Here is a 56,985-nt window from a genome sequence, read left to right as displayed (position 1 = left end):
CGCGGCCATGGCCTTCGGAACCCTGGCCGCCTACCGGGCCAGCCTGGACGACCTGAACGACGACGTCATCGAAGGTGACCTGCTGGCGCAGACCGTCCTGCAGCACGCCGCCGGACTCGCCCCAGGCGAAGAAGTACGGATGACGTCGGCCGAGTGGCTGCACTGCCTCACCACCCTCTACAGCGGCGACGAATGCCGCCCCCTGCCCAAGGGCTGGCCCACCACAGGCAAGGTGCTCTCCGACCGACTGCGGCGCATCCAACCCACCCTCGCCGCCCGCGGCGTCCTGGTCGAGTGGGGCCGCACCAGCGCCGCCCGCTACATCGAACTCAGCCGCCAGACCCCGGCCCCGCCGCACCAACAGCAGAACGCGTTCTGACCGCCCGTACAGGCGAACAAACAAGAGGAGCACGCCCCGCCCGGGGTGCTCCTCTTGCTGTTCGGCGGCGCCAGCCGCCCTGCACAGGTCGTGCCGCGAAGCGGCCCGTTCTTCACGTCCTGAGTGGCGACATACGACCACAGAAACCACCCCTTCTTTTTCCTAAGTAGGAAAGATCTGCGTCATTGCGTCACCAAGGCCCGACAGACGGCCGCTGACCAGCACAGACAACGGTGACGCAGGCGGCGAATCCTGCGTCACCCCGCGTCACCCGCGTCACCCCATGACGAGAGCCCATGTCACAGGTGACGCAAGACCCGTCCTGCTGCGTCACCGAAACCCACTGGTCAGAAGCGTGATTGACGCAGGTGACGCCATGACGCAGAAATCCGCGCCTCGGACAGGCGCGCGCTCCTTAGCAGCCTCCAATCCAAGAGCAACGTGACTCGACTTAGAGGACCCCGTGAGCCGAACCCGTTCCGCTCAACCCGACCCCCGCGAAACGCTCCGGGCCGGACTCCCAGACCGCTACCTCACGCCCGACGACATCGCCGAACTCTTCGAAGTGCCCCTGGAGACCGTCTACCAGTGGCGCAAGAAGCGCACCGGCCCGCCCGGCTTCCGCGTGGGCAAGTACGTCCGCTACGACCCCGCCGCCGTGCGCGACTGGACAACGGAGCGCATGGCCGCCGACAAGGCCGCCTGACCGGCTCCCCACCCGAGCACCACCAACCACCCGCAGGGCGGGGGCCTTGTGGCCCCGCCCTGCTTCGCTCTGCGAGAGGATCGCGCCCGCATGGCCGGCCACATCCAAGACCGCTGGTTCAAGACGGAGAAAGGCGCCGACGGCAAGACCCGGCGCGTCAAGACAGAACGCCACGGCATCGGCATGCGTTACCGAGCCCGGTACGTCGGGCCCGACGGCACCGAGAAGTCCAAGAGCTTCCGCGACCGACAGAAGCGCCTCGCGGAAGAGTGGCTGACCAACATCGAAGCTGACATGTCACGCGGCAACTACACGGACCCCGCCGCCGCCCGAATCACCTTCAAGCAGTATGCCGAACGCTGGATTGCTGCTCAGTCCACGGACGTGTCATCGCGAACCACCACAGAGACACGAATTCGGCTCCACGCCATCCCGTACATCGGATCAAGGCCGCTGTCGTCGTTCCGGCCGAGTCACATTCGTACCTGGGTACGTCAGTTGGAAGACTCTGGGCTCGCGTCGTCGTACCGACGTGGCATCTTCGCGAACGTGTCCGCGGTCCTCACCGCTGCCGTTGACGATGGGCTCATCCCCCGGAACCCCTGCCGAGCCAGTTCGGTGACAGCCCCGAAGCCGGGCGGAGAACGCATCACCCCCTGGACCGCAGAGCAGGTGTTCGCCGTTCGCGAGGCTCTGCCGGCGCGCTACCAAACCATGGTGGATCTCGGAGCGGGGTGCGGTCTGCGACAGGGCGAGATCTTCGGTCTGCCTGTCGACGCCGTGGGGTTCCTTACGGGCTGGCTGCACGTTGGGCTGCAACTCAAGGTCGTGAAGGGAAGGGCGTTCTTCGGGAAGCCCAAGAACAACAAGCTGCGTGACGTGCCGCTCCCCACGTCAGTCGGTCAGGCACTCACCCAGCACATGCAGCACCATCCGCCCGTAGACGTCACGCTCCCGTGGAAGAGGCCAGACGGCCCGCCCGTCACCAAGCGACTCATCTTTTCGGGACCGCAGGGCAACCATGTCTACCGGAGCAACTTCAACATCAACCCGTGGAAGCCCGCGCTCCTCGCGGCCGGGCTCATCGCCGAGCCAGACGACGGTGGGCCGTTGCCGTCCGCACGCGAGCACGGGATGCACGCCCTACGGCATTTCTACGCTTCGGTGCTTCTGGACGCGGGCGAGAACATCAAGGCACTGAGTAAGTACCTCGGGCACGAGGACCCGGGGTTCACGCTGCGGGTCTACACGCACCTGATGCCGAGCAGCGAGAGCCGCACGCGGAAGGCCGTTGACGCCCTCTTCGATACCGCCAGCAAGAGCAATGACGGCCCAGGGACGGCCCAGGCCGCCTAGTCCAACCACCGCTCAGCCGGAAACGTGCAGGTGAACCGGGGTTTGCCTGCCGTTCCCGGCTGAGTTCTCCGGGTACAGGCATGGTCCATCCAGTGTCGCAGACATACGGCAAGGGACCCGACGCCCTGTGGACGACGAGCCCCTCACGTACATGTCACGCATAAATCCGCAGGTCAGCTCGAGCCCACGAAGATCACGAGCAGCAGCCAGACCACCGGTGCGGTCGGCAGCAGGGAGTCCAGGCGGTCCATGATGCCGCCGTGGCCCGGCAGCAAAGTGCCCATGTCCTTGATGCCGAGGTCACGCTTGATCATCGACTCGCCCAGGTCCCCGAGCGTCGCGCTCGCGGCGACCGCGAGGCCGATGAGCAGCCCCTGCCACCACGTGCCGCCGTCGATCAGGAACTCCATGCACAGCGCGCCACCGGCCATCGCGAACGTCACCGCGCCGACCAGGCCCTCGCGGGTCTTGCCGGGACTGATGCGCGGGGCGAGCTTGTGCTTGCCGAAGCGCCAGCCGATCGCGTACGCCCCGGTGTCGCTGACCACGGTCAGGAGCAGGAACGTGAGTACCCGCATCGCGCCGTCGTCCGCGGTGAGCATCATCGCCACGAACGTCGCGAGGAACGGGACGTAGAACGCCGCGAAGACGCCCGCCGTGACGTCCTTCAGATAGCCCTCGGGCGGCTCGGTCATCCGCCAGACGAGCACCGCGAGCGCGGTGAGCGCCATGGCGACCCAGGCGCCCTCGGGTCCGCGGACGTATCCGGCGACGACCATCGCGGCGCCGCCCACCGCCAGCGGGACCAGCGGCGCCTTGATCTCCTTGCGCTCCTGGAGCCGCGAGGTGAGCTCCCAGAGACCGACCACCACGGCGACCGCTATGACGCCGATGAAGACGGCCTTCACGATGAAGAGCGACGCGACGATCACCGCGCCGAGCCCCACGCCGACTCCTATGGCCGCCCCGAGATCACGGCCCGCGCTCTTCTTCTGCGGCGCTTGGGGCGCCTTGGGCGCTTGAGGCGCTCGCGGCGCCTCAGGGGCGGGCTGTGATGCGCTGGGCATGGGCTCCTGGGGTACTTCAGGCATGTCAGGCACGATGGGCATGGGCTGCGTCTCTGCTGGATACAGGGCGTCATGCGCATCGTACGCGGGACCTGCCGGGGCAGCCCCTCGAGCAGGGCCCTGGTCGGGCGGCCCCCAGTACCCGGTTCTGGGAGGCGCCCCCCAGGAAGAGTCGTTCACGGATCGGATTCCTCAGTCCTCAGACCTTGAGCCCTCAGACCTCGAGCAGCTCGGCTTCCTTGTGCTTGAGCAGCTCGTCCACCTGGGCGACGTACTTCGCGGTGGTGTCGTCGAGCTCCTTCTCCGCACGACGGCCCTCGTCCTCGCCGATGTCGCCGTCCTTGATCGCCTTGTCGATCGTTTCCTTGGCCTTGCGGCGGATGGAGCGGATCGAGATCTTGGAGTCCTCGGCCTTGGTCTTGGCGACCTTGATGTACTCCTTGCGGCGGTCCTGCGTCAGCTCGGGGAACGTCACCCGGATGATGTTTCCGTCATTGCTGGGGTTGACGCCGAGGTCGGAGTCGCGGATCGCCTGCTCGATGTTGCGCAGCGCGCTCTTGTCGAACGGGGTCACCACGGCCATCCGCGGCTCGGGCACCGAGAACGAGGCCAGCTGATTGATCGGCGTAAGGGCGCCGTAGTAGTCGGCCACGATCTTGTTGAACATCGCCGGGTGCGCACGGCCTGTGCGAATCGCGGCGAAGTCCTCCTTGGCGACCACGACGGCCTTCTCCATCTTCTCCTCGGCCTCGAGGAGGGTCTCTTCGATCACCACTTGCTCCTGCGTGTTGTGAGTGGGCTGGGGGCGCCCCCACACGGTGAAGTAGGGGGAGTCCATGGGGTGTCGGCTGCGTCGCGTCTCTTTCCCTGCACCGTGTCCGACCGGCAGGGCTTTGTCCATCCCTCGTGGCCCTCGGGGAGGGCCCCGAGATCAGGCGCGGGTGCCCTCGTCGCCCACGAGTGTGCCGATCTTCTCACCCTTGACGGCACGCGCGATATTGCCGGAGGAGAGCAACTCGAAGACCAGGATGGGCAGCTTGTTGTCGCGGCACAGCGTGATCGCGGTCATGTCGGCGACCTTCAGGTCGCGGGTGATGACCTCGCCATAGCCGAGCGCGTCGTACTTCACCGCGTCCGGGTTGGTCTTGGGGTCGGAGTCGTAGACCCCGTCGACGCCGTTCTTGCCCATGAGCAGGGCCTCGGCGTCGATCTCCAGGGCGCGCTGCGCCGCGGTGGTGTCGGTGGAGAAGTACGGCATGCCCATGCCGGCGCCGAAGATGACCACACGGCCCTTCTCCAGGTGCCGCACGGCGCGCAGCGGGATGTACGGCTCCGCGACCTGGCCCATCGTGATGGCGGTCTGCACGCGGCAGTCGATGCCTTCCTTCTCCAGGAAGTCCTGCAGGGCAAGGCAGTTCATGACCGTGCCGAGCATGCCCATGTAGTCGGAGCGGGCGCGGTCCATGCCGCGCTGCTGCAGCTCCGCGCCGCGGAAGAAGTTGCCGCCGCCGATGACGGCCGCGATCTGGGCGCCGTCCCGGACGACCGCGGCGATCTCCTTGGCGATCGCGTGCACCACATCGGGGTCGACGCCAAGGCCGCCCCCGCCGGCGAACGCCTCACCGGAGAGCTTCAGCAGGAAACGACCGGGGACTTTATCGTCGCCGCTGTTTGTGTCGGCCTTGGTGGTCATGGAGTTCTCGCTTCTTTTTGCTCGGCGCACATACGAAGAAGGCCACTGCCGGTGGGGTGTTGTTCGCATCCCATGCTCGGCAATGGCCTCCTCGTCAGATCCTGCGGTCGTACGTCGCGTACGCGTGGGTACGCGGGCGACCGCTGTCGACCCTAGCGGGGTCTACCGTCGATCGCGGTACGGACTCAGATGCCGACCTTGATGCGCGAGAAGCGCTTCAGGGTGACACCGGCCTCGTCCAGGACCTTCTGGACGGACTTCTTGTTGTCGAGCGCGTACGGCTGACCGAGGAGGGTGGCCTCCTTGAAGAAGCCGTTGACGCGACCCTCGACGATCTTGGGCAGCGCGGCCTCGGGCTTGCCCTCGGCGCGGGTGGTCTCCTCGGCGACGCGGCGCTCGGACTCGACGACCTCGGCCGGGACGTCCTCACGGGAGAGGTACTTCGGCGCGAAGGCGGCGATGTGCTGCGCGATGCCCTTGGCGAGGTCGGCGTCGGCCTTGTCCAGCTCGACCAGAACACCGATCTGCGGGGGCAGGTCGGGCATGGTGCGGTGCATGTACGCGGTCACGAAGGTGCCCGAGAACTGCGCGAAGCGGTCCAGGACGATCTTCTCGCCGAGGTTGGCGTTGGCCTCGTCGACGTACGCCTGGACGGTCTTGCCGGCCTCGATCTCGGACGCCAGCAGCGCCTCGAGGTCGGCCGGGGACGTCTTGGCGATGTGCGCGGCCAGCGAGTTCGCCACGGCCTGGAACTTCTCGCCCTTGGCGACGAAGTCCGTCTCGCACTTCAGCTCGACGATCACGCCGGAGGTGTTGTCGTCGGCGATGAGGGAGACCACGGCGCCGTTCTCGGCGGAGCGGCCCTCGCGCTTGGCGACGCCCTTCTGGCCCTTGATGCGCAGGGCCTCGACGGCCTTGTCGACGCTGCCGTCGGCCTCGTCGAGCGCCTTCTTGCAGTCCATCATGCCGGCGCCCGTGAGCTCGCGGAGCTTCTTGACGTCAGCGGCGGTGTAGTTCGCCATGATCCTGAAATTCTCTTTCGGAGGTCTGAAAGATCTACGGGTGAACGGCGGGGGCCTGATGGGCCCCCGCCGTCAACTACCGAACCTGTGAAGGTCAGGCCTGCTCGGTCTCCGTGGCGGGGGCCTCGGCGGCGGCAACCTCGGCGGGGGCCTCGGCCTGCTCGGCGTCGGCGGCCTTCTCCGTCTCGGCGGACTTCTGAACCTCGGCCTCTTCGGCCTTCGGCTCGTCAGCCTTCTTCTCGCCCTCGAGCAGGTCGCGCTCCCACTCGGCGAGCGGCTCGCCGGCGGCCTTCTCGCCCGGCTTCTGGTCGCCCGTGGCCACGCCGGAACGGGAGATGAGGCCCTCGGCGACGGCGTCGGCGATCACGCGGGTGAGCAGGGTGACGGAGCGGATCGCGTCGTCGTTGCCCGGGATCTTGTAGTCGACCTCGTCGGGGTCGCAGTTGGTGTCGAGGATGGCGACGACCGGAATGTTGAGCTTCCGGGCCTCACCGACCGCGATGTGCTCCTTCTTGGTGTCCACGATCCAGACGGCGCTGGGCACCTTGGACATCTCGCGGATACCGCCGAGGGTCTTCTCCAGCTTGGCCTTCTCGCGGGAGAGGACGAGCAGCTCCTTCTTGGTGAGGCCGGACGCGGCCACATCCTCGAAGTCGATCTGCTCGAGCTCCTTCAGGCGCTGCAGGCGCTTGTAGACGGTCGAGAAGTTGGTGAGCATGCCGCCCAGCCAGCGCTGGTTCACGTAGGGCATGCCGACGCGGGTCGCCTGCTCGGCGATGGCCTCCTGCGCCTGCTTCTTCGTGCCGACGAACATGACCGTGCCGCCGTGGGCGACGGTCTCCTTGACGAACTCGTAGGCGCGGTCGATGTACGACAGCGACTGGAGCAGGTCGATGATGTAGATGCCGTTGCGCTCCGTGAAGATGAAGCGCTTCATCTTCGGGTTCCAACGACGGGTCTGGTGACCGAAGTGGACGCCGCTTTCCAGCAGCTCCCGCATCGTGACGACGGCCATGGCCGTACTCCTTGGTGTTCTCGGTTGTGCCGCGTCCGCCGGATGGCAGACGCGCCTGACGCCCGCGATGCGCCGTGCCGCAAAGGACCGAGAGGCGCTGGCACCTGGCTTTTCATGGCCTGGTGTCGGGGCGTGCGAAGTCGACCCGGTGACCCGGATCGCCACAAGAAGTGTACGGGACCCGCGAGGCAGCGGGTGACGCCGATGTCCACAAGCGGCTGGTCATCCACAGATCCGCGCCATGATCCCCGCGGACCGGCCCGGCGCGGGACGGTTCTGGCATGTCTCACATGCGAAGAAGCCTGAGTGTGGTGCTGCGTCTGTTGCCGGGTCTGGTGCTCGGTGGGGTGCTGCTGTGCGTGGCCTTGATCACCGTGGCGGTGGTACCCGCCGGGGCTGCCGAGGAGCCGGTGCCGGAGGTGGCCCGGGAGCCGGTGCCGGAGGTGCCGAAGGTCGGCCGCGCTTGGCCGGTGGGGGTGCGGCCGGCTGTCGTACGGGGCTGGGAACCTCCGGCGACGGAGTACGGCCGGGGCCACCGGGGCGTGGACCTCGCGGCGCCGCCGGGCTCGGTGGTCCGGGCGGCGGCTGCGGGCAGGGTCTCCTTCGCGGGCCGGGTGGCGGGACGGGGAGTGATCGCCGTGGAGCTGACGGGCACCGGCGACCCACCCCTGCGCACGACGTACGAGCCGTTGCGGGCCACGGTCAAAAAGGGCGCCGAGGTGGCGGCCGGCGAGACGTTGGGGGTGCTGGAACCGCCCGGCGCCCACTGTCCGGGCAGCTGCCTGCACTGGGGGCTGCTGAGGGCCGAGGCGTATCTGGACCCGCTGTCGCTGCTGCCACCGTGGCTGCTGCGACGCGGGGCCGCCCGCCTGCTGCCGGTGATCGATGTTCCGGTGATCCATGCGCCGGTGATCGATGTGCCGTTCCTGCGGCTGGTCCCGCTGTGGGCAGGCGTTCTGCCGGGCGGAGCAAAGGGACGGGGCGGCCCACTGCCGGGCATCGACGTGCGGGGCCTCAGCCCCGCACACCCCGCAGGGCCATGGTCACGGCCGCCTCGGTGATGGCGGTCGGGTCCTCGGCGGCGCCGAGCTCGATGCGCCGCACCGCCGCGTCCACGACACCCTGCAGGAGCATCGCCGCGAGCCGTGGCTCGGCGTGCCCCAACTCGCGCAGCGCCTCGCCGATCATGGCGACGAGCCCGCCGTGCGCGGCCCGGATCTTCTCGCGCGCACCCGCGTCCAGCTCCGCCGCCGAGATCGCGACTACGGCCCGGTGGCGCCGGTCACCCACCAGATCGAGCTGCCGCCTGACGTACGCCTCGACCTTGCCCTCGGCGGAGTCGGCTCCCTCCATCGCGGCGGAGACCTCCGCCGCCCAGACGGGGAAGTCGACCTCGCACAGCTCCTCCACGACCGCGGCACGCGACCGGAAGTACTCGTACACCGACGACCGCGCGAGCCCCGTGCGTTCAGCGAGGGCGGGGAAGGTCAACGCCTCCGTACCGCCCTCGGACAGCAGGGAGCGTGCGGCGTCCAGAAGGGCGCCGCGCTGCATCGACCGGTGCTCGGCCACAGAGGCCGCTCGAATCCTTGGCACGCCCTCCACTCTACGGACGTGACCGCGAGGACGGGAGTCGCTGCACTCCGGGGAACGCCGGACCCCGATCGCACGGCACATGCCAGGGGCAGGGACGATTCAGCGCCCTCAGCGGCCGAAACTCGCCAGCTTCGCCCGCAGCTGGAGCACGGACTTCGTGTGGATCTGGCTCACCCGGCTCTCCGTCACGCCGAGCACGTTGCCGATCTCGGCGAGCGTCAGGCCCTCGTAGTAGTAGAGCGTCACGACCGTCTTCTCCCGCTCCGGCAGCGTATTGATCGCGCGCGCGAGCAGCCGCCGCAGCTCGCGGTCCTCGGCCACCTCCACGGGATTGTCGGCCGCGGTGTCCTCGAGGGTGTCCATCAGGCTCAGCCGGTTGCCGCCCTCGCCGCCGACGTGCAGCAGTTCCTCGAGAGCCACCACGTTCGCCAGCGACAACTGGCTGAAAATGCCGTGCAGTTCCTCGATGGCGATCCCCATCTCGTGGGCGACCTCGCCCTCCGAGGGAGTACGCCGCAACTGGGCTTCGAGCGTGGCGTAGGCCCGCTCGACGTTGCGTGCCTTCTGCCGCACGGACCGGGGAATCCAGTCGAGGGCCCGCAGTTCGTCGATCATCGCGCCGCGGATGCGGGTGATCGCGTACGTCTCGAACTTGATGGAGCGCTCGATGTCGAACTTCTCGATCGCGTCGATCAGACCGAACACCCCGGAGGACACGAAGTCCGCCTGCTCGACATTGGGCGGGAGGCCCACGCTGACCCGGCCCGCGACGTATTTCACCAGCGGTGAGTAGTGCAGGATCAGCTGTTCGCGCAGCCGCCCGTCCCCCGTGTCCTTGTACGAACGCCACAGCTCGTCCAGCGACGAGGGGGCGGGGGGCCGCTCCCGCTCGCCGCTCCGGGCGGCGGGAGGAGCCGCCGCCCGATCGGACCCTGAGGTGTGCTGGGGCATTTGTTGCCTTGAGCCGTTCTGCCGTGAACCGGTGAGGTCGTGCGAGCCGATGGATTCGCCCGCGCCCGCGAGGTGGTGAGTTTGCGTGAAGTGAATGAGGTTGTCCGTCTGCTTGCCTGTGGTTGCCTGTCCGCGTCGGAATCCTTGTGAGCGTAGCGTGACTGGAGTGTCGCAGTGTGCGAACAGTAGGGGATCTCGCGTACGCAGATACGTTCCGCTGGGCGCCCTACCCGGTGCCCCCCGTCGCCGTCCGTGACGAGCTTGAAGCGTCAACTGCGGCCGCTCCCAAGGCCATCGGGGGTTCATCCAGACGGCCGAACACGGTCGGTCACGAACTGTCTCCCTCCGACGAGACCGACACAATCGCCTGGCGTGTCAACTGCCAGCCGTCGCCGTGTCGTTCGACGAACCCGAGAGAGCGCAACTCGTACAGCCGACCGATCGCCATATCCACCACCGTGCCCGCCCCGAGCGCGATCTCCCGGGCCGACGCGCTCCCCCTGCCGGGCACCGCCGCCAGGACGCGCGCGGCGTCCGGGGTGAGCAGATCGCGCGGCACCACGGGCCCGCGCCGCTCCGGGGCCAGCTCGCCCATGTCGCCCACAAGCTCCACGACGTCCGCCGCGTCGGTCACCAGGACTCCGTCCCGCCGCAGCAGTTCGTGCACCCCCGCCGAGAGACCGCTCGTCGCGGGACCCGGCACCCCCATCGTGAACCGCCCGAGCTCCCGAGCACTGCGTGCCGTCGCGAGCGCGCCACTGCGGTAGGCGGCCTCGACGACGACACTCCCCCTGGTGAGAGCGGCGATCACTCGGTTCCTGAGGATGAAACGGCTCGGCGTGGGGTGGTCCCCGGGCGGCAACTCCCCCACCAGCAGCCCCTGTTCCGCGATCCTCCTGAGCAACTCGGCGTGACCCCGCGGATAGGCCTGATCGACCCCGCACGCGAGCACCGCGACCGTGGCCCCACCGGCCCCCAGCGCTCCCCGGTGCGCGGCACCGTCCACCCCATAGGCGCCGCCCGACACGACCACCCACCCCCGCTCGGCCAACCCCGCACCCAGCCCGGACGCCATGTGCGCCCCGTACTCCGTGCAGGCCCGCGCGCCGACCACGGCCACCGACCGCAGCGCCCATATCCGCAGACTGGGCTGCCCCCGCACCCACAGCCCCACGGGCCGCGCGTCCCCGAGGTCGTCCAGTTGGGCCGGCCACTCCGCCTCCCCCGGACACACGAAGCGCACCCCCTCGTCCCGCGCCTCCGCCAGGTCCCGTCCGGGCCTCGCCCGCACGGCCCGCGCCCGCAGCCCTTCCCACCGCACCGGAGTCACCCCGGCCAGCCGCCCCTCCCCCTCGACCAGTCGCCGCACCACTTCGGCGGCCCCGGTCTCGCGCAGCCACCGCCCGCCCACCGCGTCCCCCGGTTCGAGGATCCGGGTCAGGGCGGCCCTCGCAAGCCGCTCCTCCTCCGGGGTGCCACCCGGGTCCGAGGTCATGTCAGCGCCCCGATCGCCATCGGCACTCCCCGCGAGATCCCCGTACGCAACTGCAGTGCCAGGGCGACATCCTGAACCCCGGGCCGGCCCCGTCCCGCGAGGTCCGCGACGGTCCAGGCGACCCGCAGGACGCGGTCGAGCCCCCGGGCAGTCAGAAAGCCACGCTCCAGGTCGAGTTCGGCCGCGTCCAGGGCGCCCGGTTCCGCAGGCCAGCGCGTACGCAGTGCGTGCCCCGGCACCTCGCTGTTCGTGCGCCAGCCGGTGCCGGTCAGCCGGGCCGCCGCCCGCTCCCGAGCGGCGCGCACCCGGTCGGCGACCGTCTGCGTGGAGTCCCCCGGAGTGCCGTGCCCGGCCAGCTCGGAGCGAGTGACGGGCTCCACCTCGACCTTCAGGTCGACCCGGTCGAGCAGCGGTCCCGACAGCCGCGCCTGATAGCGGCGGATGACGGACGCGGGGCACTCGCAGCCGTCACCCAGCAGGGTGTGCCGCCCGCAGGGACAAGGGTTGGCGGCGAGCTTGTGAACGGGCTTCCCCACTGACCGTTGACCGCTTCAAGGGACCTAGCGGTGTCGCAACCGAGCTAGCCCAAGGGCAACGCATGGCGCCTCTGTCCGGCGCTCGTCCTGACACCCGCGACACTCCCTGCGATTACTGCACTTCCTGGGTGTGCCGCAGGCCAACGGGCCGGGCGCTGTCATGCGCCCGGCCCGCTGAAAGTTCTGGTCAGTAGTCGTTCCGGTCCAGCCAGTTGTCCAACTGGGCCTTGATCTTGGTGTCCTGGATGAGCTTGTCCGGGGTTCCGCTGAAGTCCCGGACCGTGGTCAGGAAGGCCCGGTCTCCGCGCCCGGTGAGCTTCGGGTCGACCATGTCGAGCAGTTCCTTCCACTTCTTGCGCGGAATCTCGTCCTCGAGCTTGAGGCGGATCTGGCGATAGCCGAAGGACCGGAGCGCGATCGCGGCCTGGAGGCCGTCGAACCGACCGATGAGTTCCTTGTAAGTCGGTTCCGCGTTCCAGGCGACGCCGTAGCCGTTGGTCAGGAAGACATCGACCAGCTGAAGGACGTAGTTGAGGGTGACCTGCTCAGGGATGTCGCTGTGACGGCCGACGACGTCCTTGAGCCGCTGGGCAGCGGGCGGCTCCTCGTAGAAATTGTTCATGTGTGCCTCGTGGGCCCGCTTGAGGTCGTCCAGGGCCTGCTGGATCTCGGCGACCCGCTCGGGTTCGGGCAGGTAGGCGGATCCGCCGACCAGTTCTAGGAGCTCCCGCGCGCGGGCCGCGCGGTCGGTGTCCGCGTTGGCGGTGAACCTGGCGAGCTTGATGCCCAGGTCGTTGCGTGCGTCCTCGCTGACCAGCGGCCAGAGCGCCGGCCAGAGCGAACGGACGTTGTCCTGGACCTCGGGTGCCGCGTCGTCGGGCGTGTAGATGCCGAAGAGACCGGCGGCGAGGTTGTCGGCATGTTCCTGTGGGAGTGCGTCGAAGAACGCTGCCGACTTGTTGAGTTCGTCCTTCGTCAGCCGCTTGGCCTTGATGTTGCTGAGGAGCTTGCCGATCTCCGCGACGACGTTGCGGGGCTTGAGCTGGAAGACCTCCTTGATGCAGGTCTCCAGCCATTCGGCCAGCTTGAGCCCGGTCAGCTCCTCGATGTTCGGATGCGCCGCGCTCGCGTGGTTGCGCATGTAGTTGATGTGGGTCAACTGCTTGAAGGCAACATCGCTGATCAGTTTGATCTTGTTCGCGGCTTCCAGCAGCTTGTAGTCATCGACCTGGGAAAGGTCGTCGCGCGTCTTGAGGTTCTTGCGGCGAGCCGGGTCCGTCTCCGCGAGGGTGAAGAAGTAATCAACGTCGAACGCGGCAACGTGGTCGCGCAGCCGGTTGACCGTCTCGTTCCAGAGGTAGTTGAGCGCCGCGTCGAAAAGACCGACGGACCCAGCCATGATCATCTTGGCGATGTAGGGCGCCTTCGCCCGCTCCTCGTCGGTCATCACTTCGATGACGTCCGGGGTGTTCTTGAGCAAGGTCTCCCGCTGCTTCGCATGGACGATGATGTTGTCCGTGGGCAGTCCCCAATGCTCCAGGACCTGGAACATCAGATCCTCAAATGCCTCCAGGTCGGCTCGGGCCGCCTGAACCGATGCAGCCGGCGCGCGGACCGGCAGGTTGCTGGACTCCGGGGAGTTCATTTCGGGCATTTCTCCGATCGGTCTTGTCGTATTGCTGGTCGCGTCGAACGTCCGTCTGTGGGGTCGGCCGACGCGAGTCCCTGGAACCAGCGGGCTCGGATCGAGCGCTCAGCTCGGCAGTCCAACCGACCAGTGTGACCTATGAGATGCGCGCGACAAGAGCAATTCCCGGAGTCGGTTCAAGCCTCGCGGTCCCTCCCGCCGGTGCGTCGGCGGGTCCGACTGCTGAGTTGGGTGATTCCTTCTCGGGCTTCGAGTGCCTCTCGGACGCGGGCGTTTTCGAGGGTGACGTACTGGATCTGGGCAGTGGCCAGGGCGAGGGCGGCGGTGAGCGCGCGATTGCGGCGCCGGAGCATCGCATTCCGGGCGATCAGCTTGTCCTGGGCGGATGGGCCGCGTGCTGCTTCGTTAGCGGGAGCCGTGCGCCGGACGGAGATCTCTTGGACAAGATCGGGATAGCGCCTGCGGAAGGTGGTGTTACTCATTCCGAGGCTGCGGGCGAAGGCGAGCACGCTGGGTCGGCGGTTGGTGTCCCGGCAAGCGGTGATCATTTCCTCCATGCGCTTGCGGACGAGAGGTTCGGGCGGGTCCTGGTCGACGATCGTCATCGGGTGGTCACCGGGATTCCGTTGCTGGTCAAGAAGGTGGCGATCTCAGCCCGTCGTTCGGTGAGCCGGTGGACGATCAGCGGGGGCAGCAGCGGGCGGGACGACAGACGGCGGTCGATCCGCGCGAGTTCGCGGTGCCACGCTTGTGTGTTCTCCGTGGTGAGGGCGACGTTCCGGCAGGCCAGGGGCAGGCATCCGCCGTGTTCGGGCAACGCTTCGCCGCGGCCGCGTCGGGCTCGTTCGCAGAGCGCCTTGGCGGGGTCGTGGACGCAGGTGATGTAGGTGCCGGGATAGACCGCTGGATCGTGGCGTTTCATGATCCGCTGGACTCGGCCCGGGCTGAGAGCGAGCTGACCTTGGAACTGTGCTCGCTCACCGAAATCATGCAGGCGGGTGGCGGCCTCCTCAGCGGAGGGGCCCTTGAAGTCGGTGTGCTCGTGGGCCTCGATCTTGTCCATGTAGAACTCCCCGCGGCTGAGCGCCTGCTCACTTTCGACCTCTGCGCGGAAGCCGGACGAACTCGTGCCGGCATAGCCCTCGAACATCTGGATGCTGTGGTGGCGGAATTGCAGGGCGCCAGCGATGACGCCGCCGGGACGCCGGGCGATGAACCAGGCGAGGGTGCGGCGGAAGAGGCTGGTCTTCAGCACGAAGTCCATGTTGTTGATCTTTGGGACGCTGTCGGTGCGATCTCTCTGTTGGCAGTAATCGTTGACCCAGACGGTGAAGCGGTTGAGCTGACTGTTCGTCGCGCTAGCGGTCAGCGCGGCAAAGGTCCCCTTCTGCGCGCCGGGTCCGTGACCAAGGCGGGTGAACAGGAAGTCGGTGCCTGAGGGCTGGAGGGCTTCCATCACTTCGACCGCCTTGGCAACGGGCTCGCCGACGACCCAGGTTGCCGGGACCCCGGCGGCATCGCGTTCACCCTTGAACGCGAGGCTGCCGACCTTCCATCGGTAGGCAGTGCCGTCCTCATCACGCTGGACGTGGAGGCAGCCGCGCCGCAGGTGTTTGACCTCGGAGTCCCGCATGCCGCTGAGGAACGCGATCACGATGTAACAGGCGGCCTGCAGGTGTCGGCCGAGGTGAGCCAGGCTCGTGTCAGCCAGGTGAAAAGTGGCGATGCCGTCGAGCCAGGCTTCGCCGTCCAGTTGTCCGGTGATGGCGGCGTCGAAATAGCTGAATGGGGCGACTCCGACGATGGCAACGGCGTCCTCGATCAGGTGAGCGTAGGTGTCGACCGACTTGCGGTTGCAGCCCAGGATCCGGGCGATGTGCTGGACGTTCGGGTGTCCTTCGAAGCCAGGCAGCGGACGCTGACTCGCGAGGTGATCATCGAGCATGGCTCGCAGACGGGCCTCGATGGCCCCCTTGCGGCGTTTGCCGGAAACCCGGTGATCACGGATCTGACGCCATTCATGATCGGCTCGCAGGATGTCTGCCGAGAACTCGTTCACGAACCTGAGCGCCCATCCGAGAAGCGGGCCGAGGACGGGTTCGGGAAGCCGGCCGGTGGCGTTCTCTCCGTAGCGGATGAGGTTGTTCTCGCACCATCCCTCCAGCCGCTGGGGGTCGAACCTCAGGGCCTCGCCGTCCAGGCGGATCCGCCAACGCCACAAGATCCGGATCGTGGTCCGGTGACGGCAACGTGGACTGGGCGAACGAGGGTAAGTAGCCAGCAGGTGCCGGTTGTAGTCGTCCAGATCCCGAGGGGTCAGCTCGCCGGTCGAGACGCGATCTGGCGGCCATCGCTCATCGAGCCAGAGCACCAGCGCCTTGATCTGGCTGAAGTACCCCCTCACGGTGTGGACTCCGAGCGGGTCCTCACCGTCGGGCGGATCGGCCGCCAGCAGGCTGTAGAAGATCTTCTTGACCGTCGGCCGGAACCGGGGCGGCAGAGCCTCGAAGTTCAGGATGTGGGACCGCTCGTGCTCCTTGAGCATGACGTGCTTCAGCTGCCAGACGTCGTCGCTGTAGCGGCTCGTCTGCGTCAGCGCGACCCCCGGTCTCAGGGGGCGGCCCCGCAGGACGAAGAGGTCGGCGCCCCAGCGGCCCTCGGGTGCGGTGAGGAGGACGGCGGTGCTCATGGTTGCTCCCAGGCGGGTTCGACAAGGTCGAGGAGGGCGTCGTGGGGCTGCCGGGTTCGGGCCTCGGCGATCTCGGCCGGGTCGAACTTGGCGAGGATGTCCCGCTTGACCGCGACCCAGGCCGGTCCGTAGCGCTTCCACCAGTCGGTCTCGCTCATCTGCCGCCGGCGGTGCAACAGGGCCTCGGTCAGGGCGACCAGACGCGGCAGATGGTCGCGGGTGATCAGGCAGTTGCCGCAGTGGAAGCAGTCGAGGAAGGAGTCAGTGCAGGTCGTGCCGGTGACCGGGTGACGGTCGTGGTCGGTGCAGGCTCCCCAGGCGGTGTCCTTGGCCTCCAGCCCGGCGTTCTCGGCCTGCCCCGGGATCACGGTCGGTGCCCCGCCTTGGGACTGCAGTGCGCTTTGGTGTGCCCGGACCGCGGCTTGTTCCGCGTCGACCAGGGCCTCGGCCATGACCTCTTCGGCCCAGTCGCGGGTCGGCTCATCGGCCGACAAGTAGTTGGTGAACAGCACCTGTGCGGTGTTCGTCTTCGCCGCGGAGGGCAGGTGGCCGCCCATCTGCCGGGTCCGCCGCGCGTCCGTGGTGGTCTTGATCTTGTTGAAGGTGACTTGCAGGGGCCGGGGCTCGTGCTGGTCGTCGTTGGCATCGGCGAAGAGAGCGGGATGCCGCGTCTTCGACCACTTCCTCAGTTCGATGCTGGCCGCCAGGCGAAGGGCCTGTTCAAAGGGGGCCCAGTGTTCTTCCTTCGTGGCCGTGACACCGGCGCGAGCGCCGACGCGCCAGAAGCAGACGGCCGAGGAGGCTCCGCAGAACTCCCGGCTGCGGGCGGTCAGTTCGAGCAGGAGGAGGTAGAGGCCCCCGGCCGTGTGGAGTTCACGGTTCGGCGGGCCGATCTCCCAGGTCACCGTCTGGAACCAGTGCTGGCGGCCGCGGCGGCGTTTGATGACCTCAAGCTCGACAGCCCGGCCCTCCAGGATCCGGTGGTCGGCCGGCAGCTCCTTCAGCGTCTCGCCGTTGCGCCCCGTCACGGCCGCCAGCAGCACCATGATCGGGGCCAGGTCCGCCCAGGTCAGGAAGAGTTGAGAGGCCAGGATCCGACGCTCGCGATCGAGCGGGCCGCCGCGGAAGATGGGGACCACCCCGGTGGTCGCCATGGCGTCCAGCGTCTCGCCGCGGGCCAGCTCGTCGGCGCTCAGCTCGTGCGGTGCTGTACGAAATCGTCGCAGGAGTTCTTCCGCCGCCCGGATGCGCCGAGCGATCCGGGCGGTGTCCGCCCGGGCCGCGGCGACCAGCCGGTCCCACTCCCCGCTCGAGTAGCCACCGACCGCCTGACCTCGCGGCTTGGGAAGAGTCCGATTCAGCGCGTTCATGGCCGGCTCGGGGATCCGCCCGACCAGGCGCTGGTCCGAGAACAGAGTGCGGATCGCGGACTGCAGCACGTATCGGCTGACGTCGCTGCCCTCCGTGTCCGCGTAGAACGCCCGCACGTGTTCCTGCGACAAGAGCTCCGGACGCTCCGCCCCGATCCCCTGGCCCTGCAGGAAGTAGGCCCACTTCACGATGAACCGAAAGCAGTTCGCCGCGCTTGCCAGCGTGCGCAAGGCCCCGCTGGGACCCGTCCGCAGAGCGAACGCCTCCGCGAGGAAGTCGTGCCAGCCGACCACCGGGAGCCGACCAAGGTCGAAGGTCTCCTGCCGTCCGTCGTCTCCGGTGAAATCCACCACCAGGCCGCCCGTCCGCTGCCGGACGACCGAAGGCGGCGGCTCGTACTCACCCGCCGGTGCCGCCGAGATGCGGCCCGGACCGGTGCTGCCCCGCCCGCTCATCCGCCCACCGCCGCGACGGTCAGGTCCACCGGTGCCGACTCGTCGCCGAGCTCATCAAGCGGGGTGTCACGAACGTCCTCCCAGGTGTCGGGCACCAATGCCATGCGGGTCTCCATCTCGAGCTCCTGCAAGGCGTGCAGATAGATCAGCGTGCTCAGCACCGACGCATGCCGGAGCCGTCGGCGGACCCAGTCCAGGGGATCGCCGAAGATCCGGACGTAGTGCAGACGCTGGTCCGGATTCAGCTCTCCCAGCGCCGCGATATGGCCGCGCTGCAGCTGCTCGAGCGTGACGACGGCAAAGGTGTGCCGCAGGAGATGGGCGTGTGCCGCAACGGCCAGACCCAGCTCGGTGCACCGCTGGTTGGCGGTGGTGAACATGTCCTTCCAAGTGGAGACAGCCAGCGGCATGCCACTCTCACCCAGCCAGAACATCGCGGGCTCCAGACCGGCATCGGTCTCCACCAGCAGGCGACGCCGCTCGTGCGGCCCCAGGAGCCGGACATCAACGCGGCGTCCGGCCATGGCTCCCGTGGTGTAGCGCGCGACGTTGGCCCGGTCCCGGTCCTCAACGATCAAGGGACGCCGGATGCGGCCGTAGCGGCCTTCCGCCTGGGCCTCCTCCACGACCGCGGCGCGGTCGTGGAGGGCGTAGTCCGTAAGATCCCGCCGAAGCGATGCCGGAACGTAGATCCAGCCCGCCGACTGCCATTTGGCGATCGCGGCCGGCAGCCAGAACCTGCTGTAACCGGCTGGTCCGGGCCCGGTCGGGACTTCCCATTCAACGAGATGGGCCTGCTCCGACAGCCGCTGCCCGGTGCGGACCATCAGGTCCGAGAAGACCGTGTTGCGCTCGACCCATCGTCCGCGGAATCCTGCGCGGGGTCGGCCGTCGAGTCCGTAGCCACGGATTCCGACGTCACGCCAGCGGCGGTAGGACGTCTGCGGCAGCCACTCGATTCGCTCACTGCCCTCGTCATGGGCGTAGGTCGCCGGGACAGTCTCGCTGCCCGATCGGCGCCGTCGGGGTGCCTGGATTCCAGACCACTCGTTCCGCGCCCGCTGCGGGATGGGCACTGCGCTGACCCAGCCCTTCGACAGGGCGAAGACGTAGAACTGCTGCAGGTGCGATACCTCTTGGCTCCATGTGCCGCCGTCGACCCTGGGCCCGCGCGGATCTCGTCGACGCCAGTGGTGGTAGGCGAGGTGATCCGCCTCCGTGGCGTCCCGCCAGATCTTCGAACCGCGGTTCAGGTGCAGGAAGTTGAAGAACCTCTCCAGCGCAGAGGCCCTATTGAGCTGGCTGTTGAGAGGGCCACCCAGGAAGTCCACCCGATGGAAGTACGCGTTCACGTGCACGTCATAGACGAACCCAGGGGACAACAAGTACGGCGTCCCATCGGGAATGCCCAGGTCATCGAGCCAACACTCCCACTCCTCAGGCCGAAGCCGCAGGTAGCTGACCGGCTCCACCGATTCGGGCAAGTCCCGGGTCGTGAAGTGCGTTGACCAGGTTCCAAGACGTAGCACCCGCGGACCGTACGCCTACCTGGTCAATGACCGGGCGCACACAAGCGATGACCATCAGGAACTTCGCGGGCAGGCGCACCACGCCCGCGCTGCGAGCGATCACCACGTGCCCGGACTCCAGGGGCTGGCGCAAGGAGTCCAGGGTCTGGCCGCTGAACTCCGGCGCCTCGTCGAGGAAGAGCACGCCGCGGTGAGCCAACGACACCGCCCCCGGTCGCGCGATTCCCTTGCCGCCGCCCACCAGTGACTGCATCGTCGCGGAGTGGTGCGGGGCGCAGTACGGCGCGGTGTCCACCAAGGGCTTGCCCGGTGGCAGCATGCCCGCCACGGAGTGGACGGCCGTCACCTCCAGGGACTCCTCCCTGGTCAGCCGGGGCAGGATCGCCGGCAGCCGCTCCGCGAGCATCGTCTTTCCCGCGCCCGGCGGGCCCTGCAGAAAGAGGTGGTGCCCGCCCGACGCCGCCACCTCCACCGCGGTCCTGGCCGAGGTCTGGCCGACGACATCGGCGAGGTCAAGGGCGAGAGCGTCGTCCAGACCGCCGCTGAGCCCCGTGCCCACACCGGTCCCGGGCACACAGAGCCCCGCGAGCATCGGGTCCGGACGCCCCGGCTCGTCCGGCTCCTCCTCCGGCACCGGTTCATCGGTAAGGACGGCGATCAGCTGCCGCAGGCTGCGCACCCCGAGGATCGAGACCCCCGGTACCAGTGCGGCCTCAGCCGCCGTGCACTCCGGGACCACGACCTGCTCATAGCCCGCGTCGGCCGCGGCGAGGACCGCGGGCAGCACTCCCCTGACCGGCCGCACCCGCCCGTCGAGCCCCAGTTCACCGATCATCACGATGTCGGTGAGGGTCCGCGGATCGATGCGCTCCGCCGCGCCGAGCACCGCGCAGGCGATCGCGAGATCGAAGCCGCTGCCGCCCTTGGGCACCGACGCCGGGCTGAGGCCCACCGTGAGCTTCTTCTGGGGCCACTCCCCTCCGGAGTTGACCACCGCGGCCCTGACCCGGTCCTTGCTCTCCGTCAGGCTCTTGTCCGGGAGGCCGACCAGCGTGAATGCCGCGACGCCCGGCTCCAGGTCGGCCTGCACCTCGACGACCACGCCCTCGACGCCCACCAGAGCCACGGAACACGTACGCGCGAACCCCATCTCAGGCCACCCCCCGCGCGTGCTCCACGACAGGGGCCCCGCGGCGGGGGATCAGGACGCCGACGAGATCGATCCGCACTCCGCCCGGTGGTGGGCCGCCACGCTCGTCGATCCAGCGCTCGGCGAGACGCCGCAGCCGCTCCGCCTTGGCCTGGCCCACGGCGGCCATCGGGTGCTGATAGATCCCCGAGCCGACCAGGGCGGCCCTGCGCGTCTTGACCTCACAGACGACCAGCGCTTCGCCGTCCATGGCCACGATGTCGATCTCGCCGGTCCTGCCGCCGCGCCAATTGCGCTCCAGAACCGTCATTCCGGCTTCGCCCAGCCGCCGCGCGGCCAGATCTTCGCCGTACCGCCCGAGTGCCCCACGTGCGTTCATGTCGGAACCACCTCCGACACCCACACTGGGGCTCAGCCCCGAGCGCTGTGGATCTTGGTGGACGACTCACGCGTTGTGGAAAACTCGCTCACCCGTACCAGTGAACTCAGCCGCCCGGCAGCTCAAGGTCGCTCTTGTTGAGCTCCTCGATATTCACGTCCTTGAACGTGAGGACGCGCACCTGCTTCACGAATCTGGCAGGCCTGTACATGTCCCACACCCAGGCGTCCGCCATGGACACCTCGAAGAAAACCTCACCCTGGACCGAGTGCACCTGCATCTCGTAGTCGTTGGTCAGGTAGAAGCGCCGTTCGGTCTCGATCACATATTTGAACAGACCGACGACATCGCGGTACTCCCGGTAGAGCTTCAGCTCCATCTCGGTCTCGTACTTCTCGAGGTCCTCGGCGCTCATGGCATGTTCCCCTTCAGCCGTGCGTCCCCCTATTGTGCGTCAGCCCCTGGAGCCTCTACACGATTTCCGTGTCGAGGGTCTCGGGCCGGCTCGGAGGACCCTCGTCGAGCAGCCTGCGAAGCAACTCGGCGAGCCTGGTCGGATACACCGTCTCATGTGCCTCGGTCAGTTCCTGGCACGTCCACCATCGCGCTCCCGCGACACTCCGCCGTTCCAGCTCCGTCAGCCCCGCGGCTCGCGTGTACGTCTGCGACGTACGCGCCAGGAAGTACCGCTCGTCCTGGTCCCAGCGCCGTCCGGCGAAAGGGAACGAGCAGAGCCGCTGCCACAGGGCGGGGCCGAGCTCGACCTCCGTGATGCCCGTCTCTTCCATCAGTTCTCGTAGCGCGGCCTGTTCATGCGTCTCGTCGCCCTCCAGACCACCGCCCGGTGTGAACCACCAGTCGTCCGCCGCGTCCCCCGGCTCATGGCCGTGCAACAGGAGGATGCGGTCCTGCGGGTCGAGCAGCACCACCCGCGCGACCTTGCGCAACGCCTCCGACCGCAGACGCGACTCGGGCTGCGACTCAGGCTGGAGCTGCGGCTCCTCAGCCGACATGGGCGCTCTCCCCCGAGCGGTCACGGCTCCGCGGACGCTCCCGCCCGCGCCGCAGCCGCTTGGCCACCGGCCCGTACGCCGCGCCGCCCAGGACGAGAACGGCGCCGCCCACCACCGCCCACACCATGAGCCGCACCGGCCCGGGGTCGGAGATCCCGCCCGGCATGTCGGCGAAGCCCTCGGGACGCTCCAGCGTGCCGAACCTCTCCGACGGCCAGGCCACCGCGTCGACCCGGCCCTCCACCGCGCCGCGCGGCACGGAGCCGTGGTTGGAGTCGCCCAGGTGCACGCTGGAGTCCAGGGAGCCGCTGCGCTCGTCACCGAGCAGGAAGAGGTTGCCCTTGGGGACCGTGGTGGCCGGGATTCCGGTGGCCTCGGCGCCCTTGCCCTCGGGAAGATACGGTTCTGCGACCTGCTTGCCGTTGACCATCAGCTTGCCGTCCGTGCAGCAGGAGATCCGGTCGCCGCCCACGCCGACCACGCGCTTGACCATCGGCAGGTCGCCCCAGCTCGCCTGCCGGAAGACGACGACGTCACCCCGGCGCACCTCACCGCCGTCGATCCGCTCCGCCAGGACCCGGTCGCCCGCGCCGATCGTCGGCGTCATCGACCCGGTGGGAACGGTGTACGGCTGGTACAGGACAGCGCCCCAGATGAAGCCCCCCAGGAAGAGCACACAGCCGAGGGCCACGGCCAGTCCCGACAGCATGCTGCCGAGCCGTCCGTGGCCCTCGTCCGTACGTTGTGTCCTGCTCATCCCAGTGCTCCCCCATTTCGGAGACGACCCCGCGCCCCTACGAACAGGAGCGCGGAAGATCAGCGATCTGGGACGGCACCCTACCCGGCGGTACCTCCGCCAGAAACCCTCGCGGCCTGCGCGGCAGCCACCGTCAGCCGACGCCTGCGCCAGAGCACGACCGGCACCGCACCCGCGAGCCCGAGGGCCGCCGGCGCCGCGCTCATGGCGGCGTTGATGCCCTGCTGGTCGAAGGTGTCCGGCTTGGGCAGCGTCGCCCAGCGGGTGGGCGGCCAGGCGATGACGATGGCGCGGCCCACGACGTTGTCCACGGGGACGGCGCCGCCGCCGGGCTGGTTCTGGTGGTAGCGGGAGTCCAGCGAGTTCTGCCGGTGGTCACCCATGACCCAGATCTTGCCCGCGGGGACGGTGACCTTGAACTGGCCGCCCTGGTCGTCGACGGTGCACGGGGTGTTGCCCTCGAAGACGTACGGCTCGTTCAGCGCCTTGCCGTTGACCTTCACCGGGCCGGTGCCCTTGCACTCCACCGTGTCGCCACCCACCGCGATGACCCGCTTGATCAGGTCCTTCTCGTCGGCGGACGGCATCAGGCCGACCCAGCCGAGGACCCGCTGAATCGCGTTCGGGTCGGGCGTCGGCTCACCGTCCAGCCAGTGGCCGGGGTCCCTGAAGACGACGACCTCGCCGCGCTCGGGCTCCGAGCCGAACCACGGGGTCAGCTTGTCGACCAGGACGCGGTCGCCCTTCTGGAGCGTGTTCTGCATCGAGTCCGAGGGAATCGAGAACGCCTGCACCAGGAAGGTCTTGATCACCAGGGCCAGGATCAGCGCGATGCCGATGAGGAGGGGCAGCTCCTTCCAGAAGGAGCGGGGCTTCTTCGCCTCCCTGGTCTGCTTCCCGTCCGGCTCGCCGGGCGCGGGACCGGCCCCCGTGGTGTCACTCCCGGGGCTCACGCCGTCCGCCGCGGCCTCCGGCTCGTCTGAACGCCCTGGCTGTTCCTCGGGCCCACCGTGTCCGGACCGTGCGCCGACCGCCACATCCCCCACATCCACTCCTCAGTCCGTGCCGCTGCCCGCTCCTGATGCGATGCAGGCCCACCACTCCCATAACGAGCGGGAGTTCCGCAGGGGTCGGGAGTCCGGTCAATCCGTATCGATCGCCTGGGGCCACCCTATGCGACGGCCCCAGGGCGGTGTCCGACCCCGCACGCGCGTCGGGCACCGACGCGTACGTCTCGGGCTCCTCCAGTTTCCGCCAGTGGTCGAAGGGCCAGGCGATGACGAGCGCGCGGCCCACCACGCTGTCCTCGGAGACGGTGCCGCTGAACTTCTCGGTGCGGTGGAAGCGGGAGTCGGCCGAGTCGGAGCGGTGGTCACCCATGACGAAGAGCCGGCCCTCGGGGACCTTCACCTCGAACTCGAAGGACGAGGGCTCGTCCCCCGGATTGATGTAGGGCTCGGTGAGGGGGACTCCGTTGACCATGAGCTTCTTGTTCTTGTCACAGCACTTCACGGTGTCGCCGCCGACGCCCACGACGCGCTTGATCAGGTCGCGTTCGTTGTCGGAGGGAAGCAGGCCGATGAACGCGAGGCCTTCCTTGACCTGCTTGACGCCTACGGGGTCGTCCTTCTTCTTGGTCTGTTCGTCCTTGAGCCAGTTCCCTGGGTCCTCGAAGACGACGACGTCGCCGCGCTTCGGCTTGGCACCGAACCACGGGGTGAGCTTGTCGACGAGCACGCGGTCGCCGATCTTGATCGTCTGCTCCATCGAGCCCGAGGGGATCACGAAGGCCTGCACCAGGAAGGTCTTCAGGACCAGGGCTATCAGCAGCGCGACGCCTATGAGGAGAGGTATCTCCTTGATCGCCGAGCGCCTCCTGCGCCGCTTGACCTTCTTCGCGAGCTTGCGCCGCTCGGCCCTTCCGGGCAGTACGGGGCCGCTGGTGGGCCGGGATCCGGTGGGCAGCCTGGTGTCAGCCCGGTGACTGGCCTCGCGCGTACGTCCGCGGTTACCCATGCGCGCCGCCTGGTGCCGGCACGCGCGCGTAGCTGTCGGGACGCTCCAGGGAGGTCCAGTGGCCGATGGGCCAGGCGATCCAGTCGGCTCTGCCGATCACGGAGTCGACGGGGATCATGCCGCCGCCGGGCTGGCCCAGGTGGTCGCGGGAGTCACGGGAGTCGCTGCGGTGGTCACCGAGGAGGAACAGGCTGTCTTCGGGGACGACCGCGACGAAGGGCGCCTTCGAGGGGGCGTCCCCCGGGTACAGGTACGGCTCGTCGACGGGCTCGCCGTTCACCTTGATCCTCCCCCGCTTGTCGCAGCAGACCACCCGGTCTCCCCCTACCCCTGCGACCCGCTTGATGTAGTCGGCATCTCCGAAGTAGCCGCTGCCGTCGAAGACGACCGCGTCACCTCGCTGCGGCTCGGAACCGAAACGGTACGCCAACTTGTTGACGAGTACCCGGTCTCCGACCCGGAACGCGGGCTCCATGGAGCCGCTGGGGATCTGGAAGGGCTGCATCACGAAGGTGCTGACGAGCAGCAGGGACACCATGCAGATCAGCAGTGTCAGGGTGGCTCTGCCGCCGGGCACCCAGGACACGAACGACACAAAAGCGGAGCGCGACCGGTCCTCCGTCCCCTCGGACTCACCCTCGCGCTCGGCGCTCGGGGAATCTGTGGGTGGGGAGGAGCGGTCGCGCTCCGTGTGCTGTGCTTCGGTGTCCATCGGATCCAGATGCTATCCGGCTCCGATGTGGACCCGTGCGCGAGCTCAGTTGTCGCGCTTCTCCTTGATCTTCGCGGCCTTGCCGCGCAGCTCACGGAGGTAGTACAGCTTCGCGCGACGCACGGCGCCGCGGCTGACGAGCTCGATCTTCTCGACGATCGGGGTGTGCACCGGGAAGGTGCGCTCCACGCCGACGGAGAAGGAGACCTTGCGGACCGTGAAGGTCTCGCGCACGCCGGCACCCTGGCGACGGATGACTACGCCCTTGAACTGCTGGACACGGGAGCGGTTGCCCTCGATGACGCGCACGTGGACGTTGACGGTGTCACCCGGGCGGAAGGCCGGGATGTCGGTGCGCAGCGAAGCGCTGTCGACGGAGTCGAGCAGGTTGGCCATGATCGTCTGCTTTCTTCACTGATGCCACAGGTCATCAGCGGGAAGTTCGTGATGAGGATTCGATAGCTGTTCGCGTCGGGCGGGCGTCGTTCCCCCTGTGGCAGGGGCGCGCGCTGGACGTACAGCAGCGGCCTATTCTTCCACGGCCTGGGGGTCTCGCCCAAATCGGCCGTCGGGACCCGGGCGCCACCCCAGGATCGAGAGCATCTCCCGGTCCTTCTTGTCGAAGACGGCGGGGTCGCAGCGCTCGATCAGGTCGGGCCTGTTGCGGACCGTGCGCCGCAGCGCCTCGTCCCTGCGCCAGCGTGCGATCTTGCCGTGGTGGCCGCTGATGAGCACGTCCGGGATGCCATGACCGCGCCACTGCGGAGGCTTCGTGTAGACGGGGCCTTCGAGGAGGTTGGCCATGGCGCCGGGCGCGAAGGAGTCGTCGCGGTGGGACTCGGCGTTGCCGAGGACGCCGGGCAACAGCCGGGCCACTGCTTCGGTGACGACCAGGACGGCCGCCTCGCCGCCGGCGAGGACGTAGTCGCCGATCGACACTTCGTAGACCGGCATCCGGGTCGCGTACTCGTCCATGACGCGGCGGTCGATGCCTTCGTAGCGCGCGGGCGTGAAGACCAGCCAGGGCCGCTCGGAGAGCTCGACGGCTAGCTCCTGGGTGAAGGGCCGCCCGCTGGGCGTGGGGACGACCAGGACGGGCCCGTGGGCCCCGGCCTCGTATCCCTCGGCGAGCACCTCGTCGAGTGCCGCGCCCCAGGGGTCGGTCTTCATGACCATGCCGGGGCCGCCGCCGTAGGGGGTGTCGTCGACCGTGTTGTGGCGGTCGTACGTCCACTCCCTGAGGTCGTGCACGTTCACGTCGAGCTGTCCACGCGCGCGTGCCTTGCCCACGAGGGAGACGTTCAGGGGTTCCAGGTACTCGGGGAAGATCGTGACGACGTCGAGCCGCATCAGGCGTCGTCCCCCGAGGGCCTCTCGTCCGAAGGCTCCTCGTCGTCCCTGGCCGAGGCGATCTCCGCGCGGTCGTCGATCAGGCCGGGCGGCGGGTCGATGATCGCCCGCTGCTCCTCCAGGTCGATCTCGGTGACGATCGACTCCACGAAGGGGATCATCACCTCGCTGCCGTCGGGCCGCTCCACGATGAACAGGTCCTGCGAGGGCAGGTGCGAGATCTCGGTGATCCGGCCGACCTCGAGCCCTTCCTTGGTGACGATGTCGAGGTCCATCAGCTGGTGGTCGTAGTACTCGTCCTCGTCCTCCGGAAGCTCTTCCGGATCGACCTCCGCGATGAGCAGCGTGTTGCGCAGCGCCTCGGCGCCCGTGCGGTCGCGTACGCCCTCGAAGCGCAGCAGGAGGCGGCCGCTGTGCACCCGGCCGGTCTCGATGGTCAGCGGCCCCGTGGAGGCGGGGTCGGTGGCGAGTACGGCGCCGGGGCCGAGCCGCAGCTCCGGCTCGTCGGTCCGCACCTCGACGGTGACCTCACCCTTGATGCCGTGGGCGCGGCCGATCCGCGCGACTACCAGCTGCACTGCTTTCTCTCCTGTCGTGTGCCTGCGGAAAGGGGCCCGCAGGCGCCTACAGACGACTACGGGCCGGGGAAGGCCCAGAAGCCCTCCCCGGCCCGTGCCGGTGCTACCTGTGGTTCAGTGAACCTGGTCCACGTCGACGAGGTCGACGCGGACACCGCGGCCGCCGATGGCGCCCACGACGGTCCGCAGAGCGCGTGCGGTACGGCCGTTGCGGCCGATCACCTTGCCGAGGTCGTCCGGGTGGACCCGGACCTCGAGCACACGCCCCCGGCGCAGGTTGCGCGAGGCGACCTGCACGTCGTCGGGGTTGTCGACAATGCCCTTCACGAGGTGCTCGAGAGCCTCCTCGAGCATGCTCAGGCCTCGGTCGACTCGGTGGACTCGGCCTTGGCCTCGTCCGCCTTCTTGTCAGTCTTCTTGGCCTTCTGGGTGATGGCCTCACCCTTGGCGTCGTCGCCCTCGAGGCCCTTGGTGAAGGCCTCGAACGCGGCGCGCTTGTCCTTGGGCTCGGCGACGAGCAGCGGCGCCGGGGCCGGAAGGCCCTTGTGCGCCTGCCAGTCACCGGTGAGCTTCAGGATCGCCATGACCGGCTCGGTCGGCTGAGCGCCGACGGAGAGCCAGTACTGCGCGCGCTCCGAGTCGACCTCGATGCGCGAGGGGTTCTGCACCGGGTGGTACAGGCCGATCTCCTCGATGGCCCGACCATCACGGCGGGTACGGGAGTCGGCGACGACGATGCGGTAGTGAGGCGACCGGATCTTGCCCAGACGCTTCAGCTTGATCTTGACTGCCACTGGAGTGGTGTCTCCTGGTCTTGACGTGGTTGGGCACAACGAGATGCCACGTGGGGTTGCGGTACTCGGGGTGCCCGATGGACGCGTCAGCCGGAGGCGAGAGGGTTCCTATGCGGCTGTCGAGTACAGCTAGCCATTGTGCCATACGTCGCCGGAGCGTCCGAACCCGGTCCGGGCGCCCCCGCGACGCATCCCCAGCTCAGCCCGTCAGCCCGCAGCGGCGCCGACCACTTCCGGGATACGGAAGGGCTTGCCGCAGCCGCCGCAGACGATGGGCGCCTGGGCGAGCACCGAGGGGACCACGCGGACGTTGCGTCCGCAGTCGCAGACCGCCTTGACGCGGACGCCACCCCCGGAGGAGCCGTGCCGGGCGGCCGGGCCCCGGAAGCTGCGTGCCGTGTCGGCGGCGGTCGCCGCGGTGTGCGCCTTGAGGGCGCGCTGGAGCCGCTCGATCGTCGGGCGGTAGCGCTTGCGCGCCTCGGGGTTGAGCGTGACCAGCGAGAAGCCGCTGCTGGGATGCGGCTCCTCGGGGTGGTCCAGGCCCAGCTCCTCGGCGATGGCGAGGAATCTGCGGTTGTGATAGCGGCCCGCGCGTGAGGTGTCGCGTACGCCGCGTGACGCGGCGATGCCATGGACTGCCTCGTGGAGCAGTCGCTCGAAGGAGAGTGCGGCGCCGCAGGCGGACGACGACTCTCCGATCAGGGATTCGGGCGCGGCAAGATCGGGCAGCTCGGGGTGGTGCCGCTGAATATCGGCCCACGCCTGTGCCAGCTCTGCGGCGAGAACAGGTGGTGTCGTGCTCACGTCGTGAACAACGAGCCGGGATGCCCAGGGGTTCCATTCCGGGGCATCCCAAATAATTTGCACGTACCCGTCAGTTGCCATTGATGCGTCCGGACGAGGGCGGGTGCGCTGATCTGCCCAGAAGCCTCGCAGCTCATGGCAAGCCGGTACGTAGTGGCGCGTACGCCCGCCCGTCTCCCGCCGCCACCCTCAAGGGGACTCACCGGGTCTCGTGTTGCCTCGGCAGGCGTACGGGCCGAGAACGACCGCGCCGGTACCGGAGGCGCCCGTGTCAGTAAGCGCGGGCCACCACAGCGACGTTACCCGGGGTCTCATCGGCGTCCGGCACCGCCCCGTCCTCCGTGACCAGACACCGTACGGACACGGAGTGCTCCGCGAGCTTCGCCTCGCCCTCCGGACCGAGCGTGGCCCAAGGGATGCGTGCCCAGCCGCCGGCGGCCGTGGCCTCCACGGCGGCCCGCACCGTGGTGACGTCCGAGGTGCGGGACTCCCGCCGTTCGCGGGCCTGGTCGAGGAGCGACCGCTGGTCCTCCTCCAGGAGGGTGGGCAGCAGCGCCGCCAGGGAGTCGATCGCGACCGGCTCCTTGCCTCCCCTGCTGTGCGGGTCCGAGATCCGGCGGGCCACCATCGCGGTGCCGTTCTCCAGGTCGCGCGGGCCGACCTCGACGCGCACCGGCACTCCCTTGAGCTCCCAGTCGACGGCGCGGCGTCCGAAGGGGATGTCCGTGCGGTCGTCGACCTGGACGCGCACGCCGGCGGCCTTGAGGCGGTCGCCGATCTCGCGGACCGCGGCGAGCACGGCGTCGTCGCCCTTGATGGCGAGGACGACGGCCTGGACCGGCGCGAGGCGCGGCGGGACCCGCAGGCCGTCGTCGTCGCCGTGCATCATCACCAGGGCGCCGATCATCCTTGTCGTACTGCCCCAGGAGGTCTGCCAGACCAGCTCCTGCTTGCCCTCCTTGGACAGGTACTGGGTGTGGAAGGCCCTGGCGAAGTTCTGGCCGAGTTCGTGACTCGTGCCGAGCTGGAGGGCCTTGCCGTCGCCCATCATGCCTTCGAGCGTGAGGGTGTTGACGGCGCCCGCGAAGCGTTCCTTGGCGGTCTTGCGGCCCAGCACGAAGTCCATCGCGAGGACGTCCCGCATGAAGGCCCCGTAGACGTCACGGTGGATGCGGGCCGCGAAATCGCGTGCTTCCTCGTACGTGGCGTGGGCCGTGTGGCCCTCTTGCCAGAGGAACTCCGACGTCCGCAGGAAGAGCCGGGGCCGCAGCTCCCAGCGGACCACGTTGGCCCACTGGTTGATCAGGAGCGGCAGGTCGCGGTAGCTCTGCACCCACTTGGAGAAGTACTCGTTGACGATCGTCTCGGAGGTCGGGCGGATGACGACCGGCTCCTCCAGTTCCTTGCCCCCGCCGTGCGTGACGACGGCCAGTTCGGGGGCGAAGCCCTCGACGTGCTCGGCCTCCCTGGTCAGGTACGACTGGGGGATGAGGAGAGGGAAGTACGCGTTCTGGGTACCCGTCTCCTTGATGCGGGCGTCCATGTCCTGCTGCATGCGCTCCCACAGGCCGTAGCCGTACGGCCTGATCACCATGGTGCCCCGCACCGGACCGTTGTCGGCCAGCTCGGCCTTGTTGATCAGGTCTTGGTACCAGCGCGGAAAGTCTTCCGCCCGGGGCGTGAGTACGGGTGCCTTAGCCATGGCGCGCATGGTACGGCGGGCCTCCGGAGCGCGTGAATTGAATTCTTCCGGGGCTTCTTCAGGGGGCGCACGACGGTGGCACGCAAGCATTGCCCCACAACCTCTGGACGCCACGACGGATGCGGAGTTCTCTGGCATACGGGGGGAGTGCGAGCGCACTGCACGGGGGCGGACGAACCGTTTGAATACGACACTCCAGCAACTCTCGGCGGATTGGGGCGCTTTCGATGTCACCTACACTCGCGCAGCCGCACCTCCCCCGCGCGGGCACGACCCCCCGCGGCGTGGACCGGTGCGCACGCGCGCGTGACTGGGCGGAAATCCAGGAACGGATGCTGGTACCGCTCTATGAGGCGGTGTACGAACGACTCGACGTAGGCGGCGGAACACGGCTCCTCGGTCTCGGCTGCGGTTCCGGGCTCGCCCTCCTGATGGCGGAATCCCGGGGCGCGTCGGTCACCGGTGTCGACGCCTCGGCGCCCGAACGGCTCGCCCTGGCACGCGAGCGCCTGCTGCCGGAAACGGACTCGGACGCACGGCGGCACCGCGGCACCCGGCTCGTCGAGGGAGGGCCGGCCGATGTCTCGGGGCCGGATGTGCCCCTCTTCGACATCGTGACCGCGTTCCAGCCGATCGGCTGTGTGGCGGGCGACTCCGAGGGCCTCTCCGGCCTCCTGGAGTCCACCGTCCCGCTGACCGGACGCGGCGCCCCCGTGGTGCTCGTCGGCTGGGGTCCGCCGGAGCGCTGCACGACCTCTTCTGTACTGAAGGTGGCGACCAAGCTCGCCGACCCCCTTCGCAGTACGGGAAGTTGGCGTCCCGCGCTCCGTGACGACCTGGAGGAGGTCGCCCAGCGGGCGGGCCTCAAGCCGGACGGCTCGGGACGCGTGGCATGCCCCTTCGGGTACGCGGACACCGAGAGCGCGGTCCGCGGTCTGCTCTCCACCGGGCTGTTCGACGCGGCGGTGGGCGCGACCGATCAGGTTCAGGTCGACAAGGAGCTGACGGAAGCCCTGCATCCGCACAAGCGGCGGGACGGGACCGTGTGGATGCCGAACGTGTTCCGGTACTTGATCGCACGTACGCGATAGGGGCGTACGCCTAACCGGTGCCGAGCGCCGTTCGCAGGCGATCGAGCAGCACCCTGGCCGCCGGGCTCGCGGGCCCGCCCGTGCGCCAGGCCAGGGCGATCCTGCCGCGGGGCCGGGGATCGGTGATCTCCAGCGTCCGCAGTCCGTATGCGGCCGCCGTACGGGGTTCGAGAGCGGGGAGGACGGCCACGCCCATCCCGCGGACGACGAGTTGCACGAGGACCTGCGGGGCGGCCGCCTCGAAGGCCACACGGGGCCGGATGCCCGCCTGCGCGCAGGCTCGGTCGAGCACGCCGCGTACGCCGGTGCCGCGCGGCAGGGTGATCAGCGGGCGGTCGCGGAGAGCGGCGAGCGGAACGGTCGTACGTCCCTGGGGAGCAAGGAGGTCGTCCCCCGGGAGCATGACGGCCACCAGGGCTTCGTCGATGACCAGCCGCAGGGAGATGCCCGGCGGGGGTTCCTCGTCCGTCAGGCCCAGGAGGGCGATGTCGAATTCGCCGCCGCGCACTGCGGCCAGCATCCGGTCCGAACTGTCCTCGGTGAGGGCGATCTCGACCGCGGGGTGGTCGTCGTGGAAGTCGGCGAGGACGGAGACCACGTCGAACTCCTGGGTGGCGGCGCCGGACACCAGGCCAAGGGCGATCTGACCGCGGAGCAGTCCGGTGAACTCGTCCGCGGTGTGCCGCACGCCTTCGACCGCGGCGAGCGCGGCCCGCGCGAACGGCAGGACGGCCTCGCCCACCTCCGTCAGGGTCACCGTCCGCCCCGACCGGTCGAGGAGTTGCTGCCCGAGCTCCTTCTCCAGTTGCCGGACCTGGGCGCTCACGCCCGGCTGGGCCAGGTGCAGGCGGGCGGCGGCGCGGGTGAAGTTGGCCTCCTCCGCGACGGCGACGAAGTACTGGAGCTGGCGAAGTTCCATAACTGTCCATGCTAGCCGCGAGAAGATCCAGCTCTTGGACTTATGGCCAGGCGGTCGACACCCTGGATGAGTGGACATCAGAACCGCTGTCGCCGCCGAACGCCGTGATCTCGCCGCCCTTCTCGACGACCTGTCGCCCGCGCAGTGGGAGGCGCCGAGTCTGTGCGCCGGGTGGCGGGTACGGGAAGTGGCGGCCCATATGTCGCTGGGCTTCCGGTACTCGCTCCCGAGGACGCTGGCCGAACTCATCAAGGCGCGCGGGAGTCTGCACCGGATGACCGACCGGTGCGCCCGCAAGGACGCCGCCGACCACTCGACCGGTCAGCTCGCCGACTTCCTCCGGAGCAACGCGGACCATCCCTGGCAGCCACCCTTCGCCGGGATCGAGGGGGCGCTGGGCCACGACGTGGTGCACGGCCTCGACATCTCGGTGGCCCTGGGACTCGACCGCAGGGTTCCCCTGGACCGCGTACGCGTGCTTCTTGAGAAGGTCACGCCCAAGAGCACCAAGTTCTTCGGGGCGGACGTCGGCGGCGTGCGGCTGTGCGCCGCCGATCTCGACTGGAGTTACGGCACCGGGCCCCCGTTGACCGGCGCCGCGCAGGACCTTCTCCTCGTCCTGTACGGCAGGAAGCTCCCCCCGGGCCGCCTCCGAGGGGAGCCGTGGAGCCGCTTCGCCACCGAACCGGCCTAGTCGGCGTCTTTGGTGAGTCGGGTGATGCCGGCGACTCGGTAGGCCGCCTCTTCCTCCAGGGTTTCGTTCTCCAGGAGTGCGGCGGCCAGGGCGTCCAGTTGCCCCCGGTGGTCCCTCAGTTGACGGCAGGCGCTCTCGTAGCACTCGTCGACGATCCGCCGCATCTCGTGGTCGATCGTGTCGAGGGTGACGGGGGCGGCCGAGAGACCGTAGGCCTGCTGGGCGTCGCTCGGCAGCGCGGAGAGCCGCCCCACGCGCTCGCTCATGCCCCAGCGGGCGACCATGCCGCGGGCGATGTTGGTGACCTGTTCGAGGTCGCTCTCGGCACCCGTGGTGATGACACCGAAGACGACATGCTCGGCCGCCATGCCGCCCAGGGCGCCGACGATGCGGCCGCGCAGATACTCCTCCGTGTACGCGTACTTGTCGGCGTCCGGCGTCGAGAGCGTGACGCCGAGCGCGCGCCCCCGGGGCACGATGGTGATCTTGCGGACCGGGTCGGCGCCGGGCTGCAGCATGCCGAGCAGGGCGTGTCCGCTCTCGTGGTACGCCGTGCGCCGCCGCTCCTCGTCCGGCATCACGAGCGGCCGCTCGGCGCCGAGCTGGACCTTCTCCAGTGCCTCGGAGAGGTCGGCCTGCGTCACTTCCTTCTGCCCCCGCTTGACGGCGAGCAGGGCGGCTTCGTTGGCGAGGTTGGCGAGTTCGGCGCCGGTCATCCCCGGTGTCGTACGGGCGACCTGGGCGAGGTCGATGCCGGCCGCCATCGGGATCTCACGGGTGTGGATCTTGAGGATGGCCTCGCGTCCGCCGCGGTCGGGCGGGCTGACGGTGACGACCCGGTCGAAGCGGCCGGGGCGGGTCAGGGCGGGGTCGAGGATGTCGGCGCGGTTGGTGGCCGCTAGGACGATGACACCTTCGGAGCCGGAGAAACCATCCATCTCGGTGAGGATCTGGTTGAGCGTCTGCTCGCGTTCGTCGTGTCCGCCCATCCCGCTGCCGCCACCGCGCGCCCGTCCGATGGTGTCGATCTCGTCGATGAAGATGATGGACGGCGCGACTTTCCGTGCCTCCGCGAAGAGTTCGCGTACGCGCGATGCGCCTACGCCCACGATCATCTCGATGAACTCCGACGCGGACGCCGAGAAGAAGGGCACTCCGGCCTCACCGGCGACGGCCCGCGCGAGCAGCGTCTTTCCGGTGCCGGGCAGACCCGCGAGCAGCACGCCGCGCGGCATCTTGGCGCCCATCTCGCGGTAGGCGGCGGGGTTCTTCAGGAAGTCGACGACGTCACTGAGCTCCCCCTCGACCTCGTCGATGCCCGCCACGTCCTCGAAGGTGGTGCGCTTGTCGCCGGGTTCGAGCTCCACCGGCTTGGGCGGGGCCTTGCGGCCCAGCATGCCGCCCGCGCCGCCGCCCATGCCCGAGCTCATCCGCCGGGCGATGAAGATCCACAGGAAGACCAGGAGCAGCATCGGGGCCAGCGAGATGAGCAGGTTGGACAGGAAGCTGCGCTCCTGGACGACGGGCTCGGCGGTGACCGTGACGTCGTGCTTGGTCAGGTCGTCCCAGAGCTTGTCGTCGGCGAAGGCCGGCCGCTGGGTGATGAACTTGGAGTACTTCCCCTTCGCGTCGCCCGGCTTCTCCTGCTCCTTCTTGAGCTGGCCCTGGATCGCGTCGCCCTTGGAGTAGATCTTCGTGACGTTCCCGGAGTCGACCTGCTTGCTGAACTCCGTGTACGAGATCGTCGGCTCGTCGCCGTCGTTGAAGAAGGAGAGGACGATGTTGGCGATGAGGTAGACGATGAGCGCGGTGAGGATGAGCCCGCCCCACCCGCCCGGCATCTTCTTCTTCGGCGGTGGTGTGGGCGCGGGCGGTGGTGCGCCCTCGGAGCGCCATGGCTGGTCGGGCGCCCGGCGCGGCGGCACAGGGTTGCTCATATCCGGACGTTACGACACAAACAGGGGCTGGGCATCTACTGCTGGGCGTCCGCTCCGAAAACGCCCGGGGCGCCCCTCTCGGCAGAGGGGCGCCCCGGATGACGTACGCGAGCTGAGCGTCAGCCCATGAACTTCTTGAACTCGTCCGGCAGCTCGAAGTTCTGCCCCTGCTGCCCCGCGGGGAGGCCGAAGGCGCCGCCTTCCTGGCCGGCCTGCTCACGGCGGGCCGCGGCCTCCTGCTCCTCCTGCTTGCGCTTCATCGGGTTGCCCGACTTCCGCTTGCCCTTGGCCTGCTTCTGCTTCTTCTTCTGCTTGCCGGGGCCGCCGCCCATGCCCGGCATCCCCGGCATGCCCGGCATTCCGCCGCCCTGGGCCATGCGCGACATCATCTTGCGGGCCTCGAAGAAGCGCTCGACGAGATTCTTGACGGCGCTGACCTCGACGCCGGACCCCTTGGCGATACGGGCGCGGCGGGAGCCGTTGATGATGGTCGGCTCGTGGCGCTCACCCGGCGTCATCGACTTGATGATGGCGGCGGTGCGGTCGACGTCCCGCTCGTCCAGGTTGTTGATCTGGTCCTTGATCTGCCCCATGCCGGGCATCATCCCGAGCAGCTTGCTGATGCTGCCCATCTTGCGGACCTGCTCCATCTGGGCCAGGAAGTCGTCGAGCGTGAAGTCCTTGCCCTTGCTGCTCGCCAGCTTGGAGGCCATCTGCTCGGCCTCTTGCTGGGAGAAGGTCTGCTCGGCCTTCTCGATCAGCGTGAGCATGTCGCCCATGCCGAGGATGCGGGACGCCATGCGGTCCGGGTGGAACGCGTCGAAGTCGTCCAGCTTCTCGCCGTTCGAGGCGAACATGATCTGGCGGCCTGTGACCTGCGCGATCGACAGGGCGGCACCACCACGGGCGTCACCGTCGAGCTTCGACAGGACGACGCCGTCGAAGCCGACGCCGTCACGGAAGGACTCCGCCGTGTTGACGGCGTCCTGACCGATCATGGCGTCGACGACGAAGAGGACCTCGTCCGGGCTGACGGCGTCGCGGATGTCCGCGGCCTGCTGCATCAGCTCCTGGTCGATGCCGAGGCGGCCCGCGGTGTCGACGATGACGACGTCGTACTGCTTGGTCTTGGCGAACTCGATCGAGTCCTTGGCGACCTGGACCGGGTCGCCCACGCCATTGCCCGGCTGGGGGGCGTAGACGCCGACGCCCGCGCGCTCGGCGACGACGGCCAGCTGGTTCACGGCGTTGGGACGCTGCAGGTCGCACGCGACCAGGAGCGGCGAGTGGCCCTGACCCTTCAGCCAGAGGCCGAGCTTTCCGGCGAGGGTGGTCTTACCGGCACCCTGCAGACCGGCGAGCATGATCACGGACGGCGGGTTCTTGGCGAACCGCAGGCGTCGCGTCTCGCCGCCGAGGATGCCGATGAGCTCCTCGTTGACGATCTTGATGACCTGCTGGGCGGGGTTCAGGGCCTGGGAGACCTCGGCGCCGGCCGCGCGCTCCTTGATCTGCTTGATGAAGGCCCGGACGACGGGAAGGGCGACGTCCGCCTCGAGCAGGGCGATGCGGATCTCGCGCGCCGTGGCGTCGATGTCCGCCTCGGACAGGCGGCCCTTGCCCCGGAGGTTCTTGAATGTCGCTGCGAGGCGGTCGGAGAGAGTGTCGAACACGGCGGTCGCGAATCCTCGGGTCGAAGGGGCGCCCCCCGCTCGCGCGGAGCTGAGCGTGGGGGAGGGCGGATAGGTCGCCCTCCAGGGTATCTGTCCCGCCGGGCGGGCGGGCGCGCAGGAGCGGGGCGGGCTTTCGTCACCCCGTGACGGGGTGATCGCTTTGCCTGCCGGTCCCTGGCAGTGGTCCTGCCGAACGGGCCTCTCCCAGCCGTAACCCCGCATCCACCCCTGAACGAACAAGCTCTCAAGCCCACCCGCCCGATTGCCCCGCAGCGACAAGGGATGGGTGGGCAGTGGGTGCGCGAGCCGCGTGACGGGCGAGGTGGGGGACGAGGCCAGCCCCTCCCCCCCTACCCCCGCAACCCCTCCTCCACAGCCCGAGCCACCCCCGCAGCCCGCTCCCCCGACAGCGGCGCACCCTCCCCCGTCACGTAGAACGCGTCCACCGCGTTCGCCCCCAGCGTCGACACATGCGCACTCCGCACCACCACCCCCGCCGATTCCAGCGCCCGGCCGATGCGGTGCAGCAGGCCCGGTGCGTCCTGGGCCCGTACCTCGATGACGGTGGCGAGACGCGACCCCGCCGAAGCCACGGTCACCCGGGGTGGAGGCGCGACCGTCCCCCGGCGTCTCGGGTACGCCGCGTCGCGCTCCGCGAGCCGTGCCGCGATGTCCAGCGAGCCGTCAAGGGCCCGCACCAGGTCCGCCCGCAGCCGTGCGGCCTGCGGCAGGGAGCCGTACTCCGCGGCGACCCGCCAGTTCAGGAGCAGCACCGAGTCCTCGAGACCGGACGGCAGTCCCACCCCCCGCAACTCCGCCGTCCGTACCGTGAGCCGGTGCATGGCGAGCACCCCCGCGACGGCGGACAGCACGCCCGGCTGGTCCGGCACCGCGATGACCAGCTCCACGCCCAGCGGCTCCGGGTCCCCGGCCGGCTCCTCGGCGGCCACCCCCTCCGTCTGCGCCCGCAGGGCCAGCACCGGCCCGCCCGTACGGAACGCCTCCACCGCGAGGCGCTCCTGCTCGGCGGTGGGAGCGATGTCCTCCGATCCCGGCGGCTCCTCCCCGGAAAGCACCGCCCCGACCCGCTTCACCAGATCCGCGACGAGCGACCCCCGCCAGGTGGACCAGGCGGCGGGGCCGGTGGCCAGGGCGTCCGCCTCCGTGAGCGCGTGCAGCAGTTCGAGGGTCCCGGTCGAACCCACCGCGTCCGCCACTGCCCGTACCGTGGCCGGGTCGTCGAGATCCCGGCGCGTGGCCGTCTCGATCAGCAGCAGGTGGTGCCGCACGAGGGTCGCGAGGACCGCGACATCGGCCCGGTCGAAGCCGATCCGGGCGGCGACGTCCCTGGCGATGATCTCCCCGGCCTCCGAGTGGTCCCCCGGCCAGCCCTTCCCGATGTCGTGCAGCAACCCGGCCACCAGCAACAGGTCGGGCCGCCCCACGCGCCGGGTCAGTTCGGAGGCCTGCACCGCCGTCTCCACCAGATGCCGGTCGACCGTCCACGTGTGGACGGCGTTGCGCTGCGGCCTGCACCGCACCCGCTCCCAGTCCGGCAGCAGCCGGGTAATCAGCCCCTCCGCCTCAAGGGCCTCCCACACCTCGACCGTCGGACGCCCCGCCCCGAGCAGCGTCACCAGCTGCTCCCTCGCCTCGGCCGGCCACGGCGTGGGCAGCGGCCGCACCGCCGCGGCCATCCTGCGCACCGCGTGCAGCGACAGGGGCAGCCCCGCCTGGGCCGCGGCCGCGGCGGCACGGAGCGGCAGCACGGGGTCCCGCTCGGGCCGGGCCGCCCGGGCGAGGACGACCTCGCCGTCCTGCTCCACGACCCCCTCGGCCAGCGGCGAACGCTCGGCCACCGCCCCCTTGCCGCCGCCCAGCATGGCCCGCAGCCGAGGCCGCACGGACCGGGACCGCAGCACCCTGCTCACCTCGCGCCACGTCACGTCACTCGCGTACGAGACGGTGCGCGCGGACTCGTACACCTGACGGAGCAGTGCGTCGGCGTCCAACAGGCCCAATTCCACGGCCACTTGATCCTGTTCCTGCAGCGCGAGCCGGTCCGTGGCCCGCCCCGTGGTCAGGTGCAGCGCGTCCCGCACGTCGAGGAGCCGCCGCCGGGCATCGGAGAGCCCCTCACGCGGCGCGTCGGCCAGCCAGGAGGCGGCGACGGCCCGCAAGGCGGTCGCGTCCCTCAGTCCGCCCCGGGCCTCCTTCAGGTCCGGCTCCAGGAGGTAGCTCAACTCCCCCTGCCGCTCGGCCCGTTCCTCGCACAGCTCCCGCAGCTCGGGCAGCCGCTTGGGCGCGAGGTTGCGCCAGTCGGCGAGCACCGCGGTGCGCAGCCCGGCGGTCAGCCCGAGATCCCCCACGACGTGCCGCGCGTCGAGCAGCCCCAGCTGCACCTTGAGGTCCTCGCCCGCGGTCCTGCGCGCCTCCGCGGGCGTACGCACGGAGTGGTCGAGCGCGAGCCCGAGATCCCAGATGGGGTACCAGATGCGGTCCGCGAGGGCCGCCACCTCCCCGGCGTCCGCGCTGCCGTCGTGCAGCAACAGCAGGTCGAGGTCGCTGCGCGGCGAGAGCTCTCCCCTGCCGTACCCGCCCACGGCCACCAGTGCGGCCCCCCGTGGCGCACCCGCGGCCGTGAAAAGGCCGGTCAGCCAGTCGTCCGTGAGGTCGGCGAGGGCCGAACGGCGCGGCGGCCCGGACCGCGCCTCCCCTTGCAGGAGGCGCAGCCGGGCCGCCGCATAGCCGCTGGGTCCGGAGTCTTCCGATTCCGATTCACTACGTACGTCCACACTCGTCACCCAGCAGCTCCTGTCAGTCCCGCTCAGTCCCGCTCAGCCTCTGGTAGCTCAGCCCTTGCCGACCGAGCTCACAACGCATCAGGCCCACGCTCGCCGGTCCGCACCCGCACCGCCGTCTCGACCGGAACGCTCCAGACCTTGCCGTCCCCGATCTTGCCGGTCCGGGCGGCCTTGACCACGACATCCACGAGCTGTTCGGCGTCGTCGTCCTCGACCAGGACCTCGATCCGGATCTTCGGCACGAGGTCGACGGTGTACTCCGCGCCACGGTAGACCTCGGTGTGGCCGCGCTGGCGGCCGTAGCCGCTGGCCTCGGTCACGGTCAGGCCCTGGACGCCGAAGGCCTGGAGGGCCTCCTTGATCTCGTCGAGGCGGTGCGGCTTGACGACCGCGGTGATGAGCTTCATGCGTCCACCCTCTTGTTCTTCTCGTTCGCGGCCTTGCCTGCGTCCTGGGCCGGCGGGCCGGGCGCGGCTGCGGTGCGGGGCGCGGTGCCGCCGCCCGCGCCACTGAAGTCGTACGCGGTCTCGGCGTGCTGCACCTGGTCGATGCCCGCGACCTCCTCGTCCTCGCTGACCCGCATCCCGATGGTCTTGTCGACCAGGAAGGCGAGGATCGCGGAGGCGATCATGGAGTACGCGAGGACGGCGCCGACACCGGCGGCCTGCTTGCCCAGCTGTTCGAGGCCGCCGCCGTAGAAGAGGCCCTTGGCGTCGGACTGGACGCCGCCGGTGGCGAAGAAGCCGACGAGCAGCGAGCCCACGACACCGCCGACGAGGTGGACACCGACGACGTCGAGGGAGTCGTCGTAGCCGAACCTGAACTTGAGGCCGACGGCCATGGCGCAGAGCAGACCGGCGATGGCTCCGACGGCGATCGCGCCGAGCGGCGAGACGGAGCCGCCGGCCGGGGTGATCGCGACGAGTCCGGCGACGGCGCCCGAAGCGGCACCGAGGGTGGTGAACGCGCCGTGCCGGATCTTCTCGTAGGCGAGCCAGGCCAGCATGGCCGCGGCGGTGGCGACCTGGGTGTTCAGGAACATCATCGCGCCGACGCCGTCGTCGTTGCCCAGCCACGATCCGGCGTTGAAGCCGAACCAGCCGAACCACAGGAGTGCGGCGCCGAGCATGACGAGCGGCAGGCTGTGCGGCCGCATCGGGTCCTTCTTGAAGCCGACGCGCTTGCCGATGACCAGGATCACGCCGAGCGCCGCGGCGCCGGCGTTGATGTGCACGGCCGTACCGCCGGCGAAGTCGATGACGCCGAGCTCGAAGGCCCAGCCGCCCGTGCCCCACACCCAGTGCGCGACCGGGAAGTAGACGATCGTGGCCCAGAGCGCGACGAACAGCGCCCAGGCGGTGAACTTCACGCGGTCCGCGAGCGCGCCGCTGATCAGTGCGGGTGTGATGATCGCGAACATCAGCTGGAAGACGGCGAAGACATAGACCGGGATGGTGTAGCCGTCCCACAGCTCGGTGAGTCCGATGCCGCTCAGGCCGACGTAGTCGTTCGACCAGCCGAAGAGGCTGCCGTGGTCGGTGCCGAACGCGATGGAGAAGCCGTACAGCACCCAGAGGATGGTGACGATCCCCAGGCTGATGAAGCTCATCATCAGCATGTTCAGTGTGCTCTTGACGCGAACCATGCCTCCGTAGAAGAAGGCGAGTCCCGGTGTCATGAGCATCACCAGGGCGGAACAGATGAGCAGGAACCCTGTGTTGGCGGCAGACAGCTGCGGGGCGTCTGCGGCGATCGTGATGCCTGGGGGCATCGGCGTCTCCTCGTCGTCGTATGCGGCCCGTGCGGGCGGGGAGGTGGGGCCTCCCCTGCTCGACAAGAGCTAGGGGAAGGGGGTGGGCCGTTATGCGCCATGAGATTGGCCCAGCGCCGTTTCAGGGGGCGCCCCTCGATGTTTCGCCGCAGTGACGAAGAGGTCGTGCGTGTTACGCGTCCATGAACTGCCGGGTCAGGCGGGGCGCGGTTTCATACCCTGCGCACACCGAAAAAACCGGCCGCGGCGGCCATCCGATTGACCTGGCGTGGGGGAGCCGAGTCGGGCAGTTCGGGATGGACCGGCCGCGGCCGGAGTTCTGGTGGGACGCCGTCAGACAGCCTCCGCGGTTTCGGGCATGTCGATGGCGAGCTGGTCGGTCAGCTGCACGACCTCGGCGATGTCGCCGAAGTCCCGCACGGCGGTGTCCACGGTCTTGCGCAGGCGGGTGTTGACCCGCTCGGAGCGGACCTTCTTGGCGATGGTCAGGGCCTCGTGCGCGAGGACCGTGCTCTGCTCGGGCTCACGCTGGAGCAGGTGAACCGTGGCCATCCCGATGAGGTTCAGTGCGTACGAACGCTGATGCTCGGAGTCCTTGCCGAAGAGCTCGACGGCACGCTCCATGACGGGCTCGGCGAGTGAGGCGTACGTCGGGCTGCGGCCGGCCACGTAGGCCAGGTCGCGGAACGAGTGGGCGTTCTCGCCGTTCAGCTCGGCCTCGGAGAAGAAGCGGATCCAGTCGGGCTCGGGCTCGTCGAAGTCGGCGGCGTCGGCGAAGGTGTCCTCGGCCATGCGCACGGCCCGCTTGCACTTGCCCGGCTGGCCCATGCTGGCGTAGGCGCGGGCCTCCATCGCATACAGCATGGCCTGGGTGCGCGGGCTCGCGCAGTCACGGCTTCCGTACTGCGCGAGGTGGATCAGTTCGAGCGCGTCGTCGGGCCGTCCGAGGTGGATCATCTGGCGGCTCATGCTGGAGAGGATGTACGAACCGAGGGGCTTCTCGCCGGCCTCCTTCGCGGCGTGCAGGGCCAGCACGAAGTACTTCTGGGCGGTGGGCTGGAGACCGACGTCGTAGCTCATCCAGCCGGCCAGCTCGGCCAGTTCGCCCGCGACCTTGAAGAGCCGCTTGGACGTGGCCTCCGGCTGGGGCTCCTGCAACAGGTCCGTCACCTCGTGCAGTTGGCCGACGACCGCCTTGCGCCGCAGGCCGCCGCCGCACTGCGCGTCCCACTGCCGGAACATCACGGTCGTGGACTCCAGGAGGTCCAGCTCCGGCCTGGAGAGCTTGCCGGGCCTGCGGGAGGGGGTGGACGGCTCCGGGTCGCCGACCGGGGTCGTGGGTCCCGGGACCAGCCAGCGCTGCATCGGCTCGATGAGGGAGGGACCGGCGGAGAGCGCGAGCGAGGTGCCGAGGAAACCGCGCCTGGCCAGCATCAGGTCGCTGCGCGAGAACTCACTGATGAGCGCGACGGTCTGGGGCCCGGTCCAGGGCAGGTCGACGCCCGAGACGGACGGCGACTGGTGCGCGGCGCGCAGCCCGAGGTCCTCGACCGCGACGACGCAGCCGAACCGCTCGGAGAACAGCTCGGAGAGGATGCGCGGGATGGGCTCGCGGGGGTTCTCGCCGTCCAGCCAGCGCCGCACCCGTGAGGTGTCGGTGGAGATGTGGTGCGCGCCCAACTGCCGTGCCCTGCGGTTGACTTGCCGCGCCAGCTCGCCCTTCGACCAGCCGCTGCGCACGAACCAGGAATTGAGCAGTTCGTTGGGGCGCTTCTCAGCGTTCGCACCACTTCCGCCATTGCCGCCCACTGGAACGCCCCCATCCCTCAAGACACTTACGCGCGGTCCCACGCCAAGCCCTACCAGAATGCCGCGCGGCGCGGCCCTCCGTCCGGAGAACGTCACCCATCGAACAGGAAACCGACTTGCCTCCGGCATACCCACAAGTGCACGGCACTCAGGGCCCGTGTACTGAAAGTAATCCTACGATCACCCCTCCGGCGAGGGCGATCGCGGAAACGCCACCATTCGCCACCCCTTCGAATGAACTCCCGGGCCGTGACAAGCGATTGACTTGACAGTGGACGACCGAAGGTGGGCGGAAGGGAGCACTTCGGGGCGCGCATGAACGGGTGCACCCCCTTTTGGCTACCGCGCGCCTGCACAGCCCGCACAAAAACACAGGGTCACGATCCGATTCCGTCACGTAACCACACCGCGCTCGACCCGTTGGAGGGGGCATGGGCTTCACGATCGGCGGCATCCGGGGAACCGACAAGCCTCGCACCGGTTCACGGCGGCGCGGCCGCACGTCGGACTGCACCGCGGTGGCGGAGTACACCGGACTGTGGGGATGGGCCGCGGTCCCCGGCGCACGCGCCCTGGCCGGCCGCTGCTCCTGCGGCGCGGCCGACTGCGCCACCCCCGGCGCCCACCCCCTGGAGTTCGCCCCCGAGGTACCCGCCGGGGCGACGCTCGACGAAGTGACCGAGGCCTGGACACAGTTCCCGGGCGCCGCCGTACTGCTGCCCGTGGGCCGCGCCTTCGACGTCATCGAGGTGGCCGAGGCGGCAGGCCGCAGGGCGCTGGTCCGCCTGGAGCGCATGGGCCTGCCGCTCGGCCCGGTGGCCGCCACCCCGGAGGGCCGCGCACACTTCTTCGTCGCCCCCGGCGCCGCCGCCGAACTCCCCCAGCTGCTCTACCGCATGGGCTGGGACGACGCCGGCATCGACCTGCACGGCCTGGGCCCCGGCACGCACATCACGGCCCCGCCCTCCGACCGCGCGGGCCTCGGCCCGGTCCGCTGGCTCCGCGCCCCGGACCTGGACTCGGCGACGCATCCCCCGCAGGCACGGCTGCTCCTCGGAACCCTGGCGTACGTGGCTCATCGCTCACCGGCGTAGCGTCCGGAGCCCGCACACGAAATGCCCCGCCCCGGCTGCACCCCGGGGTGGGGCATTTCTTCGTGTGCGGCACTGGACGCCGGGTGGCTACTCGCCGATCAGCGCGTCGACGAACGCCTCGGGCTCGAACGGCGCCAGGTCGTCCGCGCCCTCGCCGAGCCCGACCAGCTTCACCGGCACGCCCAGCTCGCGCTGGACCGCGACGACGATGCCGCCCTTGGCCGTGCCGTCCAGCTTCGTCAGGACGATGCCGGTGATGTCGACGACCTCGGCGAAGACCCGCGCCTGCACCAGGCCGTTCTGCCCGGTCGTGGCGTCCAGGACGAGCAGCACCTCGTCGAGCGGTGCGTGCTTCTCGACGACGCGCTTGACCTTGCCGAGCTCGTCCATCAGGCCGGTCTTGGTGTGCAGGCGGCCCGCGGTGTCGATGAGGACGACGTCCGCGCCCTCCGCGATGCCTTCCTTGACCGCGTCGAAGGCGATCGACGCGGGGTCACCGCCCTCGGGGCCGCGCACCGTACGGGCGCCGACGCGCTCGCCCCAGGTCTGCAGCTGGTCGGCGGCGGCGGCGCGGAACGTGTCGGCGGCGCCGAGGACCACGGAGCGGCCGTCGGCGACCAGTACGCGGGCGAGCTTGCCGGTGGTGGTGGTCTTGCCGGTGCCGTTCACGCCGACGACCATCACGATGCCGGGCGTCTCCAGGCCCGACTCGGTCTTGACCGTGCGGTCGAGGTCCGGGTCGACCAGCGCCACGAGTTCCTCGCGCAGCAGCGTGCGCAGGTCGTCGGGGGTGCGGGTGCCGAGCACGCGGACGCGCTCGCGGAGCCGCTCGACCAGTTCCTGCGTGGGGGCGACACCGACGTCGGCGGTGAGGAGCGTGTCCTCGATCTCCTCCCAGGTGTCGTCGTCCAGGTGCTCGCGGGAGAGGAGCGTGAGCAGCCCCTTGCCGAGTGCGTTCTGCGAGCGCGAGAGGCGCGAGCGCAGACGGACCAGGCGACCTGCCGTGGGTTCCGGGGTCTCGACCTCCGGAGCGGCCGGCTCCTCGATGACGACCGGGGCCGACGCCGAAGGCTCGGCGAGCGGAAGTTCCACCTCCTCGATCGTGCGGCGCGGTTCGTCGCGCGGCGTCTCGGCCTCGTCGCCGACATGCGGCTCGGCCGGAGGAGCGGTGATGGTGGGCGTGGACGACGGGGCCTGCGGCGGCAGCTGCTTCTTCTTGCGGCTGCCGATCACGAGCCCGCCGAGCGCGCCGATCACGACCACGGCGATGACTACAGCAAGGATGACGATTTCCATAACCCACCCAGTATCAGCCATGGGGGCAACAGGAGCTCAGGCTGTAGCTTCCTCCAAAGAACATAAGCTCATAGAGGGCACTACTCGGACTAAAGTACGATGGAGCTCTCCGTATCAACGCGCGTAGAGTCCAACCCGATCACCCCCACGGACGGATCGCGACGTTGCGATCCGAGCGAGAGGCACGGACCCCACCCCATGAGCACCACCGCCGAAACCGAAGGCGCCCTGGAGACACGCGGCCTCGAGCCCGTCCCCGACTCCGAGCGCACGGGCCGGACCCGCGAGCTGTTCCCCACCTGGGTGGCGGCCAACATCAGCGTCCTGCTGCTCACCATGGGCGCGGGTCTCATCGTGACCAACGGTCTCAACTTCTGGCAGGCCCTGGTCGTCGCCCTGGTCTCGCCCCTTCTCAGCTACGGCATGGTCGGCCTGATCTCCATCGCGGGCAAGCGCGGCGGCTCCCCCGGCATGACGCTCTCGCGCGCGGTCTTCGGCCAGCGGGGCAACCTCTTCCCCGGCGCGCTGATCTGGGTCGCCCGCTGGGGCTGGGAGACGATCAACGCGGTGACGGGCGCGTACGCGATCATCACCGTCCTGGACATCTGCTTCGGCGTGAAGTCCAGCACGTGGCTGACGGTCGTGACGCTGATCGCCTTCGTCGCCGCCACGTTCGTCATCAGCGGCCTGGGCCGCAAGGTCCTGCACATCTGCAACACCTGGGCCACGTACCTCTTCGGCGCGTTCAGCGTCCTCGTGCTCGTCTATCTGGTGGCCAACACCCCCTGGTCGGACGTCTTCTCGCGGTCCGCGGGCTCCACCGCGGCGATGGTCGCGGGCGTCGGCGTGATCGCCGCGGGCGGCATCAGCTGGGTCCCCACGGGCCCGGACTTCACCCGCTACCTCCCGCGCAAGGCCTCCAACAAGGCCCTGGTGGGCAACGCCATCGGAGGCGCCGGCATCGTCGTCGTCCCCATGGTCCTGATGGGCGCGGTCATGGCGGTCAGCACGCCGAGCCTGTCGGACGCCTCGGACCCGGTCTCCTTCCTCGGCCAGCTGCTTCCGACGTGGATCGCCGTGCCGTACCTGGTGATGGCCCTGATCGGCATGCTCCTGATCAACTCGATGTCGATGTACTCCGCGGGCTTCACCGCGATGACGCTGGGCATCAAGGTCCCGCGCACGTGGGCGGTCTCCATCAACGCCATCATCAGCCTGATCTTCGGCTACCTCCTGATGAACGTGGCCACCAGCTTCATCGGCTCGTTCATCTCCTTCCTGACCCTGCTCGCCGTCGCGTTCTCCGCCTGGATCGGCGTCTTCGGCGTCGACATGCTGCGCAGGAAGACGTACGACGGCGAGGCGCTGATGGACACCAAGCGCACCAGCGCCTACTGGTACAAGGCGGGCTTCGCCTGGCAGGCCATGACGGCGTGGGCGATCGCCCTGGTGGTCGGGCTGCTCTTCACGAAGGTCGACTGGTTCAGCGGCCCGCTCGCCACCTCCTGGATCGGCCGCAACGGCCTGGGCTGGCTGGCCACCATCCTCATCGCGGCCGCGCTGTACGCGGTGCTTCCGAGGACCCCGGCCGCCGAGGCCCCCCAGAGCAAGGGCGAGGGCGACACGGAGCTGGTCTCGGCCTGAGACCGTTCCGCGCCTGATCCGGAGCAACTGCCCCCGGACCCTGGTCATCTGACACCACGTCATCTAACGTCCCTCTTCGCCCGCACACGGTGAAGGGGGACGTTTTCCATGCCCGTCACAGTCGTACGCTTCAACCTCGTCGATCCGGATGCCACGCCCTCCTCGCTGAGCGAGCGCTACAAGGCCGCCCTGGAGATGGCCACGTACGCCGACGACCGGGGCATCTCCACCGTGCAGACCGAGGAACACCACGGCGTCGGCAACAACTGGCTGCCCTCGCCCTTCACCTTCGCCGGCGCGGTCTTCGGCGCGACCCGGCGCATCGCGGTCACGGTCTCCGCGATCATCGGCCCGCTGCACGATCCGCTGCGGCTCGCCGAGGACATCGCCGTACTCGATCTGCTGAGCGGCGGCCGTCTGGTCACGGTGGCGGGGATCGGCTACCGGCCCGAGGAGTACGCCGCGTTCGACGTCGACTGGAAGCGGCGCGGCAGGCTCCAGGACGAGCTCCTGGAGACCCTTCTGCAGGCGTGGACGGGTGAGCCCTTCGAGTTCCGCGGCCGCACCGTGCGCGTCACCCCGCGCCCGTACACCCAGCCCCACCCGATGCTCCTGGTCGGCGGCTCCTCGCAGGCGGCGGCCCGGCGCGCGGCCCGGCTCGGCCTGCCGTTCTTCCCCAGCGCCCATCTGCCGGAGCTTGAGGCGTACTACAACGCACGCCTCGCTGAGTACGGCACCGAGGGCTGGACGATGATGCCCGCCGCCGAGACCCCGCTCCTGCACATCGCGGACGACCCCGACCGCACCTGGGCCGAGCACGGCGAGCACTTCCTGCACGAGGCCCGTACGTACGCCTCCTGGCAGTCCAAGGACATCCGCTCGGCGGTGAAGTCGAGCGCCACCACGGTCGAGGAGCTGCGCACCGAGGGCGTCTACCGCGTCCTGACGCCCGACGAGTGCGTGGCGTACGTGCAGGGTGGCGCGGCCAATCTCGTGCTGCATCCGCTCTCGGGAGGGATGCCGGTCGACGAGGGATGGCGCAGCCTGCACCACTTCTGCGAAAACGTACTGCCCCGGCTCAAGGAATAGGTCCTTGAACCGGGGCAGCTTCCTCAGAGGAGGGGCAGCGGGGATTAGCCCATCTCCTCCAGGGTCTTGCCCTTCGTCTCCTTGACGAACTTCATGACGAAGGGGATCGAGATCAGGGCGAAGGCCCCGTAGATGATGTACGAGCCGGTCAGGCTCCACTCGGACATGCTCGGGAACGTCTTGGTGATCGCGAAGTTGGCGAGCCACTGGGCCGACGCGGCCACACCGAGCGCGGCGGCGCGGATCCGGTTGGGGAAGATCTCGCCGAGCAGCACCCAGACCACCACGCCCCAGGAGAGGGCGAAGAAGAGCACGAAGAAGTTGGCGGCGATGATGGCCGTCAGGCCCTGCGCGTCCGGCAGCGAGACGTTGTCGCCGCTGCCGGTGCGGTAGGAGAACGCCCAGGCGCAGGTGAAGAGCGCGAGCGCCATGCCTGCCGAGCCGATGATGGCCAGCGGCTTGCGGCCGATGCGGTCGACGAAGATCATCGCGATGACCGTGCCGATGATGTTCACGATCGACGTCTCGAACGAGTACAGGAACGAGCTGCTCGGGTCCTTGCCGATCGACTGCCACAGCTGGTTCGAGTAGTAGAAGATCACGTTGATGCCGACGAGCTGCTGGAACACCGAGAGGCCGATGCCGATCCAGACGATCGGCAGGAAGCCGACCTTGCCGAGCAGGTCCTTGAACGAGGACTTGTGCTCGCGGCGCATGCCCTCCTCTATCTCGGTGACGCGGGCGTCGAGGTCGATCTTGGTTCCCTCGACCTCGCCGAGGACCTTCTTGGCCTCGGTGTTGCGGCCGACCGAGATGAGGAAGCGCGGCGACTCGGGGATCGCGAAGGAGAGCAGGCCGTAGAGGAGGGCCGGGATGACCATGACGCCGAGCATCAGCTGCCAGGCCTCGAGGCCCAGGAGCTTGCCGCGCTGGTCGCCGTCCGCCATGTTCAGGATGGCCCAGTTGACCAGCTGGGAGACGGCGATGCCGATGACGATCGCGGCCTGCTGGAACGAGGCGAGGCGGCCTCGGTAGGCGGGCGGTGCGACCTCGGCGATGTAGGCCGGGCCGATGACGGACGCCATGCCGATGCCGATGCCGCCGATGAAGCGCCACATCGTCAGGTCCCACGCCGCGAACGGCAGGGCCGAACCGACGGCGCTCGCCGCGAAGAGGACGGCGGCGATCTGCATGCAGCGGATGCGGCCGATGCGGTCGGCGATCCGGCCGGCGATCGCGGCACCGACGGCACAGCCGAGCAGTGCGGTGGCGATGATCCAGCCGAGCATGTTGGCGTCGACATCGAATCGGTGCTGGATGGCGACGGTCGCGCCATTGATCACCGAACTGTCGTAGCCGAACAGGAAGCCACCCATCGCGGCGGCCGCCGTAATGAAGATGACATGGCCGAGATGGTCCGGCTGGGCCTCTCTGCCGTGGCCGGGCTGCGGCGCCTTCGTTGTGCTGGTCACATGGACTCCTCGGGCCACCGGCAACATCGCCGGGGGTGGGGGTGAGCACTTCAAGTGGCGCACAACTTCACGCCGCCCACCACCTGAAGGTAAAAGCAACGTTGCAGAGACTATGCCTTCAAGTTTCGAAGTCAATACCTGGGTTCCTGTGACTTTCAGGGACTCCCGAGGCGTGGTTCGTTCAAGTCTTGAAGTTATGGAGATGGGGTGACGGAGCACGTCGGCAAGGGGCTACCGGAGGCGCTGACTGATCACCTTCGAGACGCCGTCACCCTGCATGGACACGCCGTACAGCGCGTCGGCGACCTCCATGGTCCGCTTCTGGTGCGTGATCACGATGAGCTGTGAGGCCTCCTGCAGCTCCTCCATGATCCGGATGAGCCGCTGCAGGTTGGTGTCGTCGAGCGCGGCCTCGACCTCGTCCATCACGTAGAAGGGACTCGGCCGCGCCTTGAAGATCGAGACGAGCAGCGCGACGGCGGTCAGCGACCGCTCGCCGCCGGAGAGCAGCGAGAGACGCTTGACCTTCTTGCCGGGCGGGCGCGCCTCGACGTCGACACCCGTGGCGAGCATGTTGTCGGGGTCGGTCAGGACGAGCCGTCCCTCGCCGCCCGGGAAGAGCCGCGAGAAGACGCCCTCGAACTCACGTGCGGTGTCCCGGTACGCCTCGGTGAAAACCTGCTCGACGCGCTCGTCGACCTCCTTCACCACTTGCAGGAGGTCCGCCCGCGTCTTCTTCAGGTCCTCGAGCTGCTCGCTGAGGAACTTGTGACGCTCCTCCAGCGCGGCGAACTCCTCGAGGGCCAGCGGGTTCACCTTCCCGAGCTGCTGGTACGCCCGTTCGGCTGACCGCAGCCGCTTCTCCTGCTCACCGCGGACGTACGGCACGGGCCGGTTGCGCGGGTGCTCCGGGTCGTCCGGGAGCTCCTCGCCCTCGGCCGCGGGGGAGGGCGGCACGAGCTGGTCGGGGCCGTAGTCGGACACGAGTCCTGCCGGTTCCACACCGAGTTCCTCCAGTGCCTTGGACTCCAGCTGCTCGATCCGCAGCCGCTTCTCGGCACCGAGTACCTCGCCGCGGTGGACTGAATCCGTCAATGTGTCGAGCTCGGCCTTGAGGTCACGCCCCCGGCCCCGCTCGGCGGCCAGCTCCCGCTCCCGCACCTCCTTGGCGCGCTCGGCGGCGGCACGTTCCTCCGCCGCCCGTACGAGGGACACCTCGACGTGCGCGAGCAGTTGCCGCGCGCCATGGGCGACGGCCTCGGCGACCGCGGCCTCGTGCCGCATCCGGGCCTTGCGCTGCTCGGCACGCGCGCGTGCCTCACGTTCGGCGCGCGCGGCCCGGTCCAGCGAGTCGGCGCGTCCCGCCAGGCCCTTCACCCGCTCCTCGTGCGTACGCACCTGGAGCCTGGCCTCCATCTCGGTCTGCCGGGCATTGGCCCCATCGGCGGCGAGCCGGTCACGTACGGAAGTGTCGGGCTCCTCCTCGACCGGAGCCTCCTCCGCCACGGCGAGCCGCTCGGCCAGCTCCTCGGCGTCCTCGACGGCCTTGTCCAGCGCCTCCTGAGCCTTCGCCGCGGCCGCCGCACTGCGCTCGGCCTCGCCCGCGGCGCCGCGCGCCTGTCCGGCGAGCGCCCCCAACTGCTGGGCCACGGCGGACTTCTCCCGGTCGGCGGCGCGCCTGCGCTCCCCCAACTCCTCGACGAGCGCGGCCACCTCCTTGCGCCGCTCGCCGGCCTCCTGCTGGGCGTGCGCCAACTCCTCGCACTGCTGGGCGAGTTGCTCGAGCTCGGCGGCCGCCTCATCGACGGATGCCTGCACTTCGAGCAGGCTGGGCGCCCCGGCCGACCCGCCCTGAGCGAAGTGCGCCCCGAGCAGGTCGCCTTCGGTGGTGACGGCGGTGAGCTCCGGGTGGGCGTAGACGAAGTCCTCGGCGTCCTCAAGGGTGCCGACGGCGACCATCCCCCGCAGCAACCGCCGCACCGCGGGCATCAACTCCTCCGGCCCGCGCACCAGTTCGGCCACCATGGGCGGCCCTTCGGCACTCCCCCGGCGTGCGTCACCGGGGTCGGCTTCCGGCGCCCCCGCGAGGAGCAGCGCGGCCCGCCCCGCGTCCTGCTTGCGCAGCAGGCGGATGGCTTCCGCCGCCGAAGCGGGCGTGGTCACGGCGATCGCGTCCGCCGCCGCACCGAACGCCGCCGCGACCGCGACCTCGTAACCCGGGGTGATCGACAGCAGCTGGGCGGCGGGGCCGAGCAGCCCCGCCAGCCGGTCCGTGGCGGCGAGCAGCGCCCCCGTCCCGTCCTTGCGCCGCAGCCCGAGCGCGAGCGCCTCGTGCCGGGCGGCGACCGCGGCGCGCTTGCGTTCGGCGGCGGTCGCCGCCTCCCGGGCGGCGGTCAGCGCGCCCTCGGCCTGGGTGAGGGAACGCTTCGCCTCGTCGTGCCGCTCGCCGAGCTCCGCGTCACCGGCGTCAAGCCCGTCGACCTCCGCCTTCAGCTGCTCGTACTCCTCCTGGGCGGCGACCGCGCGCTCCCCCGCCTCGTCACGCGCCACGGCGAGCCGGTCGATCTCGGCCTGCGCGGAGCCCGCCCGCGAGCGCGCCGCGTTGACCTGGCCGTTCAGCCGGGCGAGCCCTTCACGCCGGTCGGCGATGGCCCGGGCGACGTCCTTGAGGCGGCGCTCCTCGACGGCCAGCTCCCGCTCCAGGTCGGCACGGTGGCCGACGGTGTCCTCAAGGGCGTGCTCCGCGGCCTCCAGGGCGGCTTCGAGCTCCGCCTCCTGCTCGCGGATCCGCGCGGCCTCGCGCTCCATGTCCTCGGGGTCACGGCCACGCCGCTCCTCGGGGGGCGCGGCGGTGGCGCTCTTGACCCGGGCGTCGGCAAGGGACACCGTGCCGCGCACCCGCTCGGCCAGCTGCGACAGCTCGTACCACGTCTGCTGCGCCCGCTGCAGCCGTGGCGTGAGGCGGCGCACCTCGTCCTCGAGCTCCGCCTCCCGCTGGAGCGCCTTCTTCAGCTCGGCCTCGGCGGTGTCCTTGCGCCGCTTGAGCTCCGCCTCGTCGGCGACCTCGGTCCGCAGCGCGTCCCGCATGCGGACGAGGTCGTCGGCGAGCAGCCGCAGGCGGGCGTCGCGCAGATCGGCCTGGATGACGGCGGCCCTGCGCGCCACGGCGGCCTGCCGGCCGAGGGGCTTGAGCTGACGCCGCAGTTCGTCGGTCAGGTCCTGTACGCGCGCGAGGTTGGCCTGCATCGCGTCGAGCTTGCGCAGCGCCTTCTCTTTGCGCTTGCGGTGCTTGAGGACGCCCGCGGCCTCCTCGATGAAGGCGCGGCGGCCCATGGGGTCGGCGTGCAGCACGCCGTCGAGCTGGCCCTGGCCGACGATGACGTGCATCTCGCGCCCGATGCCGGAGTCGGAGAGCAGTTCCTGGATGTCGAGCAGCCGGCAGGTGTCCCCGTTGATCTGGTACTCGCTGCCGCCGTTGCGGAACATGATCCGCGTGATGGTGACCTCGGCGTACTCGATGGGCAGCGCGCCGTCGGAGTTGTCGATGGTGAGGGACACCTCGGCACGGCCGAGCGGCGGGCGCCCGGTGGTGCCGGCGAAGATGACGTCCTCCATCTTGCCGCCGCGCAGCGACTTGGCGCCCTGCTCACCCATGACCCAGGACAGCGCGTCCACGACATTGGACTTGCCGGAGCCGTTCGGTCCGACGACGCAGGTGATGCCCGGCTCGAACTTCAGCGTCGTCGCCGACGCGAAGGATTTGAAACCGCGCAGTGTCAGGGCCTTGAGGTGCACGCCCCGGGACTCTACCTTTCACTGACCGTTTCACCCAGGAACATGCAGGGCACATCAGGTGTAACGGAATAGGGCCATGCGGCGACAAGAAAGAAGGGACGCCGAAGCGTCCCTTGCAGATCTGGACAAGCGGCTGACATGGGCAGCCTGACCACATGCGTTAACAGGCATCCCACAGACCGGAGATCGCGTGACGCGAACAGGCGTTACGCGCGGTCGTGCGAGGTGTGCGCCTTGCTGAAGGTGATGGTCAGGTGAGCGCAGGCTCCGCCTGGGGTACGTCGATGCTCTCCAGGAGCGATTCGTGAGAAGCGGCAGCCGCGAGCGCGTCGTTCTCGGCCTGGATCTTCACGAGCTCAGATTCCAGGTCCTGGACGCGTTGCTGGAGCCGTCGCATCTCGGCGAGAAGTCGCGGGTCGGAACCGCCGACGTAACCGAGAAGCGCCTTTGCCATGATGGATGGTCCTCCACAATGAGTGACCGACCGAAGCGGTGTGGGTCGTGAGGGAATCGCACCCGCGGTGCTTGGCACTCGTTGTTCTTGCTGGTCTTGCAGGGCCGTTCTCACATGCCAAACAGCTAAGGTGCGCGGGGCTTCCAGAGTCTCACCAAAAAGTTTGACGGTCAACACGATCACGCCCCGTATTGGCGGGCAACCCGGGGGCCTGCGGCCGTTGGAACGGCGGCGCTGCCTCTGCTGCGGGGCCCTGAGGGCGTGTCGATCATCCTTCACCCGGGAGCCTGCCACGACGGGGCGTTCTTGGCAACCACCAGGCGTTTTCTGCCCCGGGCAGTTGCCAGGGCCCCACGGGAGCGGGCCCGCCCGACAGCTCTCCGTCAGCGAATCGCGAAGGTGTCGTAGATGCCACGCGGAGTGTCCCAGATCTCAGTGACACCGTCGACGCGGCCGGGTGTGTCGCCCGTACGCAGCCAGTCGAGCAGCCCCTGGGCACCCGCGCGGGGACCCTCGGCGACGACCTGCACACGGCCGTCCTCCAAATTGAGAGCAAAACCACTCAGACCCCCGATCTCCAGAGCCTTGGCCCGCGTGAACCAGCGGAAACCCACGCCTTGCACCTGGCCACGCACCCAGGCCGTGACTCTGACTTCTTCGTTCATGGGTGCACGCTAACCGGCCAATTGCTCTCGGAGCACTTCGTCCCCATGCGCCATCGCGTACAGTCCCGACTCGATGAGCCTCACTCGTATGGGTGAGCCACGTTGACCGCTGAGGACGAGGAAGGCCAGGAGATGGGACGCCACCGACGCTCCGGCGCAGGGGCAGCCGCCACCGGCCGCGCCACTGGGGTCTCCGACACATACGCGGGCGGGCACGCCGGCGTCCCGGAGCCCCGCCCCGCCACCGTGTCACACCGCCGCAAAGGCCGTGCCGCACCGGTGCGCACCGGTCTGCTCGGGGTCTCGGCAGCCGTGGCGATGGGCGCCGTGGCGGTCGCGTCCGGCCTGATCCCGGGCGCCGACAACTACTCCCTGGGCGGTGGCGGCGACTCGAACAAGGTGCGTGCCGCCACGACTCCCAGCGAGGTGTCCCCTCAGGGCGGCGACACCGGCACCGCCGAGCGCGAGTCGGCCCCGCCGAGCCGCGGCTCCGAGCGCCCGGACGCCCCGGCCCCCACCCCCTCGCAGTCCACCGAGAAGCCCTCGGCCGAGCCGTCGAAGAAGCCGTCGACCAAGACGCCCGCGCCCCGGACCGACGAGAAGAAGAAGACGACGCCCCCGAGCCCGTCGCGCAAGCCCGCCGAGAAAACCCAGGCCCCGCCGTCCACCGGCTCGAAGTCACCGTCCGCGGAGAGCGTCGCCGAGGCGGACGTGCTCACCCTGGTCAACCAGGAGCGGGCCAAGGTGGGCTGCTCCCCCGTGAGCGGCGACGCCTCGCTCGCCTCGCTCGCCGGTGACTTCAGCGCGGACATGGCCGAGCGCGACTTCTTCGACCACACCGACCCGGACGGCGCGACCCCGTGGGACCGCGCCGAGAAGGCCGGGATATCGGACCTGGGCGGCGAGAACATCGCCCGGGGCCAGGCCAACGCCCAGTCCGTGATGGACGCCTGGATGAACAGCCCCGGCCACCGGGCGAACATCCTCAACTGCGACTACAAGACCCTGGGCGTGGGCGCGCACTTCGCGCCGGGCGGCCCGTGGTGGACGCAGGACTTCGGCTTCTAGAGCACGGCATCACTTGCGCTAACTCTCGGTTAGCGCAACCCCTGAGTCAGCGCTGTGCGGGAGTATGCTTGAGGCATGGACTCCCCCGCTCAGACCGACGCCACCCGGGCCGACGACGCCCAGGACCTGGCGTACGACGTGTTCTCCAAGCAGTGCCCCTCGCGCGGCACCCTGGAGCACGTCACCGGACGCTGGGGCGCACTCACCCTGGGCGCGCTGCACGACGGCACGTTCCGTTTCAACGAACTGCGCCGCCGGGTCGACGGCGTGAGCGAGAAGATGCTGTCCCAGACGCTGCACGCCCTTGAGCGCGACGGCCTGGTCCACCGCGAGGCGCAGCCCACGAACCCGCCGCGGGTGGACTATGAGCTGACCCCGCTGGGACGGGAGATCACCGACCGCCTGATGGGCCTGATCCACTTCGTGGAAGGCAGGATGGACGGCGTGCTCGAAGCCCGCGACCGCTACGACAAGCGGGCGACCGGCGGCCGCTGACAGCGCGGGCAGAAATAGCTGGAGCGGTTCATCCAGGGGCGCCGGCGCATCGGCGTACCGCAGCGGCGGCACGGCTCGTCCTCACGTCCATAGGCGTCGAGCGACCGCTCGAAATATCCGGACTCGCCGTTCACGTTCACGTACAGGCTGTCGAAGCTCGTGCCGCCGACAGCCAGCGCCGCGTTCATCACGTCCCTTACGTGGCCCAGGAGTTGGGCCGTGCGCGGGCGCGTGAACGTGGCGGTGGGACGCTCGTAGTGCAGCTTCGCCCGCCAAAGGGCCTCGTCCGCGTAGATGTTGCCGACGCCGCTGATCAACGACTGGTCGAGCAGGGCCCGTTTGATCGTCGTACGCCGTCGGCGCAGCGCGGCGTGGAAAGCCTCGTCGTCGAAGAGCTCGTCGAGCGGGTCGCGTGCGATGTGCGCGATGACGTCCGGCAGCCCGTCCGGGGT

50 protein-coding genes and 3 pseudogenes (2 of these 53 only partly in view) are annotated in these 56,985 nt (G+C 69.4%); 11 read left to right on the top strand and 42 right to left on the bottom strand.

Annotated features, from left to right (window positions below):
• From ACWD02_RS31655 to ACWD02_RS31645, 3 genes are all read left to right on the top strand, one after another.
• Positions 1–379 carry the 3' end of an ATP-binding protein gene (locus tag ACWD02_RS31655; RefSeq protein WP_451216824.1) on the top strand. Its footprint begins 1,097 nt before the window's first position, so only the last 379 of its 1,476 coding nucleotides appear in the window; its start codon lies beyond the left edge, outside the window; the stop codon is at positions 377–379.
• A gap of 463 nt (positions 380–842) precedes the next feature.
• Positions 843–1,085 carry a helix-turn-helix domain-containing protein gene (locus tag ACWD02_RS31650; RefSeq protein ID WP_361465308.1) on the top strand — a complete coding sequence of 81 codons (243 nt, stop codon included), beginning with the start codon at positions 843–845 and terminating at the stop codon, positions 1,083–1,085.
• A 90-nt stretch (positions 1,086–1,175) separates the two neighbouring features.
• The gene (locus ACWD02_RS31645; protein ID WP_451216496.1) at positions 1,176–2,441 is read left to right on the top strand and encodes a tyrosine-type recombinase/integrase; all 1,266 of its coding nucleotides are present in this window, start codon (positions 1,176–1,178) and stop codon (positions 2,439–2,441) included.
• 173 nt (positions 2,442–2,614) lie between these two features.
• Here the strand turns inward: ACWD02_RS31645 and ACWD02_RS31640 are convergent, their stop codons facing one another.
• The 5 genes from ACWD02_RS31640 to rpsB form a co-directional block, all read right to left on the bottom strand.
• Entirely contained in the window at positions 2,615–3,688 is a 1,074-nt protein-coding gene (locus ACWD02_RS31640) for a phosphatidate cytidylyltransferase (RefSeq protein ID WP_451216493.1), read from the bottom strand.
• Between the two features lie 34 nt (positions 3,689–3,722).
• A complete protein-coding gene (gene frr / locus ACWD02_RS31635; protein ID WP_383316946.1) occupies positions 3,723–4,280 on the bottom strand; it encodes a ribosome recycling factor in 558 nt (185 codons plus the stop codon).
• Positions 4,281–4,439: 159 nt separating this feature from the next.
• A complete protein-coding gene (gene pyrH, locus ACWD02_RS31630) occupies positions 4,440–5,201 on the bottom strand; it encodes a UMP kinase (RefSeq protein ID WP_365824121.1) in 762 nt (253 codons plus the stop codon).
• Positions 5,202–5,386: 185 nt separating this feature from the next.
• The gene (gene tsf, locus ACWD02_RS31625) at positions 5,387–6,223 is read right to left on the bottom strand and encodes a translation elongation factor Ts (RefSeq protein ID WP_389908938.1); all 837 of its coding nucleotides are present in this window, start codon (positions 6,221–6,223) and stop codon (positions 5,387–5,389) included.
• 94 nt (positions 6,224–6,317) lie between these two features.
• Positions 6,318–7,238: a 30S ribosomal protein S2 gene (gene rpsB, locus ACWD02_RS31620; protein WP_451216488.1), complete on the bottom strand. Its 921-nt coding sequence runs from the start codon at positions 7,236–7,238 to the stop codon at positions 6,318–6,320.
• Between the two features lie 290 nt (positions 7,239–7,528).
• Between rpsB and ACWD02_RS31615 the strand changes: the two are divergent.
• Positions 7,529–8,134, top strand: a pseudogene (locus tag ACWD02_RS31615) (peptidoglycan DD-metalloendopeptidase family protein); the annotation flags it as partial.
• Positions 8,135–8,252: 118 nt separating this feature from the next.
• Here ACWD02_RS31615 and ACWD02_RS31610 read toward each other — a convergent pair.
• The 24 genes and pseudogenes from ACWD02_RS31610 to proS form a co-directional block, all read right to left on the bottom strand.
• Positions 8,253–8,810: a TetR/AcrR family transcriptional regulator gene (locus tag ACWD02_RS31610; RefSeq protein ID WP_451216821.1), complete on the bottom strand. Its 558-nt coding sequence runs from the start codon at positions 8,808–8,810 to the stop codon at positions 8,253–8,255.
• A gap of 132 nt (positions 8,811–8,942) precedes the next feature.
• Entirely contained in the window at positions 8,943–9,785 is an 843-nt protein-coding gene (whiG, locus tag ACWD02_RS31605) for an RNA polymerase sigma factor WhiG (RefSeq protein ID WP_160507467.1), read from the bottom strand.
• A gap of 328 nt (positions 9,786–10,113) precedes the next feature.
• Positions 10,114–11,280, bottom strand: a complete 1,167-nt coding sequence (dprA, locus tag ACWD02_RS31600) for a DNA-processing protein DprA (protein ID WP_451216485.1) — start codon at positions 11,278–11,280, stop codon at positions 10,114–10,116.
• Positions 11,277–11,795 (bottom strand): annotated as a pseudogene (locus tag ACWD02_RS31595) (magnesium chelatase subunit ChlI family protein); the annotation flags it as partial. The gene dprA and the pseudogene ACWD02_RS31595, both read right to left, overlap by 4 nt.
• Positions 11,796–12,003: 208 nt before the next feature.
• Positions 12,004–13,461 carry a hypothetical protein gene (locus tag ACWD02_RS31590; protein ID WP_451216482.1) on the bottom strand — a complete coding sequence of 486 codons (1,458 nt, stop codon included), beginning with the start codon at positions 13,459–13,461 and terminating at the stop codon, positions 12,004–12,006.
• 179 nt (positions 13,462–13,640) lie between these two features.
• On the bottom strand, positions 13,641–14,069 hold the full coding sequence (locus ACWD02_RS31585; RefSeq protein WP_451216480.1) for a hypothetical protein: 429 nt from the start codon (positions 14,067–14,069) through the stop codon (positions 13,641–13,643).
• Positions 14,066–16,153, bottom strand: a complete 2,088-nt coding sequence (locus tag ACWD02_RS31580; protein WP_451216477.1) for a hypothetical protein — start codon at positions 16,151–16,153, stop codon at positions 14,066–14,068. The genes ACWD02_RS31585 and ACWD02_RS31580 overlap by 4 nt, the downstream gene beginning before the upstream one ends.
• The gene (locus ACWD02_RS31575; protein ID WP_451216474.1) at positions 16,150–17,979 is read right to left on the bottom strand and encodes a hypothetical protein; all 1,830 of its coding nucleotides are present in this window, start codon (positions 17,977–17,979) and stop codon (positions 16,150–16,152) included. Before ACWD02_RS31575 ends, ACWD02_RS31580 begins: the two co-directional genes overlap by 4 nt.
• Positions 17,976–19,463 carry a tyrosine-type recombinase/integrase gene (locus ACWD02_RS31570; RefSeq protein ID WP_451216471.1) on the bottom strand — a complete coding sequence of 496 codons (1,488 nt, stop codon included), beginning with the start codon at positions 19,461–19,463 and terminating at the stop codon, positions 17,976–17,978. Before ACWD02_RS31570 ends, ACWD02_RS31575 begins: the two co-directional genes overlap by 4 nt.
• Positions 19,464–19,551: 88 nt before the next feature.
• Positions 19,552–20,658 (bottom strand): annotated as a pseudogene (locus tag ACWD02_RS31565) (YifB family Mg chelatase-like AAA ATPase); the annotation flags it as partial.
• A gap of 1 nt (position 20,659) precedes the next feature.
• Positions 20,660–21,037, bottom strand: a complete 378-nt coding sequence (locus tag ACWD02_RS31560) for a YraN family protein (RefSeq protein WP_363212539.1) — start codon at positions 21,035–21,037, stop codon at positions 20,660–20,662.
• 106 nt (positions 21,038–21,143) lie between these two features.
• Positions 21,144–21,452 carry a DUF2469 domain-containing protein gene (locus ACWD02_RS31555; RefSeq protein WP_003965949.1) on the bottom strand — a complete coding sequence of 103 codons (309 nt, stop codon included), beginning with the start codon at positions 21,450–21,452 and terminating at the stop codon, positions 21,144–21,146.
• Between the two features lie 55 nt (positions 21,453–21,507).
• Positions 21,508–22,050: an NUDIX hydrolase gene (locus ACWD02_RS31550; RefSeq protein ID WP_451216467.1), complete on the bottom strand. Its 543-nt coding sequence runs from the start codon at positions 22,048–22,050 to the stop codon at positions 21,508–21,510.
• Positions 22,040–22,807: a signal peptidase I gene (gene lepB, locus ACWD02_RS31545; protein WP_451216464.1), complete on the bottom strand. Its 768-nt coding sequence runs from the start codon at positions 22,805–22,807 to the stop codon at positions 22,040–22,042. Before lepB (ACWD02_RS31545) ends, ACWD02_RS31550 begins: the two co-directional genes overlap by 11 nt.
• Before the next feature lie 80 nt (positions 22,808–22,887).
• Positions 22,888–23,853, bottom strand: a complete 966-nt coding sequence (gene lepB, locus ACWD02_RS31540; RefSeq protein WP_451216461.1) for a signal peptidase I — start codon at positions 23,851–23,853, stop codon at positions 22,888–22,890.
• Positions 23,744–24,823, bottom strand: a complete 1,080-nt coding sequence (gene lepB, locus ACWD02_RS31535) for a signal peptidase I (protein WP_451216458.1) — start codon at positions 24,821–24,823, stop codon at positions 23,744–23,746. Before lepB (ACWD02_RS31535) ends, lepB (ACWD02_RS31540) begins: the two co-directional genes overlap by 110 nt.
• Positions 24,816–25,535, bottom strand: coding sequence for a signal peptidase I (lepB, locus tag ACWD02_RS31530; RefSeq protein ID WP_451216455.1), 720 nt, complete (start codon positions 25,533–25,535; stop codon positions 24,816–24,818). Before lepB (ACWD02_RS31530) ends, lepB (ACWD02_RS31535) begins: the two co-directional genes overlap by 8 nt.
• A 45-nt stretch (positions 25,536–25,580) precedes the next feature.
• Complete coding sequence (gene rplS, locus ACWD02_RS31525) at positions 25,581–25,931, bottom strand: 50S ribosomal protein L19 (protein ID WP_160507458.1); 351 nt, start codon at positions 25,929–25,931, stop codon at positions 25,581–25,583.
• Between the two features lie 132 nt (positions 25,932–26,063).
• Positions 26,064–26,885 (bottom strand): tRNA (guanosine(37)-N1)-methyltransferase TrmD, encoded by an 822-nt coding sequence (trmD, locus tag ACWD02_RS31520; protein ID WP_451216452.1) that lies wholly within the window; start codon positions 26,883–26,885, stop codon positions 26,064–26,066.
• Positions 26,885–27,463 carry a ribosome maturation factor RimM gene (gene rimM / locus ACWD02_RS31515; RefSeq protein ID WP_451216449.1) on the bottom strand — a complete coding sequence of 193 codons (579 nt, stop codon included), beginning with the start codon at positions 27,461–27,463 and terminating at the stop codon, positions 26,885–26,887. The genes trmD and rimM overlap by 1 nt, the downstream gene beginning before the upstream one ends.
• 114 nt (positions 27,464–27,577) lie before the next feature.
• Positions 27,578–27,817: an RNA-binding protein gene (locus tag ACWD02_RS31510; RefSeq protein WP_030361979.1), complete on the bottom strand. Its 240-nt coding sequence runs from the start codon at positions 27,815–27,817 to the stop codon at positions 27,578–27,580.
• A gap of 2 nt (positions 27,818–27,819) precedes the next feature.
• Positions 27,820–28,257, bottom strand: a complete 438-nt coding sequence (rpsP, locus tag ACWD02_RS31505; protein WP_451216446.1) for a 30S ribosomal protein S16 — start codon at positions 28,255–28,257, stop codon at positions 27,820–27,822.
• 207 nt (positions 28,258–28,464) lie between these two features.
• Entirely contained in the window at positions 28,465–29,061 is a 597-nt protein-coding gene (locus tag ACWD02_RS31500) for a hypothetical protein (RefSeq protein ID WP_451216443.1), read from the bottom strand.
• 271 nt (positions 29,062–29,332) lie between these two features.
• A complete protein-coding gene (gene proS, locus ACWD02_RS31495; RefSeq protein ID WP_451216441.1) occupies positions 29,333–30,763 on the bottom strand; it encodes a proline--tRNA ligase in 1,431 nt (476 codons plus the stop codon).
• A gap of 227 nt (positions 30,764–30,990) precedes the next feature.
• Here proS and ACWD02_RS31490 point away from each other — a divergent pair, with 227 nt between their 5' ends.
• Positions 30,991–31,854 (top strand): class I SAM-dependent methyltransferase, encoded by an 864-nt coding sequence (locus ACWD02_RS31490; protein WP_451216438.1) that lies wholly within the window; start codon positions 30,991–30,993, stop codon positions 31,852–31,854.
• Between the two features lie 10 nt (positions 31,855–31,864).
• Here ACWD02_RS31490 and ACWD02_RS31485 read toward each other — a convergent pair whose 3' ends face one another.
• Positions 31,865–32,773, bottom strand: a complete 909-nt coding sequence (locus tag ACWD02_RS31485; RefSeq protein WP_451216436.1) for a LysR family transcriptional regulator — start codon at positions 32,771–32,773, stop codon at positions 31,865–31,867.
• Between the two features lie 70 nt (positions 32,774–32,843).
• Here ACWD02_RS31485 and ACWD02_RS31480 point away from each other — a divergent pair, with 70 nt between their 5' ends.
• Entirely contained in the window at positions 32,844–33,467 is a 624-nt protein-coding gene (locus tag ACWD02_RS31480) for a maleylpyruvate isomerase family mycothiol-dependent enzyme (protein WP_451216433.1), read from the top strand.
• On the opposite strand, the gene ftsH is transcribed toward ACWD02_RS31480, so the two are convergent.
• The 6 genes from ftsH to nsdA all read right to left on the bottom strand — a co-directional run bounded on the left by ftsH (position 33,464) and on the right by nsdA (position 43,461).
• Positions 33,464–35,404 carry an ATP-dependent zinc metalloprotease FtsH gene (ftsH, locus tag ACWD02_RS31475; RefSeq protein ID WP_451216430.1) on the bottom strand — a complete coding sequence of 647 codons (1,941 nt, stop codon included), beginning with the start codon at positions 35,402–35,404 and terminating at the stop codon, positions 33,464–33,466. The genes ACWD02_RS31480 and ftsH overlap by 4 nt on opposite strands.
• A gap of 119 nt (positions 35,405–35,523) precedes the next feature.
• Positions 35,524–37,077, bottom strand: a complete 1,554-nt coding sequence (gene ffh / locus ACWD02_RS31470) for a signal recognition particle protein (RefSeq protein WP_451216427.1) — start codon at positions 37,075–37,077, stop codon at positions 35,524–35,526.
• Between the two features lie 350 nt (positions 37,078–37,427).
• Positions 37,428–39,881: a [protein-PII] uridylyltransferase gene (locus ACWD02_RS31465; RefSeq protein ID WP_451216424.1), complete on the bottom strand. Its 2,454-nt coding sequence runs from the start codon at positions 39,879–39,881 to the stop codon at positions 37,428–37,430.
• A 68-nt stretch (positions 39,882–39,949) separates the two neighbouring features.
• A complete protein-coding gene (locus ACWD02_RS31460) occupies positions 39,950–40,288 on the bottom strand; it encodes a P-II family nitrogen regulator (protein WP_249587501.1) in 339 nt (112 codons plus the stop codon).
• Complete coding sequence (locus tag ACWD02_RS31455) at positions 40,285–41,652, bottom strand: ammonium transporter (RefSeq protein WP_451216420.1); 1,368 nt, start codon at positions 41,650–41,652, stop codon at positions 40,285–40,287. Before ACWD02_RS31455 ends, ACWD02_RS31460 begins: the two co-directional genes overlap by 4 nt.
• Before the next feature lie 333 nt (positions 41,653–41,985).
• The gene (gene nsdA / locus ACWD02_RS31450; RefSeq protein WP_451216417.1) at positions 41,986–43,461 is read right to left on the bottom strand and encodes a transcriptional repressor NsdA; all 1,476 of its coding nucleotides are present in this window, start codon (positions 43,459–43,461) and stop codon (positions 41,986–41,988) included.
• A 431-nt stretch (positions 43,462–43,892) separates the two neighbouring features.
• On the opposite strand from nsdA, the gene ACWD02_RS31445 reads away from it, so the two are divergent.
• Positions 43,893–44,555, top strand: a complete 663-nt coding sequence (locus ACWD02_RS31445; RefSeq protein ID WP_451216414.1) for a bifunctional DNA primase/polymerase — start codon at positions 43,893–43,895, stop codon at positions 44,553–44,555.
• Positions 44,556–44,642: 87 nt separating this feature from the next.
• Here the strand turns inward: ACWD02_RS31445 and ftsY are convergent, their stop codons facing one another.
• The gene (ftsY, locus tag ACWD02_RS31440) at positions 44,643–45,851 is read right to left on the bottom strand and encodes a signal recognition particle-docking protein FtsY (RefSeq protein WP_451216411.1); all 1,209 of its coding nucleotides are present in this window, start codon (positions 45,849–45,851) and stop codon (positions 44,643–44,645) included.
• 198 nt (positions 45,852–46,049) lie between these two features.
• Here ftsY and ACWD02_RS31435 point away from each other — a divergent pair, with 198 nt between their 5' ends.
• Entirely contained in the window at positions 46,050–47,495 is a 1,446-nt protein-coding gene (locus tag ACWD02_RS31435) for a purine-cytosine permease family protein (RefSeq protein WP_451216408.1), read from the top strand.
• Between the two features lie 108 nt (positions 47,496–47,603).
• Positions 47,604–48,584 carry an LLM class flavin-dependent oxidoreductase gene (locus ACWD02_RS31430; protein WP_451216406.1) on the top strand — a complete coding sequence of 327 codons (981 nt, stop codon included), beginning with the start codon at positions 47,604–47,606 and terminating at the stop codon, positions 48,582–48,584.
• A gap of 44 nt (positions 48,585–48,628) precedes the next feature.
• Here ACWD02_RS31430 and ACWD02_RS31425 read toward each other — a convergent pair whose 3' ends face one another.
• From ACWD02_RS31425 to ACWD02_RS31410, 4 genes are all read right to left on the bottom strand, one after another.
• A complete protein-coding gene (locus tag ACWD02_RS31425; RefSeq protein ID WP_451216403.1) occupies positions 48,629–50,083 on the bottom strand; it encodes a sugar porter family MFS transporter in 1,455 nt (484 codons plus the stop codon).
• A 204-nt stretch (positions 50,084–50,287) separates the two neighbouring features.
• Positions 50,288–53,851: a chromosome segregation protein SMC gene (gene smc, locus ACWD02_RS31420; RefSeq protein WP_451216400.1), complete on the bottom strand. Its 3,564-nt coding sequence runs from the start codon at positions 53,849–53,851 to the stop codon at positions 50,288–50,290.
• Between the two features lie 250 nt (positions 53,852–54,101).
• Positions 54,102–54,305, bottom strand: a complete 204-nt coding sequence (locus ACWD02_RS31415) for a hypothetical protein (protein WP_135333243.1) — start codon at positions 54,303–54,305, stop codon at positions 54,102–54,104.
• A 383-nt stretch (positions 54,306–54,688) separates the two neighbouring features.
• The gene (locus ACWD02_RS31410) at positions 54,689–54,970 is read right to left on the bottom strand and encodes an acylphosphatase (RefSeq protein ID WP_361838089.1); all 282 of its coding nucleotides are present in this window, start codon (positions 54,968–54,970) and stop codon (positions 54,689–54,691) included.
• A 132-nt stretch (positions 54,971–55,102) separates the two neighbouring features.
• Here ACWD02_RS31410 and ACWD02_RS31405 point away from each other — a divergent pair, with 132 nt between their 5' ends.
• Together ACWD02_RS31405 and ACWD02_RS31400 are read left to right on the top strand one after the other, a co-directional pair.
• Positions 55,103–56,038, top strand: coding sequence for a CAP domain-containing protein (locus ACWD02_RS31405; RefSeq protein WP_451216818.1), 936 nt, complete (start codon positions 55,103–55,105; stop codon positions 56,036–56,038).
• A gap of 75 nt (positions 56,039–56,113) precedes the next feature.
• Positions 56,114–56,533, top strand: a complete 420-nt coding sequence (locus ACWD02_RS31400; protein ID WP_451216395.1) for a winged helix-turn-helix transcriptional regulator — start codon at positions 56,114–56,116, stop codon at positions 56,531–56,533.
• Here ACWD02_RS31400 and mutM read toward each other — a convergent pair.
• Positions 56,503–56,985 carry the 3' portion of a bifunctional DNA-formamidopyrimidine glycosylase/DNA-(apurinic or apyrimidinic site) lyase gene (gene mutM, locus ACWD02_RS31395; RefSeq protein ID WP_451216392.1) on the bottom strand. 381 nt of this gene lie beyond the right edge of the window, so the window shows 483 of its 864 coding nt (coding positions 382–864); its start codon lies off the right edge, out of view; its stop codon occupies positions 56,503–56,505. The two genes, ACWD02_RS31400 and mutM, sit on opposite strands and share 31 nt — an antisense overlap.

The sequence above is a fragment of the Streptomyces sp. NPDC002853 genome (assembly GCF_053591915.1).
This window is presented reverse-complemented; position numbering and strand designations above follow the sequence as displayed.

What these genes read in the sequence shown, in the direction of transcription:
- dprA (WP_451216485.1), bottom strand. Translation starts at nt 11,280, where the DNA reads ATGACCTCGGACCCGGGTGGCACCCCGGAGGAGGAGCGGCTTGCGAGG.
- ftsY (WP_451216411.1), bottom strand. Translation starts at nt 45,851, where the DNA reads ATGGAAATCGTCATCCTTGCTGTAGTCATCGCCGTGGTCGTGATCGGC.
- ACWD02_RS31575 (WP_451216474.1), bottom strand. Translation starts at nt 17,979, where the DNA reads ATGAGCGGGCGGGGCAGCACCGGTCCGGGCCGCATCTCGGCGGCACCG.
- rpsB (WP_451216488.1), bottom strand. Translation starts at nt 7,238, where the DNA reads ATGGCCGTCGTCACGATGCGGGAGCTGCTGGAAAGCGGCGTCCACTTC.
- ACWD02_RS31425 (WP_451216403.1), bottom strand. Translation starts at nt 50,083, where the DNA reads ATGTTGCCGGTGGCCCGAGGAGTCCATGTGACCAGCACAACGAAGGCG.
- ACWD02_RS31555 (WP_003965949.1), bottom strand. Translation starts at nt 21,452, where the DNA reads ATGAGCGCCGAGGACCTCGAGAAGTACGAGACCGAGATGGAGCTGAAG.
- ACWD02_RS31460 (WP_249587501.1), bottom strand. Translation starts at nt 40,288, where the DNA reads ATGAAGCTCATCACCGCGGTCGTCAAGCCGCACCGCCTCGACGAGATC.
- ACWD02_RS31430 (WP_451216406.1), top strand. Translation starts at nt 47,604, where the DNA reads ATGCCCGTCACAGTCGTACGCTTCAACCTCGTCGATCCGGATGCCACG.
- ACWD02_RS31645 (WP_451216496.1), top strand. Translation starts at nt 1,176, where the DNA reads ATGGCCGGCCACATCCAAGACCGCTGGTTCAAGACGGAGAAAGGCGCC.
- ACWD02_RS31405 (WP_451216818.1), top strand. Translation starts at nt 55,103, where the DNA reads ATGGGACGCCACCGACGCTCCGGCGCAGGGGCAGCCGCCACCGGCCGC.
- whiG (WP_160507467.1), bottom strand. Translation starts at nt 9,785, where the DNA reads ATGCCCCAGCACACCTCAGGGTCCGATCGGGCGGCGGCTCCTCCCGCC.
- ftsH (WP_451216430.1), bottom strand. Translation starts at nt 35,404, where the DNA reads ATGAGCAACCCTGTGCCGCCGCGCCGGGCGCCCGACCAGCCATGGCGC.
- tsf (WP_389908938.1), bottom strand. Translation starts at nt 6,223, where the DNA reads ATGGCGAACTACACCGCCGCTGACGTCAAGAAGCTCCGCGAGCTCACG.
- proS (WP_451216441.1), bottom strand. Translation starts at nt 30,763, where the DNA reads ATGGCTAAGGCACCCGTACTCACGCCCCGGGCGGAAGACTTTCCGCGC.
- lepB (WP_451216455.1), bottom strand. Translation starts at nt 25,535, where the DNA reads ATGGACACCGAAGCACAGCACACGGAGCGCGACCGCTCCTCCCCACCC.
- lepB (WP_451216458.1), bottom strand. Translation starts at nt 24,823, where the DNA reads ATGGGTAACCGCGGACGTACGCGCGAGGCCAGTCACCGGGCTGACACC.
- ACWD02_RS31455 (WP_451216420.1), bottom strand. Translation starts at nt 41,652, where the DNA reads ATGCCCCCAGGCATCACGATCGCCGCAGACGCCCCGCAGCTGTCTGCC.
- ACWD02_RS31435 (WP_451216408.1), top strand. Translation starts at nt 46,050, where the DNA reads ATGAGCACCACCGCCGAAACCGAAGGCGCCCTGGAGACACGCGGCCTC.
- ACWD02_RS31400 (WP_451216395.1), top strand. Translation starts at nt 56,114, where the DNA reads ATGGACTCCCCCGCTCAGACCGACGCCACCCGGGCCGACGACGCCCAG.
- trmD (WP_451216452.1), bottom strand. Translation starts at nt 26,885, where the DNA reads ATGCGGCTCGACGTCGTCACGATCTTCCCCGAGTACCTGGAACCCCTG.
- ACWD02_RS31560 (WP_363212539.1), bottom strand. Translation starts at nt 21,037, where the DNA reads ATGAACGCACGTGGGGCACTCGGGCGGTACGGCGAAGATCTGGCCGCG.
- ACWD02_RS31445 (WP_451216414.1), top strand. Translation starts at nt 43,893, where the DNA reads ATGGGCTTCACGATCGGCGGCATCCGGGGAACCGACAAGCCTCGCACC.
- ACWD02_RS31590 (WP_451216482.1), bottom strand. Translation starts at nt 13,461, where the DNA reads ATGAACTCCCCGGAGTCCAGCAACCTGCCGGTCCGCGCGCCGGCTGCA.
- ACWD02_RS31410 (WP_361838089.1), bottom strand. Translation starts at nt 54,970, where the DNA reads ATGAACGAAGAAGTCAGAGTCACGGCCTGGGTGCGTGGCCAGGTGCAA.
- lepB (WP_451216464.1), bottom strand. Translation starts at nt 22,807, where the DNA reads ATGAGCAGGACACAACGTACGGACGAGGGCCACGGACGGCTCGGCAGC.
- pyrH (WP_365824121.1), bottom strand. Translation starts at nt 5,201, where the DNA reads ATGACCACCAAGGCCGACACAAACAGCGGCGACGATAAAGTCCCCGGT.
- ACWD02_RS31485 (WP_451216436.1), bottom strand. Translation starts at nt 32,773, where the DNA reads ATGGAACTTCGCCAGCTCCAGTACTTCGTCGCCGTCGCGGAGGAGGCC.
- ACWD02_RS31550 (WP_451216467.1), bottom strand. Translation starts at nt 22,050, where the DNA reads ATGTCGGCTGAGGAGCCGCAGCTCCAGCCTGAGTCGCAGCCCGAGTCG.
- ACWD02_RS31490 (WP_451216438.1), top strand. Translation starts at nt 30,991, where the DNA reads ATGTCACCTACACTCGCGCAGCCGCACCTCCCCCGCGCGGGCACGACC.
- ACWD02_RS31585 (WP_451216480.1), bottom strand. Translation starts at nt 14,069, where the DNA reads ATGACGATCGTCGACCAGGACCCGCCCGAACCTCTCGTCCGCAAGCGC.
- ACWD02_RS31510 (WP_030361979.1), bottom strand. Translation starts at nt 27,817, where the DNA reads ATGCTCGAGGAGGCTCTCGAGCACCTCGTGAAGGGCATTGTCGACAAC.
- rplS (WP_160507458.1), bottom strand. Translation starts at nt 25,931, where the DNA reads ATGGCCAACCTGCTCGACTCCGTCGACAGCGCTTCGCTGCGCACCGAC.
- ACWD02_RS31415 (WP_135333243.1), bottom strand. Translation starts at nt 54,305, where the DNA reads ATGGCAAAGGCGCTTCTCGGTTACGTCGGCGGTTCCGACCCGCGACTT.
- ACWD02_RS31580 (WP_451216477.1), bottom strand. Translation starts at nt 16,153, where the DNA reads ATGAGCACCGCCGTCCTCCTCACCGCACCCGAGGGCCGCTGGGGCGCC.